Raw genomic sequence first — 56,575 nt, forward strand, 5'->3', positions numbered from 1 at the left:
CTTGGCGCGCCGGGAGGAGCGCGGGAGGCGGGGGGGCCCGGGGGGCGGGGCGGGGCGTCAAACCCCTCCCGCCGCCTGGGGGGCCCACCGCGCAGCGCGCGGTGCGCCCCCGGTGTCATGGCGCCAGGATCCCGGCCAGTGTGCGCACGGCGTCGTGGACCTCCAGGGCCCGCGCCCGGTGCACTTTCGCCGAAGCGCCGACCGGGTCGTCGATGCCGTCCGTTTCGTCCGCCGGGGGAATCAGCGTGCCGCGCCTGGACGCGGCCAGCCGCACGGCCTCGTGCGGGGTGTCGGCCCTGGTCCCCTTGGCGAGGCGGATGAACTCCCGCAGGGTGAAGCAGCGGCGGAGCGCCAGGGGGTGCAGCCGCACCGCGGCCTCCCGGTGGCACCGTTCCAGACCGAGCACGAGATCGGCCTGCTCGATCTGACCGGCGTCCAGCCGCAGGGCGGCGAACCCCTCGGCGTCGCCGCCGAGTTCGTCGAGGATCGTGGCGGTGAGCGGGTCCAGCGGCATCGGCCGGGCGGCGGTGCCCGCGCTGCGCACCCGGAAGCCGCCCCGGGGCAGCGCGGCGGCCAGCAGCCGCTCCGCGACGGGCGAGCGGTGCAGGTTGCCGGTGCAGACGAACAGCACCTCGAAGCCGTCCGCCGCGGCAGCGCTCGGCCCGCGGGCCGCTGACCGGCCGCTCATGGCGTACCGGCGGCGGTCGGCGAGACGGGCTCCTCCGGCTTGCCACCGGCGGCCCGCGAGACAGACTCCTCCCGTGTGCCGCCGGCGGTCCGCGAGACGGGCTCCTCCCGTGTGCCGCCGGCGGCCCGCGAGACGGGCTTCTCCCGTTTACCGCCGGCGCCGGTCCGCGAGGCGGGCTCCTGCGGTTTGCCGGCGGGGGCGGGCGGGGCGGGCTCCTCGGCTGCGGTCGCCGGCCGGGGCATCGGCAGTTCCGCCGGGGCGTAGCCGTAACCGTAGCCGTATCCCTTGCCCTTGTAGGCGGAGGACATGTTGAGGGCGGCCCCGAGGACGGGCACGCCGATGCGGTGCAGCGAGTCGGCCGCGTCGACGATCTGGTCGCGTCCGGTCTTGGAGGCGCTCACGACGAGCAGGACCCCGTCGGCGAGCGGGGACAGGCCCAGGGTGTCGGCCACCGGCAGCAGGGGAGCGCTGTCGACGATGACGATGTCGTAGGTGTCGGTGAGCTCCCGCAGCACCTCCGCCATCCGGCCGCAGGAGAGCAGCTCGGTCGGGTTCGGCGGCAGGGTGCCGCTGGTGAGTACCGCGAGCCGGCCTGCGGCCTCCTGCATCACGTCCTCGGTGCGGGCCTGGCCGATGAGCACCGTGGTCAGTCCGGCGCCCTCGACCAGCCCGAAGGTGGGGGCCACGGACGGGCGGCGCAGGTCCGCGTCGACCAGGCAGGTCCGCAGGCCCGCATCGGCCAGGGACAGCGCCAGGTTGACCGATGTGGTGGTCTTCCCCTCGCCCGGCAGCGGGCTGGTCACCACGATCACCCGGGGCGGGTCGTCGACCTGGGCGAACTGCAGGTTGGCCCGCAGCTTGCGGAACGCCTCGGCGCGCGCGGAGGTACTGGCCGCCTCGATCGCGATTCTCCTGCGGCCCGCGCTCCTGTCGTACGGGATGGTGCCGAGCACCGGCAGGGAGGTGAGTTCCCCCAGCGCCTCGCTGGTCTTGACGGTGGTGTCGAGCGCCTCGCGCAGCGCAACGATCCCGGCAGCCAGCAGCAGGCCGCCGAGCACGCCGAACCCGAGACCGAGCAGCCGGTTCGGCGACACCGGCTTCTTGGGCACCCCTGCCTTCTCCGTGACCCCGAGCGAGACGGGGGAGAGGGGGGAGGCGCTCTCCTTCGTGCCGGCCGGCGTGAGGGCCTTCTTCGGCGTCTCCAGCCGTTCGACGAGGCCGATGAAGCGCACCGCGACCGCGTCGGCGATCCGCGCCGCACGTGCCGGATCGGTGTCGCGCACCTTGATGTTGATCAGGACGGTGTTGAGCGGAGCCTCGGCGGTGATGCGGGACGCGAGCTCCGAGGGCGAGTAGGGCAGCCCCAGCTGGCGCACGACGGGCTGCGTCACCTGGCTCGTGGCGACGATCGCCGAGTAGGACTGCACCCGGGCCTGCGAGAAGCTCTGACCCTGGTTCAGTTCGGAGGTGTCCGCGCCGGTCCGGGTGGCCACGAAGAGCTGGGTGCGGGCCTCGTAGACCGGTGTTCTCACCGCCGTGACGATCTCTGCCGCGATGATGCCGAGCAGCAGGCAGATCAGGACGGTCGGCCAGCGTCTGGCCAGCAGCTTGAGGTATCCACGAAGATCCAACGTTCACCCCTCACAGGGCAAGAAGCGCCCAATTAAGCCAGTTTCCTGCCAATTTTCCCGTTTACCATAAACGCAGGGGGCCGTGCATCGGGCAGCGACCGCGGCGAGGGCACCCCGACCGGCCTATCGTTCGGACGTGTTGCGCCGGATGCGCCCCGCCCGAGGGGCAGGGTGATCCCCATGGACAGGCAGATCTCTTCGCACCACAACCCTCTTCGGATCGTGCTGGTCGCGTTCGCCTGCGACCCGACCCGCGGCAGCGAACCCGCCATCGGGTGGGGCTGGGCCGAAGCACTGGCCGGCCGCGGCCACACCGTCGAGGTCCTCACACACGCCGTGGACGACAACCTGCGGGCCATCGAACGCCGGAAGGGGGAACTCGGGGAGGCGGGCGAACGCATCCGACCCCACGTCATCCCCCTGCCGCCGGCGCCCGCATGGACCGGGCTGCTGCCCCCCGCGCTCAGGGACATGGCCGCGGAAGTGCGGCGCTACGACGCCTGGCAGCACCGGGCCCTGGCCTATGCCCGCGGCCACGGACTCGACGCGGCCGACGTGGTGCACCACGTGTCCTACGGCTCCCTGCAGGGAGGCTCCGCCCTGCGCCGGCTGGGACCGCCGCTGGTGTTCGGCCCCGTCGGCGGCGGCCAGACCGCCCCGCACAGCCACCGGCGTTACCTGGGCCTGGGCTACTGGCAGGAGGCGCTTCGGACCCTGGTGTGGGCGCGCTGCCTCAGCCGCCGGCCGGCATGCCGCAAGACGGTGCGCGAGGCGGCGGTGGTGCTGGCCACCAACCGCGACACGATGCGGCTGGCCCGTCGTCTGAACGCTGCCGAGACCCGGCTGATGCTGGCCGACGGCATCCAGGAGTCGCTGATCCGGGATGCGGCCGGGGACCGGACCGAGCGGCCCGGCCGGCCGCCCACCGTTCTCTGGGTCGGCCGGCTCCACCCGCGCAAGACCCCCGATCTCGCGCTGCGGGCGCTGGTGCCGCTGCGCCGGCAGATCCCCCAGGCACGTCTCGTCGTCATCGGCGACGGCCCGCTGCGGCCGGCACTCGAGCGGCTCGCGTCGCGGCTGGGCGTGAGCGCGGCGGTCGACTTCCGCGGGCGGCTGCCCCGCGACGAGGTCTTCGCGGCCTGCGACGACGCCGACGCGTTCGTGATGACCAGCCTGCGGGACTCCTCCAGCACCCAGACCCTGGAAGCCTGGGCCAGAGGACTTCCCGTGGTCCACCTCGGCCACCACGGCATCAGCGACTTCTCGGCGCCCGGCGGAGCCGTCTCGGTGCCCCTGGGCGACCCCGGCGATCTGCCCGAGCGCCTCGCGTGGGCGCTCAGCGGTGTGCTGGGCGGCCGGCAGGCCCGCGCGGGCATGGCACGGGCCGCCGTGGAGTGGGCACGCAACCACACCTACGCGGCGAAGGCCCACACCGCCGAACAGCTCTACGCAACCGCCCGGTCCGCAGCCGGGGACCGGCCGCGGACAGCGACGCGGCCGGATCGCCCGGAGACTCCTCGCGCTCCCGCGGCAGCAGCCGTATCGGCTCAGCCCCGGCCCGCGGAGTAGACCGGCGACAGATGGCCGGCGGCCGCCTGCTGGGCCGGCAGCGCGGGCGCCGCCGGCCTGCCCAGCGCCCGCAGAGTCCAGCCGGCCGACTGCCACCGCGCCGCGTCCAGGGCGTTGCGCGCATCGAGGATCGTGCGCGCGGGCGCCAGGGCCCCGAGCGCGACCGGGTCCAGACGGCGGTAGGCCGACCACTCGGTCAGATGCAGGACGAGGTCGGCCCCCTCACACGCCTTCTCCACGTCGGGCACATAGTCGAGCGACGGCAACACGGCCCGCGCGTTGTCCATGCCCTCCGGGTCGTGCAGCCGGATCCGCGCGCCTTCGCGATGGATCGCGGCCGCGACGGCCAGGGCGGGCGAGTCACGGACGTCGTCGCTGTCGGGCTTGAACGTCGCTCCCAGGACGGCGATGCGGCGTCCGGCGAAGCTGCCGCCCGCCATGTCCCGGGCGATGTCGACGGTGCGGCGCCGCTGGCGCGCGTTGATCTCGTCGATCTCGTTCAGGAACCTCACCGCCCCGCCGACGCCCAGTTCGTTCGCGCGGGCCGCGAGCGCCCTGATGTCCTTGGGGAGGCACCCGCCGCCGAACCCGAGCCCGGCGGACAGGAACCGGCGGCCGATCCGGCTGTCGTGGCCCAGCGCGTCGGCCAGAGTGGTCACATCGGCGCCCGCCGCGTCACAGACCTCCGCCATGGCGTTGATGAACGAGATCTTCGTCGCGAGGAACGCGTTCGCCGCCGACTTCACCAGCTCGGCCGTCGCCGGATCGGTGCAGATGTAGGGCACACCGTCGCTCAGCATCGGCGCGTACACCTCGCGCAGGATCTCGTCGGCCCGCTGCGACACCACGCCCGCCACGATCCGCTCCGGACGCAGCGTGTCCTTCACGGCGAAGCCCTCCCGCAGGAACTCGGGGTTCCACGCCACCTCGACATCCGCACCCTGCGGGGCGAGTTCATGGACGCGTGCGCTCAGCCGCTCCGTCGTCCCCACCGGAACCGTGGACTTGCCCACGATGAGGCAGCGACGCCGCAGCAGGGGCGCCAGCGCGTCGATGACGGCGTCGACCGCCCGCAGGTCGGCGGAGGGCGCGTCCGGGCGCTGCGGGGTGCTCACACAGACGAAATGCACCTCGCCGAACTCGGCGGCCTCGGCAAGGGACGTGGTGAAACGCAGCCGGCCGGAACCGACGGCCTGGCCGAGCACCTCCGGCAGACCTGGTTCGTGGAAGGGGGCCACGCCCTTGCCGAGGGCCGCGATCTTCTCGGCGTCGATGTCGACACCGAGGACCTCGTGCCCGATGTCCGCCATGCACGCGGCATGCACGGCGCCCAGGTATCCCGTTCCGATGACGGTCAGTCGCATGTCACTCGCCTCTTCTACGATGGGGTCCGGTTCACCGGTCAGGCCGGATAGCCGGCAGGGTTGAGCTCCTGGAACCGCCACGCGTCCTCGCACATCGCGGTGAGGTCCCTGGTCGCGGTCCAGTTCCACGCCCGGGCCACGGCGCCCGGGTCGGCGACGAGGGCCGGCACGTCGCCCGGACGGCGGTCGGTGATCTCGTACGGGATCGCGATGCCGCAGGCACGCTGAAAGGCCGCGAGGAGCTCCAGGACCGAAGTGCCCTGTCCCGTGCCGAGGTTGAACACGCGCATGCCGCGCTCGTCGTCGAGGTGTTCCAGCGCCACACGGTGGCCCTCGGCGACATCCCCCACATGCACGTAGTCACGCACCCCGGTGCCGTCCGCGGTGGGGTAGTCGCCGCCGAAGACCTTCAGCCCAGGCAGCCGGCCCGCGGCGACCTGGGCGAGATAGGGCATCACGTTGCCCGGCGTGCCCCGGGGCACTTCGCCGAGCAGTCCGCTGGGGTGCGCGCCGACCGGGTTGAAGTAGCGCAGCGACAGCACGGACAGCTCGGGCAGATACCGGCAGGTGTCGGCGAGCACCCGCTCGCACAGCCACTTCGAGGTGGCGTACGGGTTGGTGGGGGCGGCCGGGTCCGCCTCGGTGAGCGGCACCCTGGCGGCGTTTCCGTAGATCGAGCACGACGAGGAGAACACCAGACGGCGAACCTGGTGCTCGTGCATGGCACGCAGCAGCGCCGTGGTGCCGCCGACGTTGGTGTCGTAGTACGCGACGGGCAGCTCCACGGACTCCCCGACGGCCTTCTTCGCGGCGAAGTGGACGACCGCGTCGATGGGATGCTCGTCGAACACCCGGGAGAGCCCGCCCCGGTCGTGCAGGCCGATCTCGTACACGGCGGCCGGCGGCCGGCCGGCGATCTTCGCGACGCGTTCCAGCGCGCCGGGCGAACTGTTGGAGTAGTCGTCGACGACCACCACGTCATAGCCGTGGTCGAGGAGTTCGACGCAGGTATGGCTGCCGATGAATCCGGCGCCACCGGTCACCAGCACGGTGGTGCGACCGGGCATGGGTCACCTCTCTACAAGCCGTCGGGAAAGCGAGGGTCGAAGAAGAACGCGCCCGGTCAGGTGGCGCTGAACCATTCCACGGTCCAGCGCACGCCGTCCGCGACCGGCACCTCCGGCCGCCAGCCGAGGTGTTCCAGGGCTTGTGTGATGACCGGGCGGCGGCGGACCGGGTCGTCCGTGGGCAGCGGGTGGTAGCGGATCTCCGAGTCGGAGCCCGTGATCTCCAGGACGAGTTCGGCGAGGTCGTGCACCGTCCACTCCTCGGGGTTGCCGAGGTTGAGCGGCCCGGTCTGCGAGGAGTCCAGCATCGCCACGAGACCACGCACGAGATCACTGACGTAGCAGAAGCTGCGGGTCTGCTTGCCGTCGCCGTAGACCGTCAGCGGTTCGCCCCGCAGAGCCTGGTCGATGAAGCTGGAGACCACCCGGCCGTCGTGCGCACGCATCCGCGGACCATAGGTGTTGAAGATCCGCACGACGCCCACGTCGACGCCCAGGGTGCGGTGGTAGGCCATGGTGAGCGCCTCCGCGTACCGCTTGGCCTCGTCGTAGACACTGCGCGGCCCGACCGGGTTGACGTGCCCCCAGTACTCCTCGTCCTGCGGATGGATCTGCGGATCGCCGTAGACCTCACTGGTCGAGGCCAGCAGGAAACGGGCGTTGTTGCGCCGGGCCAGTTCGAGGGCGTTCTCGGTGCCACGGCTGCCCACGGCCAGGGTCTGCAGCGGCAGCCGCAGATAGTCCGGCGGCGAGGCGGGACTTGCGAGATGGGCGACAGCGTCGACCGCACCGGGCACATCCGCGGCGACGCTCACGTCCGCCTGGACGAACTCGAACCCCGGATACGACCGCAGGTGCGTGAGGTTCTGCGGCTGCCCCGTGCTCAGATCGTCCAGGCACACCACGGCGTCCCCGCGCCGCAGCAGTGCCTCGCACAGATGGGAACCAAGAAAGCCGCACCCGCCGGTCACAGCTACGCGCATGATGCATCTCCATGAATGCAGGAAAGGATGGAGATATCCGTCCGGAAAAGAGGACAATCTCCCGAAACATCGGAAGGATATGATCCGATTCCGCCCCGACTTTCGCGCGGAAAGACGACGGTGCACCGTTTGGCCGGTATACCGGCCGGCGGAATCGCGGAGCATGAGCGCGCATCCCGGACGCGGACGATGAACGGACAATCCTTCCGCGGATGCGCCGATCACTCGGAAGTGTGAGAGGACGCCTCGCGCGTCGGGCACGGGAAGACGCACCGCCGTGCAAGGGTGCGCACCTGACGCAGATCTTCGTGACGAAGGCGAGAGCGACCCCCATGACGCAGCTGGGTTCCGTCACCGTCCGGGGCATGCGCTGGACCTATCTCGCCAGCGTGGCCCAGATCGTCCTGCAGCTGCCCTACGCGGCGGTGATGGCCCGTCTGCTCACCCCCGAGGACTTCGGGCTGATGGCCCTGGCCCACCTGGTGCTGCGCTTCGCCCACCACTTCGCCCAGGGCGGCCTGCGCTCCGCGGTGGTCCAGCGGGCCTCGGTCACCGACCGCGACATCCGGGTGATCTTCACGCTGGCACTCGTCGTCGGCACCTGCTCCTTCGCGGCCGTCTGGTGCGTGGCGCCGTACGCCACCGAACTGGTCCGCGGTCCCGCCGAACTGACCCGCGTGATCCGGGCGACCGCGCTGATGCTGGTGTTCATGGCCCTGGGCGCCCCCGCCGCCGGACTGCTGGCCCGCGCCATGCGCTACCGGGCCGTCGCCCTCACCGACTTCCTCTCCTTCGCCGTCGGCTACTGCGCCGTCGGATGCGCCTTTGCCCTGTCCGGCGCGGGCGTGTGGAGCCTCGTGTACGGCACGCTGTGCTGGTATCTCCTGCAGGCCCTGCTGCCCTGTCTCCTGGTCAGGCACTCGCTGCGTCCGCTGTTCGACGTACGGGCCATGCGGGACATCCTGGGATTCGGCGGCAAGATCTCCGTGAACGGGTTCCTGGAATACCTGACGGAGGACTTCGGCAAGCTCGCCATCGGCCGGTACGTGGGGGTCACGGCCGCCGGGCTCTACGACCGCGCCGCACTCCTGGCATCGCTGCCGCTCTACCAGATCCAGGCGGCGGCGAGCAAGGTTCTCCTGCCCGCGTTCAGCCGCATCCGGCACGAGACGGGCCGGCTCGGCACCTCCTACGCCGACTGCGTCTCCCTGACCACCCTGAGCCTCTTTCCCCTGTGGGCGGTGATCGGCGCGAGCAGCGAGCAGCTGGTGGCGCTGCTGCTCGGCGGGCAGTGGCACGGCAGCGCGGAACTGGTGCCGCTGCTGGGCCTGGTCAGCGTGCTCGCCCTGGTGGCGCAGTTCCTGGGCACCCTGGTGGAAGCCATGGGCGTGGTGGGGCCCAAGGTGGTCATCCACCTGGTGCAACTGGGCGTCCTCGTCGCCGGCACGGCCCTCGCCCTGGCCACCGGCGGCGGGCTCCACGCGTTGATGGTGGTGGTGCTGATCGGGCAGGTCCTCAGACTCGCCCTGTTCCAGGCATGGCTGGGCCGGCTCTTCCCCCAGGCGAGGCGGCCGGTCGCGGTGGCATACGCACAGGCGGCGTTCCTGGCGGCCCTGACATGGGCCGTGCTGTGGTGCGTATCGCACCCGCTCGAAGACAACTGCCCAACAGCGCTGCTCCTCGCGGTCAAGCTGGTGACCGCGGGTGCGCTGCTGGTGTGCTGCCTGCGGTACGGGGGGAGCCTGCAGGGCGTTGCTGTCGCCCGGGAGCGTGGTCTGCTTCCCGCCGTGCTCACGGGGCGCCGGCCCGCAGACGCTCAGTAGGCGCCGTTGCCCTCGACGACGGCGCGCACGGTGCGGCGCAGGATGCCGAAGTCGACGGCGGGCGACCAGTTGTCGACGTAGCGCAGGTCCAGGGCGACGGTCTCGTCCCAGGACAGGTCGGAGCGCCCGCTGACCTGCCACAGCCCGGTGAGCCCCGGCTTGACGCTCAGCCGTCGCAGCTCCACGTCGGTGTACTGCGCGACCTCGCTCGGCAGCGGCGGCCTGGGCCCCACCAGGGACATGTGTCCCCGCAGCACGTTGTACAGCTGAGGAAGCTCGTCCAGCGAGAAGCGGCGCAGCACCCGGCCCACGCGCGTGATCCGAGGGTCACGGCGGATCTTGAACATCAGCCCGTCGTGCTCATTGGTCCGGGTGAGTTCCTCCCTCATCTGCTCGGCGGCCGTGACCATGGTGCGGAACTTCACCAGGCTGAAGTGGCGGCCGCCCAGCCCCACGCGGATCTGACGGTGCAACGCCCCTCCGGGCGAGTCCAGGCGCACGGCGACGGCCACCGCGGCCAGCACCGGGGCCAGCAGCACCAGCAGCAGCACGGCACCCACCAGGTCGGTCGCCTCCTTCAGCAGCACGGCGGCGCCGCGGCGCACGGGCGCCGCCACGTGCAGCAGCGTGAGACCGGCCACGGACGAGATGTCGACCCGGCGCTGGGTCACCTCGGTCAGGCCCGGCACGACGACAAGGGGCCGGCCGTCCTCGTGCACGGCCCACGACAGCCGGCGCAGCCGCTCACCGGCCATGCTGGGCCCGGACATGACGAAGACCAGATCGGGATCGAGCGCGCGGGTCGCCGCCAGCACCGGCGAGGCGTCACCGGACAGCTGCACCGGGGCCTGCCCCTCCAGCCGTGCCATGACCGGAGCCACCGAGTCGGGGGAGTCGTCCCCGATCGGGCACACTCCGACCACGACGAACTCGTGGTCGGTGCGGCGGGCGAGATGACGGAGCAGATCGTGCAGAGCGGCCGCCTCACCGATCACCAGGGCACGACGGACACACTGGCCGGCACGGCGCCGCGCCACCAGATGGCGGTGCGTCAGATGCTGACAGACGGCCGTGACCGCGAGACACACCAGCAGACCGGCCAGCGTCACGACAAGAGGGACGTCCACACCGGCCGCCGCCCGCACCACGGTGAGCAGCGCCAGCAGGACCGCCCAGTCCCGCAGCAGAGCGTCGGTGTTCCGGCGCTCACCCAGGTCACGCCACGCGTAGCGCATACGCGCACCCCGCACGACGACCCACGCCACACCCGCCGCCGCCGCGCACCACACCGCGGACGCCTCACCGGCCCACCGCAAGGCCGTGTACACCGGCACGAAAGCCCCCACCGCGTCGACGGCGAACGCCGCCGGCCGGTACCAGGAGGGTTTGCGGCGGCGTCGCTTGCGGTTCACAGGCTCGCGGTCGGGCTGCTGCTGTTGCTGCCCCGACAGCGGCACATGAGGTACCTCTCCCCGAACGGTCACGGTGCCCCTCTCTAAACCGGTTCCAGCGGATGTCGTCGGTCCGGGCACCTCCCCGCGTCCCAAGACCGACACCGGACAGCCGTGCGGTCAAGGGCATCGTTCGCGGCATGGCGGAGCGACGGACGCTACCGAGTGTGTCCGCCGCGCACCCGCCGAGCCTGCCGACGGCGCTCGCCCGCGCTGAACTATCACCCGATAAGCAGCGTGGGGTCGTACCACGCCGAATCCCCGACCGGCCGGCCCCGCCCCACGCCACTCGGCCAAGCGGGTGGGCTCACCGCGACGATCACCCCGAAACATCGAAGAGGACCGCCTCTTGCGCGAATTTGTCTGTTGTCCTGCCCCGTTTTGCCCGCTCCTGTCCCGACCTGTGGGGCGAGCACCGCGGCAGACCGGCGCCCGCCCCTTTCCGCCGATGACGACGACAAGCCCATGCCGACGACCAAAGGTGCCCTGTCATGAAGATCGCGGTGGTCCACAGCTTCTACACCGCGGGCAAGCCCAGCGGAGAGAACCAGCTCGTACGGGACCAGGTACGCGCGCTGCGCACGGCGGGCCACACGGTGGAACTGTTCGCCGCGCACACCGACGAACTGGCACGCGACCCCCTCTACCCGCTGCGGGCCGCGGCCCGCGTCGCCACCGGCCGCGGCAACAACCCGCTCGCCCAGCTGCGCGCCTACGGCCCCGAGGTCGTGCACGTCCACAACCTGTTCCCCAACTTCACACGCTCCTGGGTACGGCACTGGGACGGCCCGCTCGTCGCGACCCTGCACAACTACCGGCCGATGTGCGCCGCGGCGACCCTCTACCGCGCAGGCGCCGTGTGCACACGCTGCCCCGACGGCGAGCCCTGGGCGGCGCTCAAGCTCGGCTGCTACCGCGGCTCGAGGGCCGCGACCCTCCCGCTGGCCTGGGCCGGGCGCAACGGCCCCACGCGGGACCCGCTGCTCGCCCGCGCCGACCGGATCGTCGTGAACTCCTCCCTGAGCCAACAGACCTACCTGCGTCACGGGGTGCCCGCCGAGCGCCTGACCCTCGTACCCAACTTCGTCGACGCGCCGCAGACCGGTCACACACCAGACCACGACACCGGCCGCTGGCTCGTCGCCGCACGCCTGTCACCCGAGAAAGGCGTCCTGGAACTGCTGCGTCAGTGGCCGGCCCACGAACCGCTGGACATCGTCGGCGACGGCGAACTCCTCGCCGAATGCCGGGCGGCAGCACCCCCATCCGTTCGCTTCCTCGGCCAGATCGACCGCACCGAACTGTGCCGCCGGATGCCGACCTGGCGCGGCCTGGTCTTCCCCAGCCGCTGGTACGAGGTCCAGCCCTGCGTACAGATCGAGGCACTGGCCGCAGGACTTGCGACCCTCGCCTTCGACGGCTCGTCGGTGGCCGAGTCGGTCCGGACACACGGCACCGGCCTGGTCACCGGATGGGACAAACCCCTCACACCCGTCCTCGCGGAGGCGGCCGCCCTCTTCCCCACGCTGCGCGAGCACTGCCGGCAGGTCTACACCGACCACTTCACCGAGCGGGCCTGGCTCTCCCGCATCACCACCGTGTACGAGGAGGCGGCACGGATCGCAGGCGGCCGCGCCCTGACCACCGCATGAGCACACACCTCGCGCCCCCGGCAACCGCCACCGCCCGCCCCCCGGCCACCACCCAGCGGCCCCGGCACACGGCGCACGCCCGCGAAAGCGCCGGCGACAACAAGCTGATCGCCGGAGTCGTGGTCGTCGCCGCCATGCTCACCGGCGGCCGGTGGCTCTCACACATGCAAGCAGGACCGCTCTACATCGGCGACATCCTGCTGGCAGCGGCCTTCCTGCACACCGCCTGGTGGATCGCCCTGTCCCAAAAACGCCACCAGCCCATCCACGGGCCGGGAATCGCGCTCGGCCTGCTGCTGCTGGTGACCGGAGCACATCTGCTCAACCTGGATGGCGACCTGCGCACAGCCGCCCGCGACGCGGCACCGTTCCTCTACGCCACGATCGCCTACCTCGCCGCGGGCGGCTACCAAAGGGCGAGCGAACGCGGCAGGCAACGCACCGTCCGGCTCCTGCACATCGCCCTGGTGCTGCACCTGGCATGGATGGCCGTGGCGACACTCGCGCCTGCGTTCGTCGCCACCCTGCCCGAGGTGGGCCGCACCCGCGTCTTCGAGATCAGAACCGACTTCGACGTCGCCGTCCTCGGAGTGCTGGCGGGCGTGTCGATCCTGCGGATCAGACGAGGCCGCATCTGGCTGCACGCCTCACTGGCCGCCGCCGCACTCGTGACGGGCCTGGCCCAGGTCAACCGGGCAGGCCTCTTCTCCTGCTGCGCATGCGTACTGATGGCGACCCTGTTCAGGGCAGGCAAGAACGGCCGCATCACCCCCCGCGCGGTCCTGCTCTCCGCCACCGCGCTGCTCACCGTCGTCGTGGCACTGCCGATGTCCCCGGCCGGCCAGCGCCTCCTCGCCCTGGGCACGGACACGACCGCCGCTCCCGAAGTCGTCCAGAACGCCCACGGCACCACACGCGCACGGCTGTTCGCATGGGAACGGGTCGTGACCTACACCCTCGACGAACCCTCCCGCACAGCCGTCGGCGTGGGCTTCGGCCCGGACTTCCTCCAGGAGTCCGACGGCGACCTCCACATCGGCCGGGGCATGGGCGTGCGCTCCCCGCACAACTACCTGCTCACCGTCTTCGCCCGGCTCGGCGTCGTCGGCCTCGTCCTCGTCCTGTCGATCCTGACCAGTCTGATGGCCATCACCATCCGAACCGTCCGCCACGGACCGCCCGACGAGCTGACGGCGGTGTGCCTCCTGCTCGTGATCTCACTGCTCATCGTCGCCCTGCTGGGCGTGATCCTGGAGTCACCCTTCGGCGCCGCCCCCTTCTTCTGGGCGGCCGGAATCCTCCTCGCCCAGAACCGGTCGCGACGCAGCCTGAAGCGCCGGAAACCGGAACAGAAAACCCTCGTCGGCTCCTCTCGGAAAGTGATGGTATGAGCATCGCTGTGGTGACCGGCTCAGCCGGTCTCATCGGATCAGAAGCGGTACGGCACTTCAGCCGCCTGGGACTTGACGTCATCGGCATCGACAACGACATGCGGGCACGGTTCTTCGGACCGGAGGCGTCCACCGCGTGGAACGTCCGACGCCTGTCCGCGGACCTCGGCCCGGCCTACACCCACCACGACGTGGACATCCGCGACCGGGACGCACTGGCCTCGCTCTTCGGCCGCTACGGCAAGGACATCGCCGTCGTCATCCACACCGCCGCGCAACCCTCCCACGACTGGGCGGCACGCGATCCGTTCCTCGACTTCGACATCAACGCCGCAGGCACCCTCAACATCCTGCAGAACGTACGCGAACACTGCCCCGACGCCCCCCTGATCCACTGCTCCACCAACAAGGTGTACGGAGACCGCCCCAACTCCCTGCCCTTCGTGGAACAGGAGACCCGCTTCGAGATCGCCCCGGACCACCCCTACGCGGCCGGCATCGACGAGAACATGTCCATCGACACCTGCCTGCACTCGGTCTTCGGCGCCTCGAAGACCGCAGCGGACATCCTCGTCCAGGAGTACGGCCGCTACTTCGGCCTGCGCACGGCATGCTTCCGCGGCGGCACCCTCACCGGCCCCGGACACTCCGCCACCGAACTCCACGGATTCCTCGCCTACGTGATGCGCTGCGCCATGGAGAGGCGCACCTACAACCTCATCGGCTACCAGGGCAAACAAGTGCGGGACGCCATCCACAGCCACGACGTGGTCACCGCCTTCGAGGCGTTCTTCCGCGCCCCGCGCAGCGGCGAGGTCTACAACCTGGGCGGCGGCCGGCACTCCAACACCTCCAACCTCGAAGCGATCGCGCTGGCCGAGAAGATCTCGGGGAACGAGATGCTCGTCGAGCACGTGGACACCCCCCGGACCGGCGACCACATCTGGTGGATCAGCTCCAACGCCCGATTCGAACAGCACTACCCGGGCTGGCAGCTGACACACGACGTACCCATGATCATGCAGGAGATCCACGAGGCCAACGCGGACAGATGGGCACCCGCCCGGTGAAGCGGAACGTTCTCGGCGTCCTCGTCGACCAGACCACCTACCAACAAGCGGTGGACGCCGTCGTCGACGCGGCCCGCCACGGCCGCCCCTTCGCACTGACCGCGCTGGCCGTCCACGGCGTGATGACGGGCGTGCTCGACCATGAACACGGCGCCCGCCTCAACTCCTTCGACCTGGTGACCCCGGACGGCCAGCCCGTGCGCTGGGCGCTGAACGCGCTGCACCGCGCGGGCCTGACCGAGCGGGTGTCCGGCCCGACCCTGACACTCCGCGTGCTGCGAGCGGCAGCCGACGAGGGACTGCCGGTGTATCTGTACGGCTCCACCGAGCAGACACTGGACCGCCTGGCGCTGAACCTGCAGAACACGCTGCCGGCACTGAAGATCGCCGGCCGCGAGGCGTCCAAGTTCCGCACCGCCCGCCTCGGCGAGGACCGGGAGATCGCCGACCGGATCACCGCCTCAGGGGCCCGGATCGTCCTGGTCGGACTCGGCTGCCCGCGCCAGGAGATCTTCGTACACGCCATGCGCCCGCTGCTGCCGATGCCCCTGCTCGCGATCGGTGCCGCGTTCGACTTCCACGCAGGCATCCTGCGCAGACCACCGAAGTGGATACGGCGATACGGACTGGAGTGGCTGTCGCGGCTGGCTTCGGAACCCGGCCGGCTGTGGCGCCGCTACCTGACGCTCAACCCGCACTACCTCCTGCTGGTCGCAGCCCAGAAGGCCGGACTCACACGCCCCGCCCCGCCGCCCCCGTCGACCAACCGCCAGGCCGCCTTCCCGGTCTGAACCGCCGCCCGGCCCACAGCCGCCGCGCGCCGGACGCATCGTCCGGCGCGCCGCCCGCCCCGGCCGGGCCGCAGGGGCGCGGCGATCCGCGCCGGCACCCTCACCCGGCTCGACACCATCGCCGGCATCGACACCATCGCCGGCGCCGCCGGGAAGGCTCCTTCTAGGGGGTGTCCGGTGGCGCCGGCCGGTCCGGTGTGCGGACCAGGCGGAGCAGGAGTGCTCCTGCGCCGGCGACGCGGCTGATGCGCAGCCAGAGCGCACCGCGGTCAAGGGGCGGGGTCGCAGCGGTCAGAGAACATGCTCGGCTCGCCGCACGTGGTCGCTCCGGTCAGCGGGGCATGCGCCGTCCCAGCTCTCGTGCCCTCTCACGCAGGCCGGCAGCCCAGGCTCCGCCGTCCGCGGGGGCGGACATCCCCGTGACGGTGGAAACCTGCACGTCTTCGAGCGGGGCATTCGGGGCGGCTGCGTACCGTGCCCAGTCCACCGTGATCCCGGCGCGTTCTGCAAGGACGAGCACTGTGGCGGTGAAGCCGTCGCAGAGCGCGAGCCAGATGGAGTGGCTCGTTGTTCGGTGCTTCGCCAGGAGGGCGTTGACGAAGGTCTCAAAGGTGTCGGGGCTGATCTGGCACTCGTCGTTCTCCATCGGCCCGATGCCGGATGGGAGTTCCAGCTCCGCTTCGAAGACCGCTACCTGGCGCTGGAACAGGCGAGAAGCTCCATTGGACGGATTCCACAGCGTCTCGTCGCCTATGTCGAAGTACTGGCTCATCGCGGCACCCTTTCAGCCGGTCGTGACCGACCAGCGTATCCAGCCGGATCATGGACGCCGCCGGCGCGACGCCCTGCCCCGACACACGCCACCGACCTGAGGCTGCGGCTATGCGGAGAGGCCCGCCGGCGCCGCGGCAGCGGACCGCACCCCGCAACGAGGCGCGCCCTCGCCCCACTTCCCGCACGACGGCCCGCAACACGGTTCTCGTGAACAGACAGCCACCCGCGGCCGGCCTGGGCCGACATGCCGCGCATGGCGCAATGAGCGGCTCCGGCGGCTTCCCCAGTCATTGTGCGGAGGCGGTGACCGGCATGGGCGCGGTCAGGAAGAGGGGGAACCGGGTCATGGGCGATGAGAGCGTGGACCGGTCGGAGGGTTTCGGCGAGCGGCTGCTCGGCCTGCTCCTGGATCGGGCCCCGCTGATGCCGCCGCAGCTGATCGCCCCCCTGATCGCGGAGGAAGTGGCCAGGATCGGCGGCCGTGAGGTCTCCATCCTGCTCCAGGACTACGCGCAGGAGGTACTGGTGCCTCTGCCGGGCAGGAAGCTGCACGTCGGCCAGCCCCAGCCGGTGGCCGACTCCCCGGCCGGCCACGCCTTCCTGCGCGGGCACGTCGTCGAGGTACCGCAGACCCAGGGCGGCGTACGGATGTACCTGCCGCTGGTGGACGGCAGCGACCAGGTCGGTGTGATGGCCCTGACCCTGGACACCGTCGGCGACGACGACCGGCGCCTGCTGCGCCGGCTCGCCGGCCTGGTCGCCGACATGCTGGTCACCAAGAACGCCTACACCGACCAGTTCTTCCAGGCCCGGCGCCGGGAGCCGATGAGCGTGTCCGCGGAGATCCAGTGGAACCTGCTGCCGCCGCTGTCGATGTCCGTACCGCAGGTCGCGGTGGCCGGCATCCTGGAACCCGCCTACCACGTCGCCGGCGACAGCTTCGACTACGCCCTCAACGACAGCATCCTGCACGCCGCCGTCATCGACGCGATGGGCCACGGCCTGGACGCCGCCGCGATGGCGACCGTCGCCATCGGCGCCTACCGGCACGCCCGACGTGTGTACGTCAGCCTGGAAGAGAAGTACGCGTACATGGACGACGCCATCTCCCGGCAGTTCGGACCCGACCACTTCGTCACCGCCCAGCTGATGCACCTCAACATCGCCACCGGGGAGTTCGAGCTGGTCAACGCCGGCCATCCCGCACCGCTGCTGATCCGCGACGGCCGGGTCGAGCGGCAGCTGGAGAGCGCGACGACGCTTCCCGTCGGCTTCGGCGGTGAACAGCCCCGGATGAGACAGCACGTGCTCCGGCCCGGTGACCGTGTACTGAGCTACACCGACGGCATCATCGAGGAACACCTCACCGGCAAGGAGCCGTTCGGCGAGGAACGCCTCATCCACTGCGTCGACCGCCTGGCACAGGAACCGTCAGAGGGGCTGCGGGCGGATCTGCGCAAGCTCTCCCACACGCTGAAGCGCGAACGGGGCGGGCGCACCAGCGACGACGCCACCCTTTTCATGATCGAGTGGCACGGAGGCGCCGCCGACCACCTCGCGGTCCTCGACTGAAACACCTCGACGCCCAAGATCCCGCACCGACACGCACGACGGCCGGTCCCTGAAGCATCGTCGATTCTCAGGTTCCGGCCGGACCTGTGCGGTTGGCGCGCCGGGCCGGCACAAATCGGCCCGATCACGCCCCGGGACGGGCGAAGAGAAACACCGGCCCGTCGACGACGGGCCGGGTGAACGCCCCCGCACCGCCTTGCCGAGGCCGTCCGCGAACATGCTCGTCACCCACCCCGGTGCCCTGACCGATGTCGTACCGCCGCCCTGCAAAACCACCCACGACCTACTCGGACCAGACGTCCCCCCACCCGTTGCGCTGCACCGTGTGCCGGGTGTGACGCCGCCATACTCGGTGAGGGGGAAGAGAGGTGCCGGATGAGCAGCACGGTGGTTCCGCTGGTGATCGCGTTCCTGGGCATCGTCGGTACGCTCGCATCGGGACTCATGACGCAGAGGCTCGCGGAGAAGGCCAAGTCCAAGGAGCGGGACCATTCCGAGCGGCAGCGCGCCGAAGAGCGCCGCTACGAGGCGACGCGCGCGACGGTAACGGCCGTTCGGGCCTGCTACGTCGCGCTCTACACCGCCTCCCTGGACTACCACTCCGAGCTGAACCACTTCTGGCACGCGCTCCGGGCCGGCCGGGTCACGGACGACTCGAGGGAACGTCTGGACGACGCGCGGCGCGAGCACCGTGCGCGGTACTCCGAGGCGCAGCTGCGGGCCCCGGACGACGTGCTCGCCACCGTCGATCTGGTGCATCGCGGGCTCAACCGAATGTATGGGGTCCTCAAGCGTCTTGACGGAGGGATCCCGCAGCACGGGGAGGAGGAGTTCCTGGAAGTGCACACGCAGATCATGGCGTTCTGGGACCAGCTCAGCGAGATGCGCCGCGTCATGCGACGGAGCATCGGCGTCCCCCCGGACGGCTTCGGGCGTGTCTGACATCTGATCAGCGGGACCTCCCGGGCCCGACCACCGGTCGACCAACACGGAGAACCCGAGGAACGTCCGACGACGCGGCTTCCCGCTCCGCGTCTCCCTCCCGCCGGGAGCCTGCTCGAGAGAGCCGGGCCGCCGCCGAGATGACCGACGGCCCGGCACCCCTCGCGTGGGGGTGCCGGGCCACCGGCCCATGGGGTGAGGCCGCCGCGCCGGCTACTTGGGCATCAGGACCGTGTCGATGATGTACACGTTGGCGTTCGCGGTCTTGACGTTGCCGCACACGACCGAGGCGGTGTCGTCGACCATGTACGACTCACCGGAGCCGCTGGTCGTGAGCATGCCCTTCTGCAGCGTCTCGAAGGAGCCGTTCTCCAGCTGCCCGGGGGTCAGCTTCTGGCCGACCACGTGGTAGGTGAGGATGTCGGTGAGCATGGCCTTGTCGGCGAGGACCTTGTCGAGCTCGGCCTTCGGGATCTTCGCGAAGGCGTCGTTGGTCGGGGCGAACACGGTGATGTTCTCGGCGTTGTTCAGGGTGTCGACGAGGCCGGCCTGCTTGACCGCGGTGACCAGGGTGGACAGGGCCGGGTTGTTCGACGCGGCCGTGGCGACGGGGTCCTTGGCCATGCCGTCGAACGAGCCCGCGCCGTCCTTGGGAACACCGGCACAGGCAGGACCGAAAGGCTGGTCCGTCGTCGCCGCGTCCTTCGTCGGCGTCGCGCCGGACTTGCCCGGGTCGCCCGCCGCCTCGCCGGGGGCGGCCGAGGTGTCGCTGCCGGAGTCGGAGCAGGCGGCCAGCGAGAAGGGCAGCATCGCGGCCGCGGCCACGGCGACGGCGGTACGGCGGATACGCAGGGTGTTCATGATCTGGTTTCTCCTTGAGAGGGGATTGCTTCTCGGGTCCGAGAGGCGTGGTGGGTGGTTGCGCCGGACGCGTGCCCCCGGGGAGGGGAGTGGTGCGGCGGTCTGAGAGGACGGTGGCGTGGTGGTTTCACAGGACGGTGACGAAGACGCTGTGCCGGCCGCTCGCCCCGTCCGGGGCGGTCCGGGTCCGCTGCTCGGTCTGGACGGCTCCTGTTCCGTCGGTGGCGCGGACGGTGACGGTGTGTCCGCCGGGAGCGGCTTTCCAGCGGAAGGACCACTGGCGCCAGGTGTCGACGGTGTGCCGCGCGGCGAGGTCGGCGTCCTGCCAGGGACCGTCGTCGACGCGGACCTCGACCCGGTCTATGCCGCGGTGCTGTGCCCAGGCGACCCCGGCGACCATGACCGTTCCGGCGGCGGGCCGGGCGAAGGGCCGGGGGGTGTCGATGCGCGACTGGGTCTTGACCGGTGCCCGACGCGCCCAGTCGCGCTTGACCCAGTAGGGGTCGTAGGCGTCGAACGTGGTGAGTTCGATGTCCTCGATCCATTTGCAGGCCGAGACGTACCCGTAGAGGCCGGGGACCAGCATGCGGACCGGGAAGCCGTGGTCGAAAGGGAGCGGTTCGCCGTTCATCCCGACGGCGAGCATCGCGTCGCGGCCGTCCAGGACGGCCTCGACCGGTGAGCCCAGCGTCATGCCGTCCACGGAACGGGCCACCAGCTGATCGGCCTTGCCGCCCCTCGAAGGCGGCCGCACACCGCATTCGGCGAGCAGACCGGCGAGGGGGACCCCGAGCCAGCGGGCGTTGCCGACGTAGGGTCCGCCGACCTCGTTGGAGACGCAGGCGAGGGTGATGTCGCGTTCGACGAGCGGCCGGGCGAGGAGCTGGTCGAGGGTGTACGTACGGGGGCGGGCGACGCCCTTGCCATGGATGCGCAGCGTCCAGGTGGCGGCGTTCACCTTGGGCACGACGAGGGCGGTGTCGACGCGGTAGAAGTCGCGGTTGGGGGTGGTGAAGGCGCTGATCCCCGCCACCGTGAGCCGGCTTCCGGCCGGAACCGCAGGAGCAGGCGATGCCGGGGCGGGCAGGGTGAGGGCGTTGCGGGAGGCCACGGCCGACTGGCCGCGCTGCCGGGACAGGAAACGTCCCAGCACGCCCGCTCCGGTGGCGGCCGTCGCGGTCAGAGCCGCCACGCCGAGGAACCCCCGCCGGTTCCAGCCGCCCCCGGAGCCCTCAGACCCCTCAGGCGCCTCTGACTGCGCTGAACCCACGGAGTCCACCGCCGCCGACGGCGAGTCCGCGGCGGTGGCGTAGCCCACCAGGACGTACAGCACGCCGGCACCGGCCACCGCGCCTGCCAGCGAGGGCAGAACGTCGCCCAAGCCCGCGGAATCGGGCCTGCTCAAGGCAGCGGCCGCGCCCACGATTCCGAACGACAGAACGCCTGCCGCCCCCGCACGCCGGCGGCCCAGGGCCAGGGTGCCCAGGAGAACCGCGAACAGCGCCAGGAGGACGAAGATGCCGAGCTGGAGGACGAACTTGTCGTTCTCCCCGAACGTGCGGATCGCGAAGTCCTTCACCGGGGCCGGGGTCCGGTCGATGACCGCGCCCCCGACGACCGTCACCGGGCCGGCTGCAGGTCGCACCGCACCGGCGGCCAGCTCGGCCACGGCCAGCGCCGTGAACGCGGCCAGGAGACCGGCGAGCGCGCCCGGTGCGGCCCGGAGGATGCTGTTGCGGTAGCGAGTCACACCCCTGATTCGGTTGCGGTCGCCCGGCGGATTGGTGCCGCACCCGAACGAGTGACATGGGCTGCTGAGAGACGCTCAGACCTCGCGCAGGAGAGCCGACTTGGGTGCCGCCGACGGACTGGTTCAGCAGACCGACGACGCTCACGGTGTTCCCGCAGACGCAGACGCAGACGGACCGGGACGTGGTCCAGGGAAGTGGACCGGGGCGTGGATCAGGCGGCCCGAGCCGCCCCCCAGTGCACCTGCCAAGGCGGACTCCTCCGCCGTGCGGAAGGCCCACAGGGCAGCGAGCGGTTTCGCGACGGCAGAAAGATCCACCCATCCGCACACGCATCCGCTACGAAGAACCTTCAGACACGCCACACGACCCTGTGACCGGACCGCCTGGGAGGCGGGCGGTCCGCACCCGCTCGACGGACAAGGACCACTATGCGAGGGACACCCCGCCCCCCTTCGGCCTTCCCAGGCTGTCGCTTCGCCCGGTCTCCACAGCCGGAGGCCGACCGGTGAACCGGCCGCTTCCGTTCACGGCCGCCGGCAGCAGCGGCAGCACCGGCAGCTCCGGGCGCAGTGACCTGGCCGACGTGATGCAGAGGGTTGCCCGCGGCGACAAGCAGGCGTTCTCCGTCCTGTACGACGCGCTCGCGTCCACGGTGTTCGGGATCGTGGTGAAAGTCGTACGCGACCGGGCCCAGTCGGAGGAGGTCGCCCAGGAGGTCATGATCGACCTGTGGCGGCAGGCCGCCCGCTACCGGCCCGAGGCCGGCAGTGTCACGACGTGGGCGGCGACGATCGCCCACCGGCGTGCCGTCGACCGGGTCCGCTCCGCGCAGGCGGCCGCCGACCGGGAACAGGCCCAGGTCGCCCGCGAGCACCACACCGCCTTCGACGAGGTCGCCGAGCAGGTCGAGACCCGTCTGGAGAGCGAACAGGTCCGCCGCTGCATGCGAGGTCTCACCGAACTCCAGCGCCAGGCGGTGACTTTGGCCTACTACCGGGGCCTGACCTACCGTGAGGTCGCCGAGGCCCTGCGCACACCGCTTCCCACGATCAAGACACGTATGCGCGACGGGCTGATCCGGCTCCGCGACTGCATGGGGGTGACCACATGAAGCATCACTGCGAAGACGTCCACGGCCTCGCCGCCGCCTACGCCTTGAGCGCTCTGGACCCCGATGAGGGAGCGATGTTCGCCGCCCACCTCCCGCGGTGCGAGGCGTGCCGTCAGGAGACGGCCGAGTTCGCGGCCACGGCCGCCCGCCTGGCGGCGGCGACGGCCCAGGCGCCGCCGACGGCGATGAAGCAGCGGACGCTGTCCGCGATCGACGGCGTTCGCCAGCTGCCCCCGCGGATCCCCGTGACGGCGCCGACCGCCGTCCGCGGCGGCGCCCTGCGCCGCAGGGCCGCGCCGCTGGCGCTGGCTGCCTGCCTCGCCGTGGCCGCCGCGTTCGCCGGCCTGGCCGCGTTGGGGCACCAGGAGCGCGAGAAGCTTCAGGAGCGGGCCCGGCAGGCCGAGCAGCGCCTCGACGACGTCAGCAGCGTTCTGGCGGCGCCGGACGCCCGCACGGTCCATGGCCGGGCCGGCAACGGAGCCTTCACCACCGTCGTCGCGTCCGATCGGCAGAACAAGGCGGTCTTCACCGCCAACGGACTGCCCGCACCGGCGGCCGGGAAGACCTACCAGCTGTGGCTGGATCACCAGGGCACCATGCTTCCGGCCGGGTTCATCCATCAGGACGGCACCGTCCTCATCGACGGCGACACCGCCCACGCCGCCGCGGTCGGCCTCACCCTCGAACCCTCCGGAGGATCCGCCCGGCCCACGACACCCCCCCTGCTCCTGATGACCCTGCCCACCTGACAGGTGCGCGGGGACTCCCGCCCTCGAGCGGAGCTGACCGGGGGCGGGAGCCGGCTGTGGGCGGGAGCTGAGCGCAGGCGGAGCTGAGGGCCAGGCTGGTGGCCTGGTCCTCAGCCGTCAGGGAGTTCGGGGCCGGCCGCTCAGCGGTGATGGCAGACCCAGTGGCCCTTCACCCAGTGGTGATCCCAGTGGGCGGGGACGTAGACCCATGTGAGCTGACGGTCGTGGCTCCAGTACCCCTTGTGCCAGTTGCCGTGCTTGTCGTGATGGCCCTTGTGCCACGTCTTGTGGTGGGTCCACTTCTTCTCCCAGTGGCCCTTCACCCACTTCTTCTCCCAGTGCCCCTTCTTCCACTCGCACCGGTCATGACGGTCGTGATGGTCGCCAGCCACGACGGTCGAGACGGATGTGGGCGCGGGTGCCGCGGTGGCCGTGCCGGACATGCCGAACGCGGCTCCGCCGGCCAGCAGTCCCGCCGCGGCGGCGCTTGCCACCAGACGACGGGCGCGCATGGACGCGGTCATCGGACGCACCTCCCTCGAATCGGTCGACATCGGTGAGCACGTCGAGTGGTGCCGTGCGGCGGCCCGGACGGCCGGCGAACCAGCCGGCCGGGCGGATTCACGGCCTGCTCGCCGTGCGCGGTCATCAGGGATTCGGAGCCGCGATACCGCTGGATGAACAATCAGCAGGAAATCTCCCGGAGATGTCCTGCACGGGGGAGCGGGCCGGTGACCCGGAGGGCGACCGCCTGTGCGGGCACGGGCCTGACGGCCGACCGCGGGAACACGGCACCGGGAACACGGCACCAGGAGCACAGCACCGAGGGCTGCGATCCGACGGGGCGATCCGCCGGGGCGATCCGCCGGGGCGAGCTGACAGGGCGAGCTGACAGGGCGAGCCGACGGGGGCGAGTCAATGCGGGCAAGCCGACAGGCCGAACCGGCCGCGCCATGGGCCGGCCGCCTCCCGTCCCGGACCACTCATCCGCACCGGCCACGGCTACGAATCCCTCACACAGGATCTTTCGTCTTCAGGGAGCGGTCATGACCACCACCGCACTGCCCCTCACACCTCTCGCGCCCCTCGCGGCCCCCGTGCCCCGCCATGTCGTGGCCCTGCCCTGCAGCCTGCACAGCCCGGCCGTCGCCCGTCGCATCGCGGCCCGATGGCTGCGGACGGCCGGATACGCCCATACGGCCGACGCGGTCCTGATCGTGTCCGAGCTCGTCACCAATGCCGTCCGTCACACGCACGGCCCCTGCGAGCTGACCCTGACCGCGCACGGCGGCACCGTGGACATCGCCGTCACCGACCACAGCGAGGACATCCCCGATCTGCAGGGGCCTGCGGGCGGCGACCGGCAAGGCGGCCTCGGCCTGGAGATCGTGCGCCGGCTGGGAGGCGCGATCACGGTGGTTCCCCGCCTCGGCGGCAAGACCGTCCACGCCGCACTGCACCTGCACTCGCCGGAGCGCGAGCGGCAAGGACCGCCGCCGTGACGGCCGGGGCCGAACCGCGCCGGACTCACCCGGTCGACGCGGCCGCACGGCGTGAGTCCGCCACCGGCGGCAGACTCGGACGAGGTGGGCCGCTCCCGGCTGAGCGGTCCGGACGCTGCGACTCGGCGATCGACCGCACGAGGCACGACGGGGAGCCACCCTTGCCGCACGCATCCGAACCGGACACCGAAGTCGACGCTCTCCTGCTCAAGGCGGCCGCCGGCGACCGGGACGCGTTCGCCGGCGTGTACGACGCGCTGGCCAGGCCGGTGATGGGGCTGGCCTGCCGGATCCTGCGGGACGCGGCGCAGGCCGAGGAGGTGACGCAGGACGTCATGATCGAGGTCTGGCGCACGGCGGACCGGTTCCGTCCCGACCGCGGAACGGCCAAGACCTGGGTGCTCACGCTGGCTCACCGGCGGGCCGTGGACCGGGTGCGTACCGTCCGGGCGAGCACGGATCGCGAGAAGCGTGCCGGGATGCTGTCGGCCGACCGGGACTTCGACCAGGTCGCCGAGACCGTCGAACGCCACGACGAGCGGCGGCGGGTCCAGCGCTGTCTGCAGGCCCTGGCACGCCTTCAACGGGTGCCGCTGGTACTCGCCTACTTCCAGGGCATGACCTACCTGGAGGTGGCGCGTTCCCTGTCCACCCCCGAAGGCACGGTCAAGTCCCGCATGCGCAACGGTCTCCAGCAGCTGCGCGCCTGCCTGGAGGCCGGCTCATGACCGCGCCGGAGGGTCCGCACGATCCGCACCTCGATGCCGCGGCGTACGTACTGCACGCTCTCCCGCCCGCGGAGGAAGCCGCCTTCGAGAACCATCTGGCCGACTGCCCGGACTGCCGCCGGGACGTCGCCGAGTTCGAGAGGACGGCCGCCCGCCTCGCCTCCGCCGAGACCGCGCCGGTACCCGAGGAGCTGCGGGCGCGTGTCATGGAGCGGATCGCCTCCACCCGTCAGGACGCGCACCACCGCACGACAGCACCCCGCACGGCAGCGCCCGGTACGGCAGTGCCCCGTGCCCGGCGCGCGGTGCGTTTCGCGCTCGCGGCGAGTGTCGCGGCGGCGGTCGCGCTCGGCGGAGTGGCCGTATGGCAGCACTCGGAGGCCGACGAGGCGCGCGCCCGGGCAGCCAAGGTTCTGCAGGAGGCCCGCACGGCGGACCGCGCTTTCACCGACGTCCTCACCGCCCCCGACGCCACCGTGCATTCCGGCCGGTTGACCGACGGAGCCGATGTGGCGGTCGTCGTCTCCCGCGACCAGGCCCAGGCGGCGTTCACCGCCCGCGGTCTGGCGGCCCTGCCGAGCGACAAGGTGTACGAACTCTGGTACGCCGCCGAGGCGGGCGACCTGCGCCCCGCGGGCCTTTTGGACAACGTCGGCGACCGAGCGGCGCGTGTCCTCGAGGGCCCCGTGGGCAACGCGGTCGCCGTCGGCATCACCGTCGAACCCGCGGGCGGCTCCGCCCAGCCCACCACCGAGCCCCTCGGCATCATCCCCATCGCCTCATGAGGCACAACCGCCGCACGACGCGCACGGCTCGATGCTCGCCGCGCGAGTGGCGTGGCGTCAAGAAAGGGCTGGCGGCATTGCGCATCAGCAAGCGAGGATCATCCTGTGATCCGCCACGCCCATGAAGATGCCGAACTGCGGGCCCTGGTCCGCCGCTATGTCACGCCCGAGCGCCGCTATCTGAAGCTCGGCGGCAGCATGCTGCGTCTGCAGGGCTCCGAGTACGACCGATTCGTGCGGGCTCTTGGCGAAGACGCGGCACTCATCGCCCCGCACGAGATCGCCACCCTCCTCGAGGGCGGGTGGCGTGAGCGGAGGACTGCCGCATGGCTCATCGCCGTCTCCCGTCGGACCGAGTTCCGTGAGCGCCTCGGGGAGCTTCTGCTGGCCAGCGAGGTCTGCTGCGCGGGGCCGGCGTACTGCGTGGCCCTGGCCGGCTTCGGCACGCCTCGCGACGCTGATCTGCTGGCCGCTTACCTCGACCGCTATCTCCGCCGCCCCGACCTCGCGTACGACCAGCTCGTGGCCATGGGCGCCCTCACGTTCGTCGACCTGAACCTCGCAAGCACCCAGGCCTCACGGTTCCTGGGCGCAGACGGCCTGTGGCATCAGTGGCTCAACGACGCATCCCACATGCGGGGCAGCGAGGACCCCGCCACCTACCTGAGCGCGATCCGCCGCAGCTGCGCCTTCGTCGACGAATGCGCGGAGACGAGATGAGCGCGGGCACTGCACCCGTCTGTCCCGCGTGACGGCGGCCGCCGGAATCAGTGCCGGCGGTCACCGCGCGTACCACTGTGGGGTGTCCCGCCCGGGTTCGACAGGCCGTGCCTTCGGCCCGAGTCGAGTGCGGTACGGCTCAGCACGGCGCGCAGCCGCTCCCGCCCCGCCGCGACGCTTCGCTCCCACAGGCCCGCAACTTCACCGGACACCGACAGCAGCTGAAGCCGCTTCTCCTCGTCACCGAAGACAGCGCCTCCCGTGTTCTGATCCAGCATCCCCATCGCGGTGAGCGCCGCATGGCCACAGGACATCGCGGCCCGCACGTTGCCCGAGTGGTTGGCCACCAGGGCATGGCGAAGGACGAGAGCGGAGAAGAAGGCGTACGTGTCGGCGGCACCGGAGATCCCCTCGTCTCGCGGCTGGAGCTCGGGGAACTGCTCCAGCACGCGGACGCGTTCGCAGGCGTCGGCAAGCGGGCGGTCGGCGCACCAGAGGTCGCGTACGCACTCCACGTAGAAGTCCCGGTCTGTGTCCCGGCCCGCTCCGTCGGCTCGCAACCCCAGGACCAGCGGCACCATCCGCTCGGCGCAAGCCGCCACGTACAGACGGACCGTCTCGCCGCCCGCACGATGCAGTGTCTGCGCGACGGCCTCCTCCACCAGCGTCCTCACGGTCACCCCTTCCTGCAGGCAACCCTCGCACGAGATGCCCCGATCGGGTTAAAGGAAGGGGTAAACGAAAGGCTAAATGGGGTGTTAGTGTCCGGAGTATGGGGACGAGTGAGGAAGAACTGTTCGCGTCGGTGGACGCGCTGCTGGAGGAAGGGCCGCAGCTCCCGCTTCCCGCAGAACGCGCCCGGCTCCGTGAAGCCGCCGGCATCACCCAGGCACGTCTCGCGGCCGCGCTGAAGACGTCGACGCAGAGCGTCAAGAACTGGGAGAACGGCCGCTCTGAACCCAAGGAACCGCGCCTGTCGGCGTACCAGCGGCTGTTGAGCGGCTGGGCAGCGAAACACCCCACGCATGGCACCCCTCCCACCCCAACGGCGACCGTGCCCCGGCCCGATGCCACCGACCGGCCCGAGGCCCCGGCCCGGCCCGCCGCCGCGGCCATCCACCCGCCGCGCGCCACAGAACACACCCACACCACAGAACACACCCACACCACACCGGACGACGAACAACCCGCTCCCGCACCCGCCTTCACGCCCGGCCGCCGCTCGGAGACCGGGCCGGAAGCAGCGGCCTCCCGGCAGCCCGCCCGCAAGCGCGCCGTCCCCACGATCGCCCCGCCGCCCTACCAGCACGGCCCGCTCGCCGTGCTGGACGCGGACGGGACCGCGTACGGCGTCGACGGCATCGTGCTGGACTGCCCGGCGACCACGGTCACAGAACTGGTGGAGTGGACGCTCACCGAGTCCCGGCTCGGCGCCGCGAAGCTCAACCGCCACGGCAAGGACTCCGACCCCCTCATCGTGCTCACCGCCGCGGCCGCGGTGAAACTCGGCCTCCCCGAGCGCCTGGAGGGACATCAGCAGCGCCGCTCGCTGCGCCTGCCCGACGACCACCCGGTCGTCACCCAGGTCACCCACGCGAAGTGGCAGCTCACCCAACGCGGGTTCGGCCCGTGGACACGGATCTACCGCAAAGCCCAAGGCCGCGACCGCAGTTGCGTCCAGCTCGCGATCCTGTCCTGGGACGCCCTGGACGAGCGGACCTGGCCCGGCGTGGCCGACATGACACCGCCCGACATCGCCCGCGTCCTCGGCGTCTACGCCCGACGGGTCACCACCCCGCGCGGCTCCACCGCCGTCTGCGGACTGGAGCTGATGACCGCGCTGCGCCCGCCCACGCGGGCCGTGCGCGACGAAACGACGGGGAACTGGATCTCCGGCCACAACCCCGGCTCACTGGGCACCGAGCCGCTGGACCCGGCCCCGCCGGAAGCCACCCCCGAGCATCCGGTCGTGGTGAACTCCGGCTGGCGGGGCGGGTTCCTGAACGAGGAGGCCTACCAGTGGGTGCGGCCCGTTGAGACGCTCAGCGATCAGGAGTGCCTGCTGCCCTTCGCGGTCGGCCTCGACCTGAACACCGCGTTCCTCGCCGCCGCGGCCCGTCTCACCGTGGGGCTGTCCGCCCCCGACCACTTCCACGCACCGAAGTTCAACCCGAAGATCCCCGGCTCCTGGCTGGTCGACCTGTCCCGCATCGACCTCGACCCGCGCCTGCCCTCGCCGTTCACCCCCGACGGCACCCGGCCGGCCGGCCCGGCCTGGTACCAGACACACACCGTCGCCTACGCCCAGGAACTCGGGCACGACGTCCACCCGATCGAGGCCTATCTGCGCCGGGAGACCGGCGCCTACCTGGACCCGTGGCACGACCGCCTCAAGACCGCCTACGTCGACACCCTCGCCGACCTCGGCGTCACCAAGGACCTGTCGGAGCCGGAGTTCCTCGCCGCGATGGCACGGCACAAGCAGGTGGACCCCGCGCTGGCCGCCGTCCTGTCCGCGGTCAAGGCCACCGTCAAGGGCGGCGTCGGCAAACTCCGCGAGCGCCCGCAAGGACGCCACTACAAGGACGGCGAACCCTGGCCGGCCCTTCAGCGGCCGACCTGGCGCCCCGACATCCGCGCCGCCGTCATCTCCAAGGCCCGCGTCAACATGCACCGCAAGCTCAACAACATGGCCAAGATGACCGGCCTGTACCCGCTCGCCGTGCTCTCGGACTGCGTCGTCTACCCCAGCCCGGGAGCGAGCCCGCTGGACTTCCTTCCCCACGCGGCATCGGGCAAGCCGCAACCCGGCGGCTTCCGCCTCGGGCCCACCCCCGGCCTGGCCAAGCTGGAGGGGGTCCAGCCGATGCTGTGGGCGGTCGACCTCATGGAGCAGGGCCTCAACCCCGCCCGCCACATCAAGGGCGGCGACGCCGTCCTGGACGAAGGAGAGTAGAGCGATGGGAGACATCGACGACGCTCTCGACCGCGCCGATCAGGAAGCGTTCACCAAGGAACCGCCCAAGACCCTCAAAGGGCAGATCGGTTACCTGATGAAACAGCTGAAGACGGCCAAGGCGGTGGCGGCGGAACTCGGCATCACCGCCGACTCCGTCAACCGCTACCGGCGCGGTGCCCGCAAACACCCGCCCCGGCACATCCAGAACCGGATCGACGCCGCCGTCCGCTCGCGGTGGCAGCCCCTCATCCGCAGACGCCGCCGGCACACGGCCGCGAGCAGCGGCGGAATCACCGTGGAGACCCGGGCCCGTTTCGGCTATCGCGCACCGGCGGGCGCGACGGACGACGGCAGGTTCCGGCGCCTGACCGTGCACCTCCCCGCGGACTACGCGCGCCGCCTGTTCGACGCCCGCGACCAGGGCGCGGACGATCAGCACCTGCGCGGCATCGTGGCACAAGGGCTGCAAGAGGTGTACTTCAAAGACGGCGGACGCCGCGCCGCCGGCCTCGAAGTGGACCTCAACGACATCGACTACTTCGACGTCTCCTTCTGACCCCCTCCGACCCCTGCGCCCGCCACCCCAGGACTCACCCCCCACGCCGGCGTACCAACGGGGAGCCCAGCACCCGCCGACGCCCCCAAGGCGTCCCGGCGGAGTCGCCGACGGGCCCCTGACGTCCCGCCGGCCCGGCACCCCTCCGGGGGGCGGCACCCCCCTTCGCGCCTGAGCCATGGCCAGAGACCTCACGGCAGCCGGCACCCACAGGCTTACGCCCACCCCGACCGCCCCGGCCGACACCCCCGCGCCCGGACGCAGGAACGGCCGAAGCCCGTCAACCCATCCACGGCCGCCGGACACACGGAGAGGATCGGGCGAAAGAGCCGACGCACCCCCTGCCACACCCGCACCCACGCGCCCGCCCGGCCGGCGGCGCTCCAGCGACAGGCCGCTGTACTCGCCCGGCCGGCGGCGCTCCAGCGACAGGCCCCTGTACCCCCGCCCCGACACGCCCCTGTACCCCCGCCCCGACACGCCGCTGTACCCGCCCCGCGCGGCCGGGGTGCCATCATGACCGGCCGGGATGCCACCGTGCCGCTACAGCGTCAGGACCCCCAGAGCCTGCTGCCTGGCAGCGGCCTTCTGCGCGGCGAGGAAGTCCTTGACCGCCGGCCGGCCCAACAGCAATGTCACGGTCCGGGGCTTGGGCCGATGGCCGCCGGTGAGCTCGACCAGGAAGTCCGTGGTGACGATGCGCCGTGCCGGCGCGTCGTGCACGTCGTCGAGGACGTTGTGCTCCAGCAGCCGGGCCGCGGTCTCATCCAGAGCGTCCTCGACCGCCCGGTAGGCCGCGACGGCGTCCTGCTGAATGCCCTGCTGAGCGCGGCCGAGCGCTTGCCGGAGCAGAAGCCGGTGAAGCGCCCACCGTCCCCACCGGGGGCCGGGAACGCCTCGGCGGCGGCCTCGCTGCGTTGACCGAAGCTCGTGGCCGAGATGACGGCGGGCATCGTCCGCAGCAGACCGGCAATCCGTTCCACCTCGCGCGGATCCGGCTCGTCCAGCTGGAACTCCGGTTCCGGGCATGCCTGGTCGATGTCGTCGCCCAGCACTTCCCATCGCCCACGCAGGTCGAAAGCCCAGGATGCGGACACCTCCCACTGGTGCACCACACCCTCTACGACGAACGCGATCCGTACCGCTTCCACGTCGCCGTCATGGCGTCGTGCGGCCGCGAGCAGCGTGTCCGCCCGCTGCCGCAACGCGAGGGGAACCTCGCTGCGGGCCACAGGGGCCGGATCGCCCCCGTTCTCCTCCTCGCCGCCCGTGGCCGGGAGGATGAACTCGTCCGCATCGAGATGGTCGAGATCCCAGTACAGAATGCGGGCCTTGCAGGCCGCGGCCAACTGCGCGACACCGTCGGCGTCGTAGTCGCCCTCGCCAAGAGCTGCCCGCAGACCTGTCTTGCCGCCCACTGATGCCGAGATCAGCTGCAGACCGTGCCGCGTGGCTAACTCGGGCAGCGCATCGACGACCTTGCGCAGGTCGGAAGCACCCATGAAAACAACCCCCAGAACATGTGGTGATCACATCCGGCGCCGACCGTAGTCCGAGCCGAATGAGCGGGGGAGCAGCTCGCGTAAACCTCGATCAGCCACCCACGGTGTGAGGGATCATGAGGGCACTGCCGGAAACCACCGAAACGATCCGCCACCCAGCCGCCGAGGCGGCCCAGGACCTGCGGAACCAGCCCCCGGCCGGACCGGCGTGACCGGCCAGACCGGCCGGCGCACCGCCTGCCTGCGCACGGTCTCCCGGAGCGCTCCATCGGCTCAACCCCGAACGGGCAACGGCCGACGGGCTGGCGCCCGCGTCGTCACCGTTCTTGCCATGGGCCAGATGGGGCACTTCGGTAGCGCCACCGAACACGGTGCACCGCAGCATTTCTGCGACTCGGTAGCTTCGAGACCGGGTGTCCAGGGCGTGGCTGCTCATGGGCTGCCTGTGAGATGGACCGTTGGCGACAGCCCGAAGCGAGGAGAGCGGCATGTCACGACCTGTCACCGTGGGAGTGGACGGCTCCGAGGGAAGTCTGGCGGCGTTGGACTGGGCCGCTGACGAGGCGGCGCTGCGGGGCACGAGCCTGCGGCTGGTGTACGCCACGCGGTGGGCGTCGCACCAGTTGGCGTCCATGAAGGTGTCGCACGAGGATCGCGCCGGCGAGGCGGAAGGCGTACTCGCTGTGACCGAGGAGCGTGTCCGGGACCGGCGGCCGGACCTTGCGATGACCGCCGATGAGATCGAGGATGCCCCCAGCAGTGTGCTGCTGGCTGCCGCGGCAGAGGCGGAGTTCCTTGTCGTGGGCTCTCACGGGCTCGGCAGCGTGCGCGGTTTCATCGTGGGTTCCGTGGGCCAGGAAGTCGTCGCGGACGCGCAGCGTCCAGTGGTTCTCGTGCGCCCCGGAGATGGGGAGAACGGGTCCGCAGCCATCCGTCCCAGCGGCCGGAGGAAGGTGGTCCTCGGTCTCGACGTGACCGAAGTGAATGACGAACTCCTGGAGTTCGCCTTCGACTTCGCCGGGCGGAAGGACGTGCCGTTGGAGATCGTGCACACCTGGCACGCCTCCTTCACTCCACGCCACAAGGCAGCCGAGAACGCCGACATGGCCTCGGCGCTCTCACACGCGGTGCGCCCGTTCCGCGACAGGTTCCCGGCGGTGGAAGTGTCCGAGATCTCCGCTCCAGGGCGGGCGGCCGAGCATCTCGTCGAAGCCGCACACGATGCGGGTCTCGTGGTCGTCGGCCGCCGCAGGGCAGCCAAGGGCTCCCACATCGGTTCGGTCACTCACGCCCTCATCCACCACGCCTCCTGCCCTGTGGCCGTCGTACCGCACAGCTGACACGAAGCCCGGGCACCGGGCAGGACATCCAGACCGCCCGGGGCTCGGTGACATCCGGCGAACTCCTCGCCGACTCGCCAGGATGCTCGTCATGCCAACCGCCGGAATGCCGCACGGCCTGCCGTGTCTACCCGGACTCGCCGGTGAGGCAGACGTGACACAGGCATCGGTCCGGGTGGGGACGGTGCGGCGCGGTCTCGGCGCGGTACTGGCGCGCATACCGTTCCAGCGTCGTAGAGACGTCGGCTGCGTCGTCCGCGTCAAGGCCATGCTCGATTCCGCCACGCTGTTGCGGATGGCCCCAAGCGCTCCGCCGATCCCGGCTGCCGTCATCGTCCGCGCCCCGAAAGACCAAAGAGAGACAGGACCTAGTACGGGACGGGCTCGGAGGGGAAGCAGACGGCACGGTCGCTGCTGCAGATCTCCGCCTCGGGGTCGAGAACCCCCTGCTCGGGGCGGTCGAACGTCAGGAAGGTGACCATCCGCCCGGAAGGGAACCTCGCGACCGCCTGATGTACCGGTCCTGCGCCCTGGCCGCGCTTGACGTGGTCGAAGCTCCTGGAGCCGCCCTCGGCGATCACGAAGCTCACGATGCGGAGCTGGTCGAGGTTGTCCTCGCTCGATACCCGGTCGTGGTCGGAGGGGATCGTGAAGAGCAGCCCGGGCGCCGGAGCCTCCTCGGGAAGCCGGCCGCAGTTGAACGAGCTGTAGCCTTCCCGGACCAAGCCGTAGCAGTAGGTGCGCCCGTCGGGCATCCAGGCCAGCTCCCCGGACTCATCGTCCAGGCGGTGGATCACTACCACTTGGTCGGCCGGCGGAACGTCGTGCCCGGCCGGCATCTGGAAAGCGAAGGCTGCGTGCAGGAAGGCCGAGTCGCGGCCGGTGGCCGCGGCCTTGCCCAGCGGCCGCGCCGGCATCCTGTCGTACGGCCGTTGTGAGGCCGCCGGCTGTTTCGTGGCCGCAGGCTTCGCGGCTGCCGACGTGGCAGGCTTCGGCGGCTGCTCCGCCCCGGACGTACATCCGGGCAATGCCGCCAGCAGCAGTACGGCTGGGCATCTGAGGATTCGTCGGCCCAGCACAATCCCCCCGAGTGTGTGAATCTTGTTCGAGCGACGATAGCCCTGAAACGTCGGTCAGTCCGCCCGCCCGGTGATCCGCAAGAAGCGCCCAGGGGCCGGCGGCCACCCCGCGCGGTGGCGCCCGCCGATGGCGGACCGGACACGTACCGCAGCTCCGCACCGGAAGGACACCGGAGCCGCCTCGCCGATCCGAGCCGGAAGCAACGGCGGCGACAACCGAACGTTGCAGCACCATCGTTGAGCCGCCCGAGCACCCCACGTTCCTCAACTGCAGGAGGCCCGCCGCAGGTTCGCCCCCAGGCGCTCGGCGAAGAAGTATCCAGGGAGCCGGCGATGTTCTTCGGACGAGGTCTACCGGCACGGCGACGAGCGGGAGTTGTGAACCGCCGGCCCGGGGGATGCGTCAGGGCTGAGAGGCATCGCTCAAGACTTCAGGGTCAGTTTCCGTGAAGCCATGTACGGCGCGGGGGAGCCCCGTACACGATGATGGGGTAGCCAGTGCTTCTGAAAACGTTCGGCTGGTCGTTCGCGGTCACCGCGCTCGGCCTGATCGCGGCGGTGTTATACGGGGGATGGGCGGGCTTCGGGATCGTGGCGATCCTGTCCATCCTCGAAATCTCGGTGTCCTTCGACAACGCCGTGGTCAACGCCGGGATCCTGAAGAAGATGAGTTCCTTCTGGCAGAAGATCTTCCTCACCATCGGGGTCCTGATCGCGGTCTTCGGCATGCGCCTGGTCTTCCCCGTCGTGATCGTCGCCGTCGGTGCCGGGATCGGTCCGATCGAAGCGGTACAGCTCGCGCTGGACGACAAGGACAAGTACCAGCAGCTGGTGACCGACGCCCACCCGTCGATCGCCGCCTTCGGCGGCATGTTCCTCCTGATGATCTTCCTCGACTTCATCTTCGAGGACCGCGACTTCAAGTGGCTCGCGTGGCTGGAGCGCCCGCTCGCCAGGCTCGGCAAGATCGACATGCTCTCCGTCTGTATCGCGCTCGTCGTGCTGCTCGTCTCCGCGATGACCTTCGCCACCAACGCTCACCAGTACGGCGGCGTCCACGCGGACAAGGCACAGACCGTCCTGATCGCCGGCATCGCGGGCCTGATCACCTACCTGGTCGTCGGCGGTCTCTCCGGCTACTTCGAGAACAAGCTCGAACAGGACGAGGAGCGCGAGCACGAGGCCGAGGAAGCGGCCAGGACGAGCGGCACGAAGGTCCCGGCGGTCGTGATGGCCGGCAAGGCCGCGTTCTTCCTGTTCCTCTACCTGGAGGTCTTGGACGCGTCGTTCTCCTTCGACGGCGTCATCGCCGCCTTCGCGATCACCAACGACATCGTCCTGATGTCGCTCGGCCTCGGCATCGGCGCGATGTACGTCCGCTCGCTCACGGTCTACCTGGTCCGCCAGGGCACCCTCGACGACTACGTCTACCTGGAGCACGGCGCGCACTACGCGATCGGCGCCCTCGCCGTGATCCTGCTCGTCACCATCCGGTACGAGATCCACGAGGTCATCACGGGCCTCGTCGGCGTCATCCTGATCGCGTGGTCCTTCATCTCCTCGGTCCGGCGCAACCGCAGCCTGGCGGCGGCCGAAGCGGCGGCCACGGGATCCGACGAGAAGGCCGAGGTCTCCTCCGGCGTCTAGCCGGACCGCCGACGCGGAGGCACGGCGCAGGAGCGTTCCCACGGCCGGAAGAGCGACCAGCCGTCGACGCGTTCGCCAGTCCCTGTCCGAGACCCCGAGGGGCACAGGTCCCGGCAGAGCCGTTGATGCGATGGCGTGTAAAGCCTCCGATCTGCGGCCCCGTCCCGGTGGACCAGCGCACCCCCGGGCACGGCGAGGAGATTGAGCAGCCGACTGCCCGAGGTGCGTCCGATTACATGCTGCTGTGTGGCAAAAGAGGAGGTCAGAGGAGCAGATCTCTGGTTGACCGGAATTCCGGTACGGGTGATAGTGGCGCTCGCGGCCGCGTTCGTCCGGCCTGCTGTACCAGGGGTGGGGACTCTTGAACGACAACAAGAACAACGTGCGTGACGACGTGCGGGGTCGGGTCGACGCGCTTGTCGCCGCCGGCCGCCCGGCCGAGGCACGCGCCGCCGCGCGGACCGCGCTTGACGCGGACGGGCCCGGCGCCGGGCTCCTCCTCGCGCTGGCCCGCGCCCATATGGCCGAGGACGACGACGACCACGACGACGCCGCCGAGCGGGTCTTCCGTGAGGGCCTGGACACCCTCCCGGACGACATCGGCCTGCTCGCCGGATACGCGGAACTCTGTGCCCGCACCGACGCGCTGGACCGGCCGGGGCGACATGCCCGCGGCCCCGTGCTCCTCGCCCGTCTGCGAGAACTCGCGCCGCATTCACCGGAGTTGCTGCGGGCCGAGACTGCGGGAAGCTCCGTCTCCACGAACACCAAGAACAGCGTCTCGGTACGCCGGGTGCAGTCGTTCGACGCGGCTCGCGCCTTCGCTGGAGCGCCCACGCCCCAGGCTGCCGCGGCCCAGGCCGCGCAGTGGGCCGCCGCAGCCCCGCACGACCTGCGGCTCGCCGTGCTCGCCGAGACGGCCACCACCCTTGCCGCCACCGGCCGGACCTGGGCGCGCCTGCTGCTGCGCCGGGGCCTCGAATACCGCTTTGCCGCAGGTGTGGTCGTCGCTGTGCTGATCATCCTGCGCATCACCGTCCTGCCGGCAGTGCCGTACGGCGTGGCAACGGGAGCTGGGCTGCTGCTGGGCCTGCCGTTCCTGGGTCTGCGCAAACACCTGCGGGCCGCCCGTGAGCGGGCTGCCGAGCGGATGACCACAGCCGATACCGAGGCCGTACCCGGTGACGAAGCGGGTGTCGGGGGCGACAGGCTCGGGCCGCTGGAGCTGCCGCCCGTACCGCGCGTCACTCGCCGCGAGTACGCTTTCGCCGGAGCCGGACTCGCGCTCCTGCTGGCCATCGGCGTCACGGCGTACGCCTCGTCCCTCGCCTATCCCCGCTACGACATCGTCGCCCACGACACCTTCCGGGGCTTGAAGGGCTTCGATCTGCGCGAGGAGTTCGATCCGTTCGGTGCTGTGCCCGACGGTGAGCTGAAGGAATCGACGGCCCGCGTGTACGCCGCCGAAGACGCCGCAGCGGACGCCGCCGCCGAATACCTGGTGGCCGTCACGACCGGAGACTTCCACGAGATGCGGGAGTCGTACGTGTACGACGGCGGGATCCTCCCCACGGAAACGGAGGGGATCGGCATCGTCGACGACACCTGGCGGGCCGGGGCCGGCCCGTACGGGGGCTGGATGCGGTGCCTCAGGTACACCGAGCTGGCCACCGGCATGCCGCGGGCGATGTGCGTGTGGGCCGACAAGGGAAGCGTGGGCATGGTCCTGTTCACGGCTGAAGACAACAACCGCGACGCGGTCGAAAAGACAGCCCGGACCGTCGGCGCCGAATTCCTCCGGCCCGCCGCGGACTGACCCGGCACGCAAGCCACCGGAGCGCCGAAACAGCTGTGACCGCCAGGCCGACCACGACGGGGAGGACACCGCCAGGCCAGGCCGGCCCCGAGCGCGCACTCGGCCCAGGTCCCAGCGCCTCGGGCCTGGCCATCCACACAGCCACCATCTACGAGTAGAGCGGCGCTGCACACCACCCGAACCCGTGACCACCCTGGTGCGTCGACTCGCCGTCAACGCCCGTGCGACGGTCGTCCTCCCTGAGCACGGCCGCTCGCGCGAGCCCCTCACCCGGTCGCCCATGAACGATCAGATGCCGCTGCCGGCGACGGTCGGTGTAGGCGTCGGGCTGGTTGCCCTCACCAGCTCAGAATGGGCGCATGGCTCCCCTTTCCATGGACCCGCGTCCTTTGAACGCCGACGAGCGCGCAGTGCTTGAACACATCTTGTCGGCGGAGTTCGTCGGCGCGTCGCAACTGCGGAGTCAGCTGGAGCTCACCGAGGTGATCGCCGTGTGGGGGCCCGGCTCCGTGAGCGTCGACCTGCAGGTCCGGGAACCTTGCGAGCATGCAGCACTATCGGAAGCGCTCGTGCCTGTAGACGCGCAAGTTCATGATCCGTCCGGCGCCTACGTCGGCGAGGTCCTCGTGTGGACGGACCGGGGAGCCACGCTCGCAGCCCTGGAGTTCGCCTGGGTCACCGACGAGATGCCCGCGTCTCTCCCGGCCGTCGTGAAAGGCCGGCTCAGCCGGCCAGCCTGACAGGCCGGCCCCACCCTGAGCGCCTACGGCCCCGCAGCGGACGAGATCGCCACGTGCGGCACCGGGCTAAGGCGCGGGCATCCCAGCAGTCCAGCCGGCCACCGCTCCGTCTCCGGACCTGCATCTCGGGGAGAACCACCGGCGGGCAGGTCCGGCGGCGCGAAGTGCGAACAGCGCTTGGCAGCGGACGCGCAGGGCACACGGGATGCATGACAGTGCCCAAGACCAGTGTCCTCGTCCTCGACTCCACGGAGCCGGAACCTCTGGCGCGGTTCTACGCGACCCTGCTGGGCGCCACCGTGGAGCCCGCCGGAGGCGACCCCGACCTGCTGTTCGTCACCGGCCGTTGCGGTGCCTTCCTGGGGGTCCGCCGGGACCTCGGGGCGGCGCCACCGAGCTGGCCCCGCCCCGAGGACTCCCAGCAGGCACACCTGCACATCCTCGTGGCTTCGGACGCGCTCGACGAGGCGGAACGCGAGGCGGTCTCGCTCGGCGCACGGCCCGTGGCAGCCGTGCCCAACGGCACCCTCGACCGGCGCACGGACCTGCGCCGCTACACCGACCCGGCCGGCCACTCCTTCGTCCTGACGGCGGCGCCACCGGTGACGGTGTAGCTTCACGGCGCAGACCACACGGACGGCTCGAGCGTCATGGACGGCGCCCGGCGGCTCGCCGCCGAGGGCGATGTCCTCGTGGTGACGGTCAATACCGGCCTGCCGCCCTGGGGGACCTCGCCCACCCGGACCTGGAGAAGCGCGGCGAGTCCGCGAACTGCGGCGTCCTCGACCAGCAGACGGCTCTCCGGCCGGCTATCGGTTCGGGCCGCGGAAGAGAGCGAGCGTCTTCGTGAGGGCTTTCAGTGGTGAGGAGTCCTGCTCGGCCGCAGCCGGCGTGGGCGTCCGGGACGCGTCGTTGCCGCCGGGTGCCTCGGCGAGCGCGGCGTGCGCCGACTCGGCCGCCTCACGGTACAGGTCACAGGATGCCGTCATGGCCTCGAGCGCCCTGGCATACCAGGTGACCATGGCCCGTGCGTGGACAAGCTCCTCGTCCGGGGTGAGCAGGTGCCAGCCTTGGCGAAGTCGGGTCAGGACCTGTTCGGCGTCGGCCGGCAGCGGTCGCGGCAGTGAGGCGAACTCCGTAATCCTTTGCAGGAGTTCGGTCGGTTCCGTGCCGTCCAGGAAGACATCGCGTACGGTGTGGCGCTCCGCGTCGTAGCCCGGGACCTGCGGCGCCGGGGGCAGGACGACGGCCCCGCCGCGCGGTAGCCCCACGCCCAGTTCACGCTTCATCGCGAAGTCGGCGATCAGTGCCTGCTCGGGCGTGGCCCGGTGCTCGACCACCCGGTGGCGCAGGCTCGGTGGCAGGAACCGGGTGATCGGCTGCTGCCCCCGCGCGTCCGGCGTCATCGCCTCGTGCACCACGACATGGATGGACCAGCTCTGCCGGGTGCAGCCCCGCAGCAGGCGCCGCAACTCGCCGTCGTCCTTCGGCAGGTGGTTCGTCGTCCGCAGACGCACGCCCGGCACCCTCGCGTGATCCCAGGCGACCTGGTCGCTCTCGGGCCAGAACACGGTGGCGGGGGAGGGCCAGCCCGCTTCCCACGCCCGCTCCGCCTCGGCGGCGAGAACCCAGGTGACGCCCTCGCTCTCGACGCGGCGGGACTCCGGATCGTAGGTGGTCAGTTGAGCGCGCACCGTGACACCGTCTGCCACGCGCCAGCGGGCCTCGAACAGCCGGCGGGCATACGGGCCGGCGGCGGCGGACTCGTCCCGAGGGAACAGATCGGTCGAGCGGGCCGCCTCGATGGGGTCGAGGTCCAGGAAGTCGTCGAGCACCCCGGCCGCTTTGAGGGCGATCAGGTTGCGCCGGACGTCCCGCTCGGCCTCGGGCCCGAGGTGACGCCCACGCGCGAGCCACACGGTGTCGGGGGCAGTGGTCGATGAAGAGCTGCTCTTGGCCATGGAACCGTCCAGTGGGTGATCAGGGCTCGACCAGTATGGTCCGCGGCCCGAGCGGCGGAGTCCACCAGGCCGCACTGAACCGGCCGGGCACGCTTCCTCGCGGCGGCCGACCACCCGAATTCAGCAGGGTCTGCTCCGCCCCGTGCCGGTAGGCCGACCCCACGCTGCTCACCCCACGAGCAGCCTGGCCGCCGGCGAGCACAACAGGCTCCACCGGTTCCGGGGCCGGCGGCACGACACGGAGCCGCTCCAGGCGTTCGCGCTGCCCGTCCGTCAAGAAGGGGCCCGACCCCACCCAGGGGCGGCCGGGAGGGCAGCCGTGCGTGTCTCGGGGGAGCGTGGTGCCACCGACCGGTGGCCGGCCCCGGCTCTCACCCGGTGCCGGCGGCCTCGTTCCGGGCGGCCTCGTTCCGTGCGGCGGTCAGCCGCGCCTCCGCCCTGTTCAGGAGAGTGTCGAGCACGACGGGATAGGCGCTGCGATTCATCCGGTCCGCCAGCAGGTGCGAGGTGGCGGCGATGTGCGGATGGGTCTCGGAGGGTAGCCGGGCATAGGTGGAGGTCCACATGTCCTCGTCCGCCTCTCTGACCTCGTCCTTGATGGCCAGCGCGCCCGCGTCCAGGGAGGCGAAGGCCAGAGCCAGGTCGATGAAGGCGTGGTACACGCCGACGGCGTCCGCGTCGCCGAAGCCCGCGCCGCGCAGGATGCCGAGGATCGTCTCGTCCACCTCGATCTCCCGGGGGCGGCCGGTGACGCGGCTGGCGGTCAGCAGGGCGGCCTGGGGATGGGCGAGGTAGGAGGCGTGGATGGCCAGGCCCAGAGAACGCAGGTCGGCCAGCCAGTTCCCGGTGGCCGTCCAGCTGTCCAGGGCCCGCCCCATCAGCTCCTCGCCGATGGCCCGGGTCAGGCCGTCCAGGCCGGCGAAGTACCGGTACAGAGTGCTCGGGTCGGCGCCGAGAGCGGCGCCGAGCCGGCGTGCGGTCAGTCCGGCACTCCCGTGCTCGCGCAGCATCCGCAGCGCCGTCTGCACGATCAGCTCCTCCGACAGCACGGTGCCCTGCCGGGTCGGCCGTCGCCTGCGCCGTTCCCCCTCCGGAACCACCTTCTTCGGCATCGCTCCACCGCCCATCCATCCTTATGCCAACACCGTAGACCTTAACTGTCGGGATCGGGTTGCATCGAGGTGCTCCCGGGATTCCACCGGGACCGTCTCGACGAAATGGTGAGTGACATGCGTGTACTTCTCGTGGGTGCGGGCGGTGTCGGAACCGCCGTCACCCGCATCGCGGCCCGCCGCGGCTTTCTGACCCACATGCTCGTCGCCGACTACGACCCGCTCCGCGCGGAGGCTGCCGTGACCGCGCTGGACGACCAGGCCGGCCGGTTCAGCGCGCACCGCCTGGACGCCTCCGACGAGGCGGCGGTCCGTCGTCTCCTCGCCGAGGAGAACTGCGACGTGCTGCTGAACGCCACCGACCCCAGGTTCGTGATGCCGCTGTGCAACGCGGCGCTCGCCGCGGGCGCGCACTACGTCGACATGGCGATGTCGCTGTCCGTGCCGCACCCTTCACGCCCGTACGAGGAGTGCGGTGTGAAGCTGGGCGACGAGCAGTTCGCCCTGGCCGAGGCATGGGAGAACGCCGACCGCCTCGCCCTGGTCGGCATGGGCGTGGAGCCGGGCCTGTCGGACGTCTTCGCCCGGTACGCGGCAGACGAACTCTTCGACGAAGTCGAGGAGATCGGCGTCCGCGACGGCGCGAACCTCACCGTGGAGGGCTACGACTTCGCACCCTCCTTCAGCATCTGGACCACCATCGAGGAATGCCTCAACCCGCCCGTCGTCTACGAGAAGGACCGCGGCTGGTTCACCACGGCCCCCTTCAGCGAGCCCGAGGTCTTCGACTTCCCCGAGGGCATCGGCCCGGTGGAGTGCGTGAACGTCGAACACGAAGAGGTTCTCCTCATGCCCCGCTGGCTGGACGCACGCCGCGTGACCTTCAAGTACGGCCTCGGCGACGACTTCATCGCCAAACTGAAGACCCTCCGCGACCTGGGACTCGACTCCACGGCCAAGGTCACCGTGCCCGGCGCGGACGGGCCGCTCCAGGTCTCCCCGCGCGACGTGGTCGCCGCCTGCCTGCCCGACCCGGCCACGCTCGGCGACCGCATGAAGGGCAAGACCTGCGCGGGCACCTGGGTCAAGGGAACCAAGGACGGCACGGCGCGAGAGGTCTACCTCTACCACGTCGTCGACAACGAGTGGACGATGCGCGAGTACGGCTCCCAAGCAGTGGTCTGGCAGACCGCCCTCAACCCGGTGATCGCCCTGGAACTGATCGCGGACGGTACATGGAACGCCAGCGGCGTCCTCGGCCCCGAAGCACTGCCGCCCCAGCCGTTCCTCGACCTACTCGGCGCATACGGTGCCCCATGGGGACTGCGCGAGGAGCGCTGACCCACCCGCCCCCTCACCACAGCGCCGCCACAGCCGCGGCCCCGGCGGACCAGCCCATGCCGGCCGGGAGGCCGTCTGGCACTCTGCCTGCCATGAGGAATGAAGCGCATGCGCAGGAACCAGCCGATGAGGACATGCGTCCATGCGTCTTCTGCCATCACCCTGTCGTGATCGACTGCCTCGATGAATGGGACTGCCCGGTGTGCGGCATGCCCGACGACGATCAGCCTGAGGTGACAGGCCGGGATTCGTGATGTCCTGCTCGTCGTTGCGCATGCCCTCACCGCCGGCCGCGACCGGCCGGCGGTTCGCCCGCACTGGGTGAAGCATCCGCACGAGGGAGTCCGGTCACCGGCTCACCTGCCGCCGCTCGCGCGGACCGTGTCCAGGCCGTAGACATGAGGGGCAGCCGCATCCGCTCAAGACCAGGCCGGCCAAGGGGCCACCACCGCCCCTGCCGCAGGGTGCGCAGACGCCAACCCTTGACCCGCACGTCAGGGTCAAGCCGATCCCAGCCGGCCTTCATAACGGCCGCATGCGTTCCAGACCCATCATGCCGCCAACCACCGGCAGTGCGCCGACTGCAGGCGAACCCCGACTCAGCCGGCCCAGTCGAGTCCGAGGTTGGCGAGCGTGGTGAGCCGTTCGAGGGTGAGTCTGTCGCGGCGGGGTTTGGTGTGGGTGAGGAACACGCCGAGTTCCACGGAGTGTTCCTGGCCGACGAGTCCTGGCCCGGTCACCCCGGGACCGTGCAGTCCAGGATCCTCCCGTCCACCGTCCCCACGACCAGACGCCGCTGGTCCGCCCGGAACACGACGGACATCGGCGTGACCGGGTGGCCGTGCGCGCGCAGGGTGCACCGGTCCCGCACCTCGCCCGTCGCCGTGTCGAGCATCTCTACCTCGCCGGTGAGGTAGACGACATACACCGTGCGCTCGTCGCCGTCGAGACCGGCGAGCGGCTGGTCGGTCTCGTACACCCAGCGTGCCGCTCCGTCCGGAAGCCGACGGTTCACGACGTACGTGCCGTTGCGGGCTTCTGCGAAGGTGGGGCCCCGCTCGTGCGACCGGCCTGCTTGGACGAAGGTGTCTCCCAGCTCGACGGCGGGGCCGCACCAGGGCTGCAGTGCGGACGCCGGGTCCCAGTGCAGCGGGAAGAGGGCGCGCACGGTGGCGGGACCGTGGGCGCCCGGCGGCTCGATCGCGTGGATCCACGCAGCGTCGCCGTCCGGGCCGGGACCGTCCACGTACAGCAGACGGGTGCTGTGTCTGACGTGCAGCGCCGGGGAGTTGGAGCGACGGGGCGCAAGCCCGACTCGTGCCGCCTCCTGGTGCGCGGGGTCGAGCAGCAGCGCGGCCTCTGCGTCGCGCCCCAGCGGGCGCAGGGCCAGCCAGCCCTCGCCCGTGGCGCTCAATGCGGGGGCCGACGGCATGTCCACGCAGTCCACCACACCGCCGTCCGCCGTCGATACCCGCCGAACCGTGGTCGCCCGGTCGACCAGCCGCCCCGTCCCGTCCTCGCGGCGAAAGCCCCGGTACGTCACCCACGCCGACTCGTCGTCAGGGGCCGCCTCGACCTGGACGCTCCCCTCCCCGCCGGCTGGTAGAGCCCAGCTCAGCGCGCCGGACGGATCCCAGCATTCGAGGTCCGTGTGCCGGCCGGTAGCCAGCACCCTGCCGTCGGACAGCACCGTCAGGTCCCGCACTTCCGCCCGCCGCCGCCACCGACCCTCCGTCAGCCGGGCGAGGGCATCCTCCACATGAGGGTCGTAGAGGAGCCCGCTTTCGACCATCGGATGGCGAACGTCGTCGGGGTCGACCAGACCGGCCGGAGCGGACAGCCAGTCGTCCGCCGCGACGGCCAGCTCGAACCCTGAGCGGAAACCGCCATCCTTGTCCTCGGGGGAGAGCAGCATCGCGAGCCTGCCGTCCTGAAGCCAGCGCAGGTGCCGCACCTGGCGGCTCTTGCTCAGCAGATCCGTCACGCGCCCGGTCTCGAGATGCAGCAAAAGCAGCTGCCCCTCGAAGTCCCACGAACCGTCGTAGCGGCCGGTGCCCACGGCCACGATCGGCAACTCCGGGTGAGGCTCGATGGCACATACGGAGTAGCGGGAGGCGACGACGTGGCGCGGCCGGAGGGTGCCGGCTTCGTACACACCGATCCGGTGGCCCAGCCAGCGACCCGTACCGCGCCACGGGACGTGGCCGAGGTCTCCGGCCGTGATGACGCAGCCGTGACGTGTGGCGCTCACCGCCCACTCGGGCCGACCGATCTCGGCGAACGGTTGGTCCCCGAGTATGCGGCGGACGGTCAGCTCTTGCGGCACGACGAACTCCCCTCAGGCGGCGCACAGTCTGCCAGGCCCGGCCCGGCCCGGGCATTCCTGTGCCCTCACGAGTCGCTCGACTCATCCCCGTACGAGAGCGGGAGCTCGCAGAAGTCTGATCAAGCGGCTGCCGGGAACGCGGCGGACGAGCCGCCCCGGCCGTCGGCAGCCGACCCGGCTGGTGTGGACATCAGTGACGGGCCGATCCCGCTGTCGTCAAGCTCCGATGGCCTTGGTCGCCCGGAGCCGCGCCCTTTCCCGAGATCAGGCTGCGCCCCCCCCTGCGATGCCGCCGCCTCCGGCCACGGCCGTCGGCACCGGTCGTCGGCGCGGTCGTTCTGTTGCTGTGCAGGGAACAAGCTTCCGGCCCTGGGACGATCCGCTGCGCGGGCTGCCACCTGACACCGACGGGCAGAAGCTGAACGTTCTCCAGGCCGAGGGCCGCGACGGCCTGGTTGATGACGGGGCGCAGCGGGTCACCGTCGATGAGAGGACTCACCACGGTGGCGGACTGCAGTAGCGCCAGGGTCAGCTGGATGACGTCTGCGCTGCCGAGCTCCCCCCGAGTGGCTCGACACCGTCCGCCAGGACAACCTTGCCAGCCTCCCCACTCTTGCGGCAGGAATCGACCAAGACCGCGACACACGGTCACCGCCGGCCTGACCCCGCCCTGGAACTCCGGCGTCGTCGAAGGACACGTCAACAGGATCAAGACGATCAAGCGCCACATGATGTAGCCGTTCCTCCGCCGCCCTCAAGCTGCCCAGCCGACCGGCTGCAGCCACTCGGCGCCACCAAGGAGTGACGGCGGGTCGTTTGCCACCGGCCGGGATCGGGAGCAGGGTGGAAAACGGCTGCGGCCGGTACCACGACACCCGGTCTGGGCAGCCGGAGACGGAGCGAGGAGGAGAGACCGATGACCGCACCGAAGTCCGGCCCGGAAGCCGTGCCCGTCGTACGCCGCCAGGGCGAGTCCGACAGCGTGTTCTGGGAGCCGAGTGAGCGCTGGGTGCGCGCGACGGCAGGGGAGATCACGGTCGTGGACAGCCGTAGGCCGGTTCTCGTGTGGGAGCCCGGTCGCCCCGTCCCCCTCTACGCCTTCCCGACCGCGGACGTCCGGACGGACCTGCTGCGGCGAACGGAGCGGCCCGCCAGCCGGCGGCGTCACGCCGGAGCGACGGTCTTCTACGACCTCGTGCTCCCCGAACGGACCGTCGGGGCGGCGGCCTGGACCTACCCCGGAGAGGATCTCGCCGACCACATCAGCTTCGAATGGTTCGGGCGCGAGGCTCTCGACCACTGGTACGAGGAAGACGAAGAGATCTTCGTACACCCCCGCGACCCGCACAAGCGGGTGGACGCCCTGCCCAGCAGCCGACATGTCCAGGTCGAGATCGAGGGTACGGTCGTCGCGGACACGCACACGCCGGTCCTTCTGTTCGAGACGGGCCTGCCGGTGCGCTTCTACCTCCCGCGGGAGGACGTCCGCCTCGACCTCTTCACCCCTACCGACGGGCGCACCCGCTGCCCCTACAAGGGCGTGGCGAGCGAGTACTGGTCCTGGGCCGGCGACGCCGACGTACGGCCCGACATCGCCTGGAGCTACCCCGATCCCCTGCCTTCCGTAGCGATCATCAAGGACCGGGTGGCCTTCTACGACGAATCCGTCGACGTCGTCGTAGACGGGGTGCGGCGGGAGCGACCGGTCACGTACTTCAGCCGACCGTCGCGGTAGCTCCGCACAGGGCCTCGCCCCACCGCACGGTGACAGTCACACCCACCTGGGTCGGCATGGAAGATCCCCGCAGCCGGGACCGGGACCGGGCGTGTTCCCGCTGACGGGATTGCTTCTCAGCCGCCCGAGCCCTGTCGATCAGGAGTAGGCCGCATCCTGCAGCTTCTTGTGCGGCTGGTCGCAACAGCGACAGGCACAGGCTTACCTGCATGCTGGTTCATGAGGTAACTGGCGAAGACCCCATGGTCTCGGGCGATGTCAGGGCAGGCGAGCCGGACTTGAAGGAGCCGTTCGTCCTGGCCTTCGGTGAGCGTCTCCCGGCACCGCATCATCCACGAGGTGATCCTGCGGGGGCTCGGGATGTCCGCCCGGACCGGTCCTGCGGTGGCCCTTCCGAAGAACGTCTACCGAAGAACATCCAGGCCACCGGCCGGCGAGACGCGAAACGGCCGTGCGCGGTGCGAAGGCGACTGCTACGGTCGTGCGCATGTGTTCCGTCATCCACAACTGGCAGGCCCTGCGCACCCGGTCGACGCACTGACCGCGGTGTCGGCCGTCGCCGACACCGGGTCCCACGTCCACCGTTCACCTCAGGATGACGAGGATCTTCACCATGCGCGCAGACTCGCGCCCCACTTTCGTATTCGTTCACGGCGGCTCCAGCAACGCCCGGGCCTGGGGTCCGTTGCAGAACGAGCTGGCCTTGCTCGGCTACCGTTCGCACGCCGTCGACCTCCCCGGTCACGGCGACCTCGCCGACACCCCTGCCGCCTACTACCGGCAACCCCAGGACGTCACCGCACTCGCCGCCGCACCTTCCGCGCTGCGCGGTGTCACGTTGAAGGACAACGTGAGCCACGTGGTAGACATCTTGCGGCGGCTCGCCGCGTCGGGGCCCATCGTCCTGGTCGGCAACAGCCTGGGCGGTCTGACGATCAGCGCCGTCGCCAACGCCGCACCAGAGCTGCTCGACCGGGTCGTCTACCTCTCCGCGCTCTGCCTCAGCGATCCGGCCATGCTCACCGAGGCGTGGGACGTGGCCGACGACAACCTGCTGGACGCCGCAGTGGCCCGGATCGCTGTGCCGGGCGTACGCGATCCGGGCGTGGTCCGGCTGAACTGGCGGGCCGCTCACGCCGACCCGGACGTGTTCGCCGCATTGAAGGCCGCCGTCATGGCCGACTCGACGGACCACCAGTTCCGGCTGCTCCTCGACTCCCTCGACCCGGACGAGACCTACTCGGCAATGGAGCCGGGTGCGCTGGTCCAGGCCGATACGTGGGGGCGGGTGCCGCACACGTACGTCCGGCTCTCCGCCGACCGAAGCCTCCCCCTGGCGGTCCAGGACCACATGATCCGCACGGCGGACGCGCTGACCCCGCACCATCCCTTCGACGTGCACACCCTCACGGCCTCGCACGTCGGCTACTTCAGCCGGCCACGAGTCTTCGCGGAGCTCCTGACGAGTCTTGTCTAAGAGCGCGGTTCCTCTTCGCCTTCTGCGCCGCCAGCAGCAGTTCCTTGTACAGGCCGAGCTGCTGGCGCTGCCGACGCGTCGGCCAGGTGGCAGCAGGTCCGAATATCCCCATGCCGCCCGGCGGAGCGCCCACGCCTTTGAGAAGTCTCCAGCCTTGACGGCCACGTCTATGCCGACCAGTGCCTCGTTCAGCGCCATCAACGCGTCAGCCTCGGGTACGGGCGGTGCTGGCGGCTTCTCTGCGGGTTTCTTGACGCGGAGTTCCCAGGTGGGGCCGCCACCAGTCAGCCGCGCGAGCACGGGGCCTACTGCCCGTCATGAGTGCTCCAGGTATCTGTAGATGGTGGCGCGGGCGGCGCCGACTCGTCGGCGAGCTGCTGCACCTGGCCCAGCCCGGCCGGAGCCCGGTTCAGGCCAGGGATCCGGTCAATCGACTGCAGCGCGTACGCGAGGAGCCCTTCACCGGCCGCGGCGCGTTCACGGGCGGAGTCGCGGAGTTGCTGCTGCTCGTCCTCGTCGAAGATGAGGTGCGCCATCGGATCCTCCGGCGGTCGGGGACGCCCCTGAGGCTGGCGCAGCCAGCCTAGGCCGGACATCGGGGCGATGCAGGTTCGTGACGCCAAGGCTGGCTGCTGTGCTCCAGGGCGCCTTCGACCCGATGCGGACGTCCGCGCGCATCCAGTACAGGGCAGGATGCGCACGTGCAGAATGCGATCGACTTCGTTAAGGACAACCCGGAGGTGTTCGCCGCCTTGGTCGCGGCGATCGGCATCCTCGGGGGCATCGCGGGCAACTGGATATCTGCAGCGGTGCAGGCAGCTGGGGGCAGGGCCCAGGCCAACGCCGCCGTTGATGCGGCCCGGATCTCTGCTGAAGCGCAACGCATGGCCGCGTTACGGGAGGACCGGAAGGCACAGCTCGCCGTCTTCATCCGTTGCGCCAGGACCGTGGCCGATGGCCTCTACCGGATGGAATCGACTCGCTGGCGCGACATGCCACCCTCGGCCCCGGCATCGCCCTCGGCCGCCATGGCCGCCTCGGCAGTGGCATCACCATCGCTGCCCGCACGATCCCTGCCTGGAGTGTCCTCAGCGCGCCCCACGTCGCCGAGACCCAGATCCGCGCTCGTCGACGCAGGGAGACGGTTAACCCAGCGTGCCAGGCCACTCGTGTGCGGCGCCTGACAGGCCATCTGGGCGCAAGGCTCGTACGGTCGCTGTGACACGAACGCCGAGCTGGGCCTGCCGTGCGCTGGCTCAAGGACCTCGGGAGCCCTAAACGGCACGCTCCTGAACGGGGTTCCGGGATTCCGGGTGCTCTGGATCATCGGTCGGGGCGGCGGCGGCACGCAGCGCCGCCTCGACCCGGCGGTTGCTGGTCATGGTCGCCGTGACGGCGGTCATGGTGAGGAGGAGGCCGGCGGCGGTGTAGAGCGGGGTGCGTACGTCGTAGGCGGTGGCCAGCCAGCCGCCGAGGAAGGCGCCGAACGGGGCGGCGCACATGGCGAGCATGCGGGAGGTCGAGGCGACCCGGCCCATCAGGTGGGCGGGGACGATCGCCTGTCGGAGGGAGGGTCCGAGCACCATCGTGGCGCCCATGCCCGCGCCGCAGACGGCGAGCGCGAGGCCGGCGACGTACGGGTTCGGGGCGGCGGCGAGGCCCAGGATGGCGAGTCCCTCGACTGCGGCCGTGCAGGTCAGCGCGGTGCCGGTGCCGAGTCGTCGGCCGAGGAAGGAGGCGATGCCCGCGCCGAGCAGACCGCCGGTGGCCTCCGCCGTGAGGAGCAGGCCGAAGCCGAAGGTGTCGATGCCGAGACGATCGTGCGCGAAGAGGGCGAGTACGGTCTCCACGGCGAGGAAGGCGATGTTCCCGACCGCCGGACGCAGCGCGAGTCCGAGCAGCAGCTGATCCCGGAACACGTACGAGGCGCCGGCCCGCGCCTGCCGCAGCAGCGGCTCACGGGCCTGCGGTACGGGCCGGCGTGCGGCAGGCAGCGACCGTACGAGAAGTGCGGAGAGCGCGAACGAGACCGCGTCGGCGAGCAGCGGAACCGCCCGCCCGAGCGCGAGCAGAGCACTGCCCGCAGGCGGCCCGGCGAAGCCGGACGCGGCGGTCTGGGTACCGCGCAGGCGGGAGTTGGCGCGCTCCAGGAGCGCGGGGTCGCGGCCGAGCAGATCCGGCAGATAGGCCGTGGCGGCCGTGTCGAAGAAGAGTCCGCCGAGGCCGAGAAGGAAGGCGACGGCCGCGAGCAGGGGAATGCTCAGCACGTCGAGCGCGGCTGCTGCCGCCGGTATCGCGAGCAGCACCGCACGCGCCGCGTCCGTGACCCACATCGTGCGCCGGCGGTCCCAGCGGTCCACCAGCGCACCGCCGAGCACCCCGAAGAGCAGCCACGGCAGCGTCCCGGCGGCCGTGACGACGGCGAGCGCCATCGGGTCCCGCGTCAACGTCAGCGCAAGCAGCGGCAGCGCGGCATGCGTCACCCCGTCACCGAGTGAGGACACCGTCTGCGCGGTCCACAACCGTCCGAACCCGGTCGGCAGCTTTCGAACGTCTGAGGTCATTTGGCGTCCCCTTCGGCCTGCTGGCGCGGTGCCGGGTGGAACAGTGCGAAGACGAGTGACGCGTCCGGCAGCGACGGATCGGACAGCTCCCTGTACTCGTCCGCCAGTGCCTCCAGCCGCGCCCCCAGCTCCGCGAACTGCTCCTCGGTGAGCCGCAGATGTGCCATCCGCACGTGCCGCTCGGCATCCACCGGCGCTGCCTCCAGGTCCGCCACCGCATGCCGCATCAGCACATCCGGGCCTCCCTCTCCCGGATCCGGCAGCACGATCGCCCGTGCGGCCATGGCGTAGTACCGCTCGGTGACCCCCCGGACCTTCCGCGTCCGTACCACCTTCACCAGGCCGGCCCGCTCCAGCAGTCGTACGTGGTAGCTGGAACTCCCCTTCGCAAGACCCACTCGCTCGGCGATCTGCGTGATCGTCGCAGGCTCGAAGCGGAGCACGGCCATGATCCGGTGACGCGTGAGATTGGAAACGGCGCGTAGCTGCTCGTCAGTGGTGACGTGGAACGTCTCGGGAAGATCATCGGTAGGCATACCCCAATGGTCAACACTTCTTGACCATTGGGCAAGGGGTTTTGATTCGGGCGACCGGAATCGGCTGTCCAGCACGTGAGGCCTTCGCTCCTGCCACTCTCCTCCTCGACCTCCCTCAACCCGCACCGGGGCGTCCTCGCTCCGCCTGTCGCGGAAGCTCAGCCGCACCGCACGAATCCTTGAGTCGTCAAGAAACCTTCGTTTTCGATGTCAATCGCCATCGAACGACGACCAGCAGCGCCTTCCTGGGAGCACGGGCCAGGGGCAGGCCGACGCTCGACTCCGACCACGTGGCCCTGGCACGACCGGTTCAGGGCCGAGCTGCTGCATGTGTCCCGCCGGACGCTGATCCTGGACGTGGCCTTACCGTCGCAGGAACCGCAGGCGGTGGCTGAGACGGCGATCGGGCAGTACGCGTACTGCCCGGACGGCATCGACACGGCCTCCTGGGCGGACCACTGGACCCGTTTCGGAACCTGGCACTTCAGCTGGGACTGACACACAGGTACACCCAAGACGGCGGGCGGCTGTGATCAGACAGCCTGCAGCCTGACTCCGACCAACCCGAACACACCGGCTCGCCCCAGCCCGCTCCGTTCAGGGCGCTGCGTGTACGCGGTCTGTACGCGACATGTACGGCCGGCCGGCCGTACATGTCGCAGGGGTGAACCCGACACCGCGTCAGCCGCCGCGCCCGTAGGACAGCTCCCAGAGCCAGAGCCCATCTCCCGAGCCTTGGACCCGACGTCCGCAACCCCTCAGCCGGCGTCAGCAGTGGGCGCCGCCCAACGCCGTCAGCCCGGCCCACAGGCGCGGGGACGGACGTCGGTTCGGATCACCGTCGAGCCACTGGAGGCGTGCGGCGCGCAGCGCACCGACCGGGTCGGCGCCCCGGGCGAGATGCGCCCAGTAGAACTCCATGATCTGACTGGTGGCCTCGTCGTCGATGGCGAACAGACTGCCGATCACCGTCGTGGCGCCGCGGGCGAAGAGGGCGAGGGGGAAGCCGGCGAGTTCGAGACCGCCACGGAGCCGGATGGCGCTGTGGCATGAGGCCAGCACACACAGCTCCGGGTAGGCATACGCCATGGCCTCGGCCGCCGTGAGGCGGGAGCGATCCGGAAGCTGCTTGACCTGACCCCAACCGTCCTGGTCGTCCGTCCCGTGCACGGCCATGGCCAGAAGCCGTGGCATCGGAGCGTCGCCCCCGAGCCACCGGCGGATCTCGTCCAGGCTGCCAGGAGTGTGGACAGGCGAGAAATGGGAGCGCAGCGCGGCCAGTTCGTTCTCCGTGTAGGTCATCGTCACCGTGTCGTAGACGGCGACGGTGCCGGCGCGGGTCTGCTCGGAGGCACTGCCCAGAAGGTGCGCCATCGTGGCGAGCGAGGTGTGGATCGACACCGCTGCGACGTCGACGAGCAGGTGCTCGCCGTCCACGGGCAGCGCGTCGAACGCCAGGTCGAACAGCCCGGACGGCACGATCATGAGCCGGAGCGGATCGTCCCGCTCGCGCTCACGCAGCCGACGCAACAGCGGCTCGGGGAGCAGGTACGGAGCAAGCCGGGCGAGCCGGAACCAGTAGCCGGTGTCGTCCGGCCGCAGCCGGGCCGCGTCGAACGGCAGCGTCACGGCGTCCAGATACTCCTCGACGGCACCGTGACCGTCCGCCAGCGTCAGCCGCCGGTAGAGGCGCCGCGAGGACGTGCCGTCGGTCAGCATGCCGGTGCCGGCAGGGCACAGCTGAAGGACCGCCCCAGTCGGGGTGCCGGGGTGCCGCGCGGCCAGCACGTCGCCCGCCGTAATACGCAGCAGAGCTCGGCCGTCCGCCATCGAGCTGAGAACGCCGAGGATTTGGTCGGCCTGGGCGAGGCTGTGGCGGCGGTTCTCGGCGATGGTCCCGGCGATCCGTCGCAGGGTGCGCTCCTGCTGCCGGCCCGACACGTCGTCGCCGGTGGCCGCCTGCGACGGTTCGGGCGAGGCGTTGTTCGCGGCGATCATCCGCTCGGCGGCGGCCCGCACCTCCTCACTGACGTCCGACCGCAGCGCGAGGTCGGTGATCAGCACACCGACCCGGTCACGGCGTACGGCTTCCATGATGAGATCGGCGGCCGCCATGTCCCCAAGCCGTACGGCGAGTTCGGCCGCCTCGGTGAAGACGGAGCCGTACTGCCGGGCCAGCCGGCCGCGGTCGTCGGTGTGCGAGGCGGTGATGAGCAGTTCGGCCACGCAGCGCACGGCGTGCAGCAGTCGCCGCAGCCGGACGCAGTCCGCCGCCCCTTCCCCTTTCCGTGTGCCGGCCCGGGCGGCGATCACCCAGGCCCGCAGCGCGATGCGGGCGTTGATGTACACGCCGTCGGCGTCCAGCCCGGTGGCCGCGGCCACGGCGTCCTTCTCGGCCTGGCGCCATGCGGCCGCCGCCGCACCGTCCGGCTCGGCGCCGGCGCCGGTCTCGGCGTCGAGGTGCTCGGCGAGGCGGCTGAACCACAGGGCACGGGCGAAAAGACCCCGGCTGCGCAGGGTCGGCGTGCTCCGCTCCAACTGCTCATCGATCCGCTCCCGCACGCGTTCGTCCCCCGGGCGGCACCACTCGGCAGCCAGTTCCACGGCGTTGACGCGCGCCGCGGCCCGCAGGGTGATCCGGCTGACGTCCAGGGCCGCGTCGGTCACCGATGCCCGGTCCGGCGCGGCGGACGCGTCGATGCCGAGGCGCACGCGGCTCAGCCGGATGGAGATCAGCCCGTTGTGCCCGTCCGACCGCCACGCCCGCTCCGCGAGATCGAGCAGCCCCTGCGCGTCACGCAGGACATCCGGGTCCTCGACCGTCATCCGGGCACGCCACAACACCAGGGCGGCGTCGTAGGCGGCGTTGCCGAGCCCCACCCGGCGCGCCCGCAAGCCGCGATCCTCCAGCTCGGCCACCGCGGACAGGTAGGCGTGCGGGGCGGAGCCCTGCGGCGGAGCGGCAGCGAGCCCCGTGCAGGACGCGTCCAGCCGGGCCTGCGAGAGCCGGTACGCGCGGCCGTAGTCGTGAAGGTGGGCCGCGTTGTCCGACGCGACGCTCAGCCAGCCGCGCTTCACACGGTGAGGACCCCCGTTCTCGGCCCAGTTCCGCAGTCTGCGCTCGACGTGCCGGAACGTATCGCGGTCGCCGACGTGCCGGGCCAGGCTCGCCTGGAGACCGAGGGCCTCCACCAGCATCGACGGGCGCGTCTCGGCCAGGGGCTCGGACAATTCGACGGCCCGGCCGACGCTGACGGCCCACTGTTCCACGTCGCCCAGGAGAGCGGCGGCGTTGGCAGACCACTTCAGGGCACGGCAGGCGATCATCCGCACCATCACCGGGTGCGGATCGGCCCATGGCACGGGGCGGTGGTCCACGGCGGCGAAGGGGCCGGGGTGCCGCCCGCCGTCCTCCCCGCCCTCCAGCAGGGCGACCGCCTCGTCCGCGGCCCCCAGCAGATCGGTGAGCGCCTGCCGCCAGCGCGTGAGCCGCAGCTCCGAACGGCCACGGTGGTAACGGCACATGGCGGTCAGCGTGGTATCGCCCAGCTCCAGAGCCAGCGACAGCGCCCGGTCATGCCGTTCCCGCTGGTCGCGGATCTCGCCGTAGCGGTCCTCGGACGACGGCCGCCAGGAACCCCGGAGGGTGAGCAGGCCGATGACCTCCCTGTAGCGAGCCACCCTGCCCTCCCGGCCCCGCACCGCGTCGAGCAGGGCCGCGGCAGCCTGGGAGATCACCTCGGCCGGTGGGCGGCCCAGGGGGAGACCACCGGGCCGGGATACGCGCGAGCACTCGGGCGTCAGCGGGGATGCGGCCAGGCACACCTCCGCCAGGCGGGCCACGGCCGCGTCCTCCCGTCCCGCCCGGTCCACCAGGGCCTCCACCACCTGCGGCCAGGAGGCGAAGGCACCGCCGCTCACGACCGCTCCGCGCGCAGGGCGAGCCGGACGTCCTGGAGCGACAGCGGCTCCTCCCCGTCCACGGTCACCGTCCCGACCAGTTCCGTGACCTCGTCGGATGCAGGGGAGTCCCCAAGGGGCTCCAGCGTCGTGGAGAGCCACCAGTCGGCGCCGCCGATCTCCACGACGACCCGCACGTCCGCCGGCGGGCGCCCGGGGAGACTGAGCGACACCGTGATCACCCACGGAGCTTCCCCGGACAGCGTCACCTGTGTCTCGGGCCATGCCTCGACGCCCTCGCGCCCGCGGCCGGTCAGGGCGGCGAACAACGCGTCGTCGGCCACCGGACGGATCACCCGCCCCGCACCACGGACAGCGACGCCCAACTCGGCGCTCCAGGCCGCCAGCACCTCGCGCAGCCGCCCGTCAGTCGGCGAGCCGGCCACCTCCCGCCGGCCGCCCTTCACCCGCAGCAGCGCGGACTCCACGTCCAGGTGCCTGCGCAGGGCCCGGTCGAGGGCCGCCGTTCCATGCCGCAGCTCGCAGTCCAGGCGAGCGTCCAGGTCCTCATCGTGTTCCATCGTCATACCTCTCTTTCCTGCGGGGCTCAGACTCGGTCGTCGGACTGGCACATGCGCCGCAGGGCGCTGCGGGCGTGGCGGAGGTTCGAGCGGACGGTCGCGACGGGCCGGCCGGCCAGTTCGGCGATCTCCGCCGGAGTGTGGTCGGCGATCGTCAGCGCCATCACCAGCCGCTGCTCGTAGGGGAGTTCTCGCAGCATCTCCAGGACGTCCAGGGCGCCCGCCTCGACGGAGGGGAGGAAGCTCGCCACGCCCAGAGCCTGTTCGCGGATCTCCGTCGCCAGCTCGCGAGGCCTGCGGCGGACGAGACGGATCGCCGTGGTGCGGGCGTACGCCCGGTGCGCCGTGATCGTCTCCCACTTCTCGTAGACGACGGACATGGCCTCCGCCGCCGCGTCCTCCGCTTCGCTGTAGCGCGCTCCCAGTTG

49 protein-coding genes (1 of these 49 cut by a window edge) are annotated in these 56,575 nt (G+C 71.1%); 26 read left to right on the forward strand and 23 right to left on the reverse strand.

Annotation, left to right across the window (positions count from 1 at the left end; translation table 11 throughout):
• Positions 1–115: 115 nt before the first annotated feature.
• A complete protein-coding gene (locus ACFQ7Q_RS16015) occupies positions 116–688 on the reverse strand; it encodes a low molecular weight phosphatase family protein (RefSeq protein ID WP_383554883.1) in 573 nt (190 codons plus the stop codon).
• A complete protein-coding gene (locus ACFQ7Q_RS16020) occupies positions 685–2,319 on the reverse strand; it encodes a polysaccharide biosynthesis tyrosine autokinase (protein ID WP_383554886.1) in 1,635 nt (544 codons plus the stop codon). Before ACFQ7Q_RS16020 ends, ACFQ7Q_RS16015 begins: the two co-directional genes overlap by 4 nt.
• Positions 2,320–2,499: 180 nt before the next feature.
• Here ACFQ7Q_RS16020 and ACFQ7Q_RS16025 point away from each other — a divergent pair, with 180 nt between their 5' ends.
• Entirely contained in the window at positions 2,500–3,888 is a 1,389-nt protein-coding gene (locus ACFQ7Q_RS16025) for a glycosyltransferase family 4 protein (protein WP_383554888.1), read from the forward strand.
• Here the strand turns inward: ACFQ7Q_RS16025 and ACFQ7Q_RS16030 are convergent.
• From ACFQ7Q_RS16030 to ACFQ7Q_RS16040, 3 genes are read right to left on the reverse strand one after another with little or no spacing between them, the layout of a single operon-like run.
• Positions 3,867–5,252, reverse strand: coding sequence for a UDP-glucose dehydrogenase family protein (locus ACFQ7Q_RS16030; protein WP_383554891.1), 1,386 nt, complete (start codon positions 5,250–5,252; stop codon positions 3,867–3,869). The two genes, ACFQ7Q_RS16025 and ACFQ7Q_RS16030, sit on opposite strands and share 22 nt — an antisense overlap.
• Before the next feature lie 38 nt (positions 5,253–5,290).
• Complete coding sequence (galE, locus tag ACFQ7Q_RS16035) at positions 5,291–6,319, reverse strand: UDP-glucose 4-epimerase GalE (RefSeq protein WP_383554894.1); 1,029 nt, start codon at positions 6,317–6,319, stop codon at positions 5,291–5,293.
• Positions 6,320–6,375: 56 nt separating this feature from the next.
• Positions 6,376–7,302: a UDP-glucuronic acid decarboxylase family protein gene (locus ACFQ7Q_RS16040; protein ID WP_383554896.1), complete on the reverse strand. Its 927-nt coding sequence runs from the start codon at positions 7,300–7,302 to the stop codon at positions 6,376–6,378.
• A 332-nt stretch (positions 7,303–7,634) separates the two neighbouring features.
• Here ACFQ7Q_RS16040 and ACFQ7Q_RS16045 point away from each other — a divergent pair, with 332 nt between their 5' ends.
• The gene (locus ACFQ7Q_RS16045; RefSeq protein WP_383554899.1) at positions 7,635–9,125 is read left to right on the forward strand and encodes an oligosaccharide flippase family protein; all 1,491 of its coding nucleotides are present in this window, start codon (positions 7,635–7,637) and stop codon (positions 9,123–9,125) included.
• Here ACFQ7Q_RS16045 and ACFQ7Q_RS16050 read toward each other — a convergent pair.
• Entirely contained in the window at positions 9,119–10,609 is a 1,491-nt protein-coding gene (locus tag ACFQ7Q_RS16050; RefSeq protein ID WP_383554901.1) for a sugar transferase, read from the reverse strand. The two genes, ACFQ7Q_RS16045 and ACFQ7Q_RS16050, sit on opposite strands and share 7 nt — an antisense overlap.
• A 458-nt stretch (positions 10,610–11,067) precedes the next feature.
• On the opposite strand from ACFQ7Q_RS16050, the gene ACFQ7Q_RS16055 reads away from it, so the two are divergent.
• Genes ACFQ7Q_RS16055 through ACFQ7Q_RS16070 form a run of 4 tightly spaced genes read left to right on the forward strand, consistent with a single transcriptional unit; the run spans position 11,068 to position 15,480 of the window.
• Positions 11,068–12,228 carry a glycosyltransferase family 4 protein gene (locus ACFQ7Q_RS16055; protein WP_383554904.1) on the forward strand — a complete coding sequence of 387 codons (1,161 nt, stop codon included), beginning with the start codon at positions 11,068–11,070 and terminating at the stop codon, positions 12,226–12,228.
• Positions 12,225–13,619 carry an O-antigen ligase family protein gene (locus tag ACFQ7Q_RS16060; RefSeq protein WP_383554907.1) on the forward strand — a complete coding sequence of 465 codons (1,395 nt, stop codon included), beginning with the start codon at positions 12,225–12,227 and terminating at the stop codon, positions 13,617–13,619. Before ACFQ7Q_RS16055 ends, ACFQ7Q_RS16060 begins: the two co-directional genes overlap by 4 nt.
• Complete coding sequence (locus tag ACFQ7Q_RS16065) at positions 13,616–14,689, forward strand: NAD-dependent epimerase/dehydratase family protein (protein WP_383554910.1); 1,074 nt, start codon at positions 13,616–13,618, stop codon at positions 14,687–14,689. The genes ACFQ7Q_RS16060 and ACFQ7Q_RS16065 overlap by 4 nt, the downstream gene beginning before the upstream one ends.
• Positions 14,671–15,480 (forward strand): WecB/TagA/CpsF family glycosyltransferase, encoded by an 810-nt coding sequence (locus ACFQ7Q_RS16070; RefSeq protein WP_383554912.1) that lies wholly within the window; start codon positions 14,671–14,673, stop codon positions 15,478–15,480. The genes ACFQ7Q_RS16065 and ACFQ7Q_RS16070 overlap by 19 nt, the downstream gene beginning before the upstream one ends.
• Positions 15,481–15,811: 331 nt before the next feature.
• Here ACFQ7Q_RS16070 and ACFQ7Q_RS16075 read toward each other — a convergent pair whose 3' ends face one another.
• A complete protein-coding gene (locus ACFQ7Q_RS16075; RefSeq protein WP_383554915.1) occupies positions 15,812–16,252 on the reverse strand; it encodes a DUF6086 family protein in 441 nt (146 codons plus the stop codon).
• Between the two features lie 347 nt (positions 16,253–16,599).
• Between ACFQ7Q_RS16075 and ACFQ7Q_RS16080 the strand changes: the two genes are divergently transcribed.
• Both ACFQ7Q_RS16080 and ACFQ7Q_RS16085 read left to right on the forward strand, forming a co-directional pair.
• Positions 16,600–17,826, forward strand: a complete 1,227-nt coding sequence (locus tag ACFQ7Q_RS16080; RefSeq protein WP_383554918.1) for a PP2C family protein-serine/threonine phosphatase — start codon at positions 16,600–16,602, stop codon at positions 17,824–17,826.
• A 375-nt stretch (positions 17,827–18,201) separates the two neighbouring features.
• Positions 18,202–18,768 carry a hypothetical protein gene (locus ACFQ7Q_RS16085; RefSeq protein ID WP_383554920.1) on the forward strand — a complete coding sequence of 189 codons (567 nt, stop codon included), beginning with the start codon at positions 18,202–18,204 and terminating at the stop codon, positions 18,766–18,768.
• Positions 18,769–18,981: 213 nt separating this feature from the next.
• Here the strand turns inward: ACFQ7Q_RS16085 and ACFQ7Q_RS16090 are convergent, their stop codons facing one another.
• Positions 18,982–19,629: a fasciclin domain-containing protein gene (locus ACFQ7Q_RS16090; RefSeq protein ID WP_383554922.1), complete on the reverse strand. Its 648-nt coding sequence runs from the start codon at positions 19,627–19,629 to the stop codon at positions 18,982–18,984.
• Positions 19,630–19,756: 127 nt separating this feature from the next.
• Positions 19,757–21,379, reverse strand: coding sequence for a molybdopterin-dependent oxidoreductase (locus ACFQ7Q_RS16095; RefSeq protein ID WP_383554925.1), 1,623 nt, complete (start codon positions 21,377–21,379; stop codon positions 19,757–19,759).
• 506 nt (positions 21,380–21,885) lie between these two features.
• Between ACFQ7Q_RS16095 and sigK (ACFQ7Q_RS16100) the strand changes: the two genes are divergently transcribed.
• Together sigK (ACFQ7Q_RS16100) and ACFQ7Q_RS16105 are read left to right on the forward strand one after the other, a co-directional pair.
• The gene (sigK, locus tag ACFQ7Q_RS16100; RefSeq protein ID WP_383554928.1) at positions 21,886–22,491 is read left to right on the forward strand and encodes an ECF RNA polymerase sigma factor SigK; all 606 of its coding nucleotides are present in this window, start codon (positions 21,886–21,888) and stop codon (positions 22,489–22,491) included.
• A complete protein-coding gene (locus ACFQ7Q_RS16105) occupies positions 22,488–23,240 on the forward strand; it encodes an anti-sigma factor (RefSeq protein WP_383554930.1) in 753 nt (250 codons plus the stop codon). The genes sigK (ACFQ7Q_RS16100) and ACFQ7Q_RS16105 overlap by 4 nt, the downstream gene beginning before the upstream one ends.
• A gap of 140 nt (positions 23,241–23,380) precedes the next feature.
• Here the strand turns inward: ACFQ7Q_RS16105 and ACFQ7Q_RS16110 are convergent, their stop codons facing one another.
• Complete coding sequence (locus tag ACFQ7Q_RS16110) at positions 23,381–23,764, reverse strand: hypothetical protein (protein ID WP_383554933.1); 384 nt, start codon at positions 23,762–23,764, stop codon at positions 23,381–23,383.
• 522 nt (positions 23,765–24,286) lie between these two features.
• On the opposite strand from ACFQ7Q_RS16110, the gene ACFQ7Q_RS16115 reads away from it, so the two are divergent.
• From ACFQ7Q_RS16115 to ACFQ7Q_RS16130, 4 genes are all read left to right on the forward strand, one after another.
• The gene (locus ACFQ7Q_RS16115; RefSeq protein ID WP_383554936.1) at positions 24,287–24,742 is read left to right on the forward strand and encodes an ATP-binding protein; all 456 of its coding nucleotides are present in this window, start codon (positions 24,287–24,289) and stop codon (positions 24,740–24,742) included.
• 161 nt (positions 24,743–24,903) lie between these two features.
• Complete coding sequence (gene sigK, locus ACFQ7Q_RS16120; RefSeq protein ID WP_383554939.1) at positions 24,904–25,470, forward strand: ECF RNA polymerase sigma factor SigK; 567 nt, start codon at positions 24,904–24,906, stop codon at positions 25,468–25,470.
• A complete protein-coding gene (locus ACFQ7Q_RS16125) occupies positions 25,467–26,255 on the forward strand; it encodes an anti-sigma factor domain-containing protein (RefSeq protein ID WP_383554942.1) in 789 nt (262 codons plus the stop codon). The genes sigK (ACFQ7Q_RS16120) and ACFQ7Q_RS16125 overlap by 4 nt, the downstream gene beginning before the upstream one ends.
• Positions 26,256–26,360: 105 nt before the next feature.
• A complete protein-coding gene (locus ACFQ7Q_RS16130; protein ID WP_383554944.1) occupies positions 26,361–26,975 on the forward strand; it encodes a DUF6000 family protein in 615 nt (204 codons plus the stop codon).
• A 47-nt stretch (positions 26,976–27,022) separates the two neighbouring features.
• Here the strand turns inward: ACFQ7Q_RS16130 and ACFQ7Q_RS16135 are convergent, their stop codons facing one another.
• Positions 27,023–27,649 carry a hypothetical protein gene (locus tag ACFQ7Q_RS16135; protein ID WP_383554946.1) on the reverse strand — a complete coding sequence of 209 codons (627 nt, stop codon included), beginning with the start codon at positions 27,647–27,649 and terminating at the stop codon, positions 27,023–27,025.
• Positions 27,650–27,747: 98 nt separating this feature from the next.
• Here ACFQ7Q_RS16135 and tap point away from each other — a divergent pair, with 98 nt between their 5' ends.
• Together tap and tpg are read left to right on the forward strand one after the other, a co-directional pair.
• Positions 27,748–29,931: a telomere-associated protein Tap gene (gene tap / locus ACFQ7Q_RS16140; protein ID WP_383554948.1), complete on the forward strand. Its 2,184-nt coding sequence runs from the start codon at positions 27,748–27,750 to the stop codon at positions 29,929–29,931.
• 4 nt (positions 29,932–29,935) lie between these two features.
• Complete coding sequence (tpg, locus tag ACFQ7Q_RS16145) at positions 29,936–30,490, forward strand: telomere-protecting terminal protein Tpg (RefSeq protein WP_383554951.1); 555 nt, start codon at positions 29,936–29,938, stop codon at positions 30,488–30,490.
• 635 nt (positions 30,491–31,125) lie between these two features.
• Here the strand turns inward: tpg and ACFQ7Q_RS16150 are convergent.
• Positions 31,126–31,992: a hypothetical protein gene (locus ACFQ7Q_RS16150; RefSeq protein WP_383554954.1), complete on the reverse strand. Its 867-nt coding sequence runs from the start codon at positions 31,990–31,992 to the stop codon at positions 31,126–31,128.
• Positions 31,993–32,480: 488 nt separating this feature from the next.
• On the opposite strand from ACFQ7Q_RS16150, the gene ACFQ7Q_RS16155 reads away from it, so the two are divergent.
• Positions 32,481–33,332 (forward strand): universal stress protein, encoded by an 852-nt coding sequence (locus ACFQ7Q_RS16155; RefSeq protein ID WP_383554956.1) that lies wholly within the window; start codon positions 32,481–32,483, stop codon positions 33,330–33,332.
• Positions 33,333–33,700: 368 nt separating this feature from the next.
• Here the strand turns inward: ACFQ7Q_RS16155 and ACFQ7Q_RS16160 are convergent, their stop codons facing one another.
• Entirely contained in the window at positions 33,701–34,129 is a 429-nt protein-coding gene (locus tag ACFQ7Q_RS16160) for a hypothetical protein (RefSeq protein WP_383554958.1), read from the reverse strand.
• A gap of 780 nt (positions 34,130–34,909) precedes the next feature.
• On the opposite strand from ACFQ7Q_RS16160, the gene ACFQ7Q_RS16165 reads away from it, so the two are divergent.
• The 4 genes from ACFQ7Q_RS16165 to ACFQ7Q_RS16180 all read left to right on the forward strand — a co-directional run bounded on the left by ACFQ7Q_RS16165 (position 34,910) and on the right by ACFQ7Q_RS16180 (position 39,228).
• Positions 34,910–36,058 carry a DUF475 domain-containing protein gene (locus tag ACFQ7Q_RS16165; protein ID WP_383554961.1) on the forward strand — a complete coding sequence of 383 codons (1,149 nt, stop codon included), beginning with the start codon at positions 34,910–34,912 and terminating at the stop codon, positions 36,056–36,058.
• Positions 36,059–36,419: 361 nt separating this feature from the next.
• Positions 36,420–37,874 carry a hypothetical protein gene (locus ACFQ7Q_RS16170; RefSeq protein ID WP_383554964.1) on the forward strand — a complete coding sequence of 485 codons (1,455 nt, stop codon included), beginning with the start codon at positions 36,420–36,422 and terminating at the stop codon, positions 37,872–37,874.
• A 359-nt stretch (positions 37,875–38,233) separates the two neighbouring features.
• Entirely contained in the window at positions 38,234–38,614 is a 381-nt protein-coding gene (locus tag ACFQ7Q_RS16175) for a hypothetical protein (protein WP_383554967.1), read from the forward strand.
• A 209-nt stretch (positions 38,615–38,823) separates the two neighbouring features.
• Positions 38,824–39,228: a VOC family protein gene (locus tag ACFQ7Q_RS16180; protein ID WP_383554969.1), complete on the forward strand. Its 405-nt coding sequence runs from the start codon at positions 38,824–38,826 to the stop codon at positions 39,226–39,228.
• 195 nt (positions 39,229–39,423) lie between these two features.
• On the opposite strand, the gene ACFQ7Q_RS16185 is transcribed toward ACFQ7Q_RS16180, so the two are convergent.
• Both ACFQ7Q_RS16185 and ACFQ7Q_RS16190 read right to left on the reverse strand, forming a co-directional pair.
• Entirely contained in the window at positions 39,424–40,575 is a 1,152-nt protein-coding gene (locus tag ACFQ7Q_RS16185) for a hypothetical protein (protein ID WP_383554972.1), read from the reverse strand.
• A 371-nt stretch (positions 40,576–40,946) separates the two neighbouring features.
• The gene (locus tag ACFQ7Q_RS16190) at positions 40,947–41,687 is read right to left on the reverse strand and encodes a TetR/AcrR family transcriptional regulator (protein ID WP_383555050.1); all 741 of its coding nucleotides are present in this window, start codon (positions 41,685–41,687) and stop codon (positions 40,947–40,949) included.
• A gap of 117 nt (positions 41,688–41,804) precedes the next feature.
• On the opposite strand from ACFQ7Q_RS16190, the gene ACFQ7Q_RS16195 reads away from it, so the two are divergent.
• On the forward strand, positions 41,805–43,028 hold the full coding sequence (locus ACFQ7Q_RS16195; RefSeq protein WP_383554974.1) for a saccharopine dehydrogenase family protein: 1,224 nt from the start codon (positions 41,805–41,807) through the stop codon (positions 43,026–43,028).
• 599 nt (positions 43,029–43,627) lie between these two features.
• Here the strand turns inward: ACFQ7Q_RS16195 and ACFQ7Q_RS16200 are convergent.
• On the reverse strand, positions 43,628–43,768 hold the full coding sequence (locus tag ACFQ7Q_RS16200) for a hypothetical protein (protein ID WP_383554977.1): 141 nt from the start codon (positions 43,766–43,768) through the stop codon (positions 43,628–43,630).
• Entirely contained in the window at positions 43,765–45,354 is a 1,590-nt protein-coding gene (locus ACFQ7Q_RS16205; protein WP_383554979.1) for a hypothetical protein, read from the reverse strand. The genes ACFQ7Q_RS16200 and ACFQ7Q_RS16205 overlap by 4 nt, the downstream gene beginning before the upstream one ends.
• Positions 45,355–46,270: 916 nt before the next feature.
• Between ACFQ7Q_RS16205 and ACFQ7Q_RS16210 the strand changes: the two genes are divergently transcribed.
• On the forward strand, positions 46,271–47,089 hold the full coding sequence (locus tag ACFQ7Q_RS16210) for a DUF427 domain-containing protein (protein WP_383554981.1): 819 nt from the start codon (positions 46,271–46,273) through the stop codon (positions 47,087–47,089).
• Between the two features lie 613 nt (positions 47,090–47,702).
• Entirely contained in the window at positions 47,703–48,566 is an 864-nt protein-coding gene (locus ACFQ7Q_RS16215; RefSeq protein ID WP_383554984.1) for an alpha/beta hydrolase, read from the forward strand.
• A gap of 305 nt (positions 48,567–48,871) precedes the next feature.
• On the opposite strand, the gene ACFQ7Q_RS16220 is transcribed toward ACFQ7Q_RS16215, so the two are convergent.
• Entirely contained in the window at positions 48,872–49,102 is a 231-nt protein-coding gene (locus ACFQ7Q_RS16220) for a hypothetical protein (protein WP_383554986.1), read from the reverse strand.
• A gap of 165 nt (positions 49,103–49,267) precedes the next feature.
• Here ACFQ7Q_RS16220 and ACFQ7Q_RS16225 point away from each other — a divergent pair, with 165 nt between their 5' ends.
• A complete protein-coding gene (locus ACFQ7Q_RS16225; protein WP_383554989.1) occupies positions 49,268–49,750 on the forward strand; it encodes a hypothetical protein in 483 nt (160 codons plus the stop codon).
• Positions 49,751–49,840: 90 nt separating this feature from the next.
• Here ACFQ7Q_RS16225 and ACFQ7Q_RS16230 read toward each other — a convergent pair whose 3' ends face one another.
• Positions 49,841–51,130, reverse strand: a complete 1,290-nt coding sequence (locus ACFQ7Q_RS16230) for an MFS transporter (protein ID WP_383554991.1) — start codon at positions 51,128–51,130, stop codon at positions 49,841–49,843.
• Entirely contained in the window at positions 51,127–51,666 is a 540-nt protein-coding gene (locus tag ACFQ7Q_RS16235; RefSeq protein ID WP_383554994.1) for an ArsR/SmtB family transcription factor, read from the reverse strand. Before ACFQ7Q_RS16235 ends, ACFQ7Q_RS16230 begins: the two co-directional genes overlap by 4 nt.
• 207 nt (positions 51,667–51,873) lie before the next feature.
• On the opposite strand from ACFQ7Q_RS16235, the gene ACFQ7Q_RS16240 reads away from it, so the two are divergent.
• The gene (locus ACFQ7Q_RS16240; RefSeq protein ID WP_383554997.1) at positions 51,874–52,164 is read left to right on the forward strand and encodes a DUF4253 domain-containing protein; all 291 of its coding nucleotides are present in this window, start codon (positions 51,874–51,876) and stop codon (positions 52,162–52,164) included.
• 270 nt (positions 52,165–52,434) lie between these two features.
• Here ACFQ7Q_RS16240 and ACFQ7Q_RS16245 read toward each other — a convergent pair whose 3' ends face one another.
• The 3 genes in view from ACFQ7Q_RS16245 to ACFQ7Q_RS16255 are tightly spaced (at most 26 nt apart) and all read right to left on the reverse strand, a layout consistent with a single transcriptional unit that may run on beyond the window.
• Positions 52,435–55,587, reverse strand: a complete 3,153-nt coding sequence (locus ACFQ7Q_RS16245) for a CHAT domain-containing protein (protein WP_383555000.1) — start codon at positions 55,585–55,587, stop codon at positions 52,435–52,437.
• Positions 55,584–56,147 carry a hypothetical protein gene (locus ACFQ7Q_RS16250; protein ID WP_383555002.1) on the reverse strand — a complete coding sequence of 188 codons (564 nt, stop codon included), beginning with the start codon at positions 56,145–56,147 and terminating at the stop codon, positions 55,584–55,586. The genes ACFQ7Q_RS16245 and ACFQ7Q_RS16250 overlap by 4 nt, the downstream gene beginning before the upstream one ends.
• Before the next feature lie 26 nt (positions 56,148–56,173).
• On the reverse strand, positions 56,174–56,575 hold the 3' portion of the coding sequence (locus tag ACFQ7Q_RS16255) for an RNA polymerase sigma factor (RefSeq protein ID WP_383555005.1). Its footprint extends 369 nt past the window's final position; only the last 402 of its 771 coding nucleotides appear in the window; its start codon lies beyond the right edge, outside the window; the stop codon is at positions 56,174–56,176.

The organism is Streptomyces sp. NPDC056527, assembly GCF_042794475.1.
Taxonomy (GTDB): domain Bacteria; phylum Actinomycetota; class Actinomycetes; order Streptomycetales; family Streptomycetaceae; genus Streptomyces.

What these genes read in the sequence shown, in the direction of transcription:
- ACFQ7Q_RS16080 (WP_383554918.1), top strand. Translation starts at nt 16,600, where the DNA reads ATGGGCGATGAGAGCGTGGACCGGTCGGAGGGTTTCGGCGAGCGGCTG.
- ACFQ7Q_RS16110 (WP_383554933.1), bottom strand. Translation starts at nt 23,764, where the DNA reads ATGACCGCGTCCATGCGCGCCCGTCGTCTGGTGGCAAGCGCCGCCGCG.
- ACFQ7Q_RS16065 (WP_383554910.1), top strand. Translation starts at nt 13,616, where the DNA reads ATGAGCATCGCTGTGGTGACCGGCTCAGCCGGTCTCATCGGATCAGAA.
- ACFQ7Q_RS16105 (WP_383554930.1), top strand. Translation starts at nt 22,488, where the DNA reads ATGAAGCATCACTGCGAAGACGTCCACGGCCTCGCCGCCGCCTACGCC.
- ACFQ7Q_RS16185 (WP_383554972.1), bottom strand. Translation starts at nt 40,575, where the DNA reads ATGGCCAAGAGCAGCTCTTCATCGACCACTGCCCCCGACACCGTGTGG.
- ACFQ7Q_RS16045 (WP_383554899.1), top strand. Translation starts at nt 7,635, where the DNA reads ATGACGCAGCTGGGTTCCGTCACCGTCCGGGGCATGCGCTGGACCTAT.
- ACFQ7Q_RS16240 (WP_383554997.1), top strand. Translation starts at nt 51,874, where the DNA reads ATGTCAATCGCCATCGAACGACGACCAGCAGCGCCTTCCTGGGAGCAC.
- ACFQ7Q_RS16195 (WP_383554974.1), top strand. Translation starts at nt 41,805, where the DNA reads ATGCGTGTACTTCTCGTGGGTGCGGGCGGTGTCGGAACCGCCGTCACC.
- ACFQ7Q_RS16180 (WP_383554969.1), top strand. Translation starts at nt 38,824, where the DNA reads ATGACAGTGCCCAAGACCAGTGTCCTCGTCCTCGACTCCACGGAGCCG.
- ACFQ7Q_RS16175 (WP_383554967.1), top strand. Translation starts at nt 38,234, where the DNA reads ATGGCTCCCCTTTCCATGGACCCGCGTCCTTTGAACGCCGACGAGCGC.
- ACFQ7Q_RS16060 (WP_383554907.1), top strand. Translation starts at nt 12,225, where the DNA reads ATGAGCACACACCTCGCGCCCCCGGCAACCGCCACCGCCCGCCCCCCG.
- ACFQ7Q_RS16030 (WP_383554891.1), bottom strand. Translation starts at nt 5,252, where the DNA reads ATGCGACTGACCGTCATCGGAACGGGATACCTGGGCGCCGTGCATGCC.
- ACFQ7Q_RS16155 (WP_383554956.1), top strand. Translation starts at nt 32,481, where the DNA reads ATGTCACGACCTGTCACCGTGGGAGTGGACGGCTCCGAGGGAAGTCTG.
- ACFQ7Q_RS16090 (WP_383554922.1), bottom strand. Translation starts at nt 19,629, where the DNA reads ATGAACACCCTGCGTATCCGCCGTACCGCCGTCGCCGTGGCCGCGGCC.
- ACFQ7Q_RS16075 (WP_383554915.1), bottom strand. Translation starts at nt 16,252, where the DNA reads ATGAGCCAGTACTTCGACATAGGCGACGAGACGCTGTGGAATCCGTCC.
- ACFQ7Q_RS16190 (WP_383555050.1), bottom strand. Translation starts at nt 41,687, where the DNA reads ATGCCGAAGAAGGTGGTTCCGGAGGGGGAACGGCGCAGGCGACGGCCG.
- tpg (WP_383554951.1), top strand. Translation starts at nt 29,936, where the DNA reads ATGGGAGACATCGACGACGCTCTCGACCGCGCCGATCAGGAAGCGTTC.
- ACFQ7Q_RS16230 (WP_383554991.1), bottom strand. Translation starts at nt 51,130, where the DNA reads ATGACCTCAGACGTTCGAAAGCTGCCGACCGGGTTCGGACGGTTGTGG.
- ACFQ7Q_RS16015 (WP_383554883.1), bottom strand. Translation starts at nt 688, where the DNA reads ATGAGCGGCCGGTCAGCGGCCCGCGGGCCGAGCGCTGCCGCGGCGGAC.
- ACFQ7Q_RS16215 (WP_383554984.1), top strand. Translation starts at nt 47,703, where the DNA reads ATGCGCGCAGACTCGCGCCCCACTTTCGTATTCGTTCACGGCGGCTCC.
- ACFQ7Q_RS16250 (WP_383555002.1), bottom strand. Translation starts at nt 56,147, where the DNA reads ATGGAACACGATGAGGACCTGGACGCTCGCCTGGACTGCGAGCTGCGG.
- ACFQ7Q_RS16070 (WP_383554912.1), top strand. Translation starts at nt 14,671, where the DNA reads ATGGGCACCCGCCCGGTGAAGCGGAACGTTCTCGGCGTCCTCGTCGAC.
- ACFQ7Q_RS16085 (WP_383554920.1), top strand. Translation starts at nt 18,202, where the DNA reads ATGAGCAGCACGGTGGTTCCGCTGGTGATCGCGTTCCTGGGCATCGTC.
- ACFQ7Q_RS16055 (WP_383554904.1), top strand. Translation starts at nt 11,068, where the DNA reads ATGAAGATCGCGGTGGTCCACAGCTTCTACACCGCGGGCAAGCCCAGC.
- ACFQ7Q_RS16220 (WP_383554986.1), bottom strand. Translation starts at nt 49,102, where the DNA reads ATGGCGCACCTCATCTTCGACGAGGACGAGCAGCAGCAACTCCGCGAC.
- ACFQ7Q_RS16025 (WP_383554888.1), top strand. Translation starts at nt 2,500, where the DNA reads ATGGACAGGCAGATCTCTTCGCACCACAACCCTCTTCGGATCGTGCTG.
- ACFQ7Q_RS16040 (WP_383554896.1), bottom strand. Translation starts at nt 7,302, where the DNA reads ATGCGCGTAGCTGTGACCGGCGGGTGCGGCTTTCTTGGTTCCCATCTG.
- ACFQ7Q_RS16210 (WP_383554981.1), top strand. Translation starts at nt 46,271, where the DNA reads ATGACCGCACCGAAGTCCGGCCCGGAAGCCGTGCCCGTCGTACGCCGC.
- ACFQ7Q_RS16150 (WP_383554954.1), bottom strand. Translation starts at nt 31,992, where the DNA reads ATGGGTGCTTCCGACCTGCGCAAGGTCGTCGATGCGCTGCCCGAGTTA.
- ACFQ7Q_RS16235 (WP_383554994.1), bottom strand. Translation starts at nt 51,666, where the DNA reads ATGCCTACCGATGATCTTCCCGAGACGTTCCACGTCACCACTGACGAG.
- tap (WP_383554948.1), top strand. Translation starts at nt 27,748, where the DNA reads ATGGGGACGAGTGAGGAAGAACTGTTCGCGTCGGTGGACGCGCTGCTG.
- ACFQ7Q_RS16125 (WP_383554942.1), top strand. Translation starts at nt 25,467, where the DNA reads ATGACCGCGCCGGAGGGTCCGCACGATCCGCACCTCGATGCCGCGGCG.
- ACFQ7Q_RS16115 (WP_383554936.1), top strand. Translation starts at nt 24,287, where the DNA reads ATGACCACCACCGCACTGCCCCTCACACCTCTCGCGCCCCTCGCGGCC.
- galE (WP_383554894.1), bottom strand. Translation starts at nt 6,319, where the DNA reads ATGCCCGGTCGCACCACCGTGCTGGTGACCGGTGGCGCCGGATTCATC.